The sequence below is a fragment of the Shigella dysenteriae genome, assembly GCF_022354085.1.
Taxonomy (GTDB): domain Bacteria; phylum Pseudomonadota; class Gammaproteobacteria; order Enterobacterales; family Enterobacteriaceae; genus Escherichia; species Escherichia coli.
The window spans coordinates 3,105,783-3,163,453 of sequence record NZ_CP055055.1 but is presented as its reverse complement, the minus strand read 5'-3'; the positions used below and the strand labels follow the sequence as shown (position 1 = coordinate 3,163,453).

48 protein-coding genes and 1 tRNA gene (2 of these 49 cut by a window edge) are annotated in these 57,671 nt (G+C 52.0%); 30 read left to right on the top strand and 19 right to left on the bottom strand.

Annotated elements, in window-relative coordinates:
• The 3 genes in view from HUZ68_RS15175 to HUZ68_RS15165 are tightly spaced (at most 4 nt apart) and all read left to right on the top strand, a layout consistent with a single transcriptional unit that may run on beyond the window.
• A protein-coding gene (locus HUZ68_RS15175; protein ID WP_033815415.1) for an alpha-2-macroglobulin family protein crosses the window boundary here: on the top strand, positions 1-4,164 show its 3' portion. 351 nt of this gene lie to the left of the window's left edge; only the last 4,164 of its 4,515 coding nucleotides appear in the window; its start codon lies off the left edge, out of view; its stop codon occupies positions 4,162-4,164.
• A complete protein-coding gene (locus tag HUZ68_RS15170) occupies positions 4,165-5,814 on the top strand; it encodes a YfaQ family protein (protein WP_239593920.1) in 1,650 nt (549 codons plus the stop codon).
• Positions 5,815-5,818: 4 nt separating this feature from the next.
• Entirely contained in the window at positions 5,819-6,595 is a 777-nt protein-coding gene (locus HUZ68_RS15165) for a YfaP family protein (RefSeq protein ID WP_001225837.1), read from the top strand.
• Positions 6,596-6,668: 73 nt separating this feature from the next.
• Here HUZ68_RS15165 and atoB read toward each other — a convergent pair whose 3' ends face one another.
• From atoB to atoS, 6 genes are all read right to left on the bottom strand, one after another.
• Positions 6,669-7,853: an acetyl-CoA acetyltransferase gene (atoB, locus tag HUZ68_RS15160; protein WP_000786524.1), complete on the bottom strand. Its 1,185-nt coding sequence runs from the start codon at positions 7,851-7,853 to the stop codon at positions 6,669-6,671.
• 30 nt (positions 7,854-7,883) lie between these two features.
• Positions 7,884-9,206: a TIGR00366 family protein gene (locus HUZ68_RS15155; RefSeq protein WP_000580275.1), complete on the bottom strand. Its 1,323-nt coding sequence runs from the start codon at positions 9,204-9,206 to the stop codon at positions 7,884-7,886.
• Entirely contained in the window at positions 9,203-9,853 is a 651-nt protein-coding gene (gene atoA, locus HUZ68_RS15150) for an acetate CoA-transferase subunit beta (RefSeq protein ID WP_000339064.1), read from the bottom strand. The genes HUZ68_RS15155 and atoA overlap by 4 nt, the downstream gene beginning before the upstream one ends.
• A complete protein-coding gene (gene atoD / locus HUZ68_RS15145) occupies positions 9,853-10,515 on the bottom strand; it encodes an acetate CoA-transferase subunit alpha (protein ID WP_000850540.1) in 663 nt (220 codons plus the stop codon). The genes atoA and atoD overlap by 1 nt, the downstream gene beginning before the upstream one ends.
• Before the next feature lie 195 nt (positions 10,516-10,710).
• Positions 10,711-12,096, bottom strand: coding sequence for an acetoacetate metabolism transcriptional regulator AtoC (gene atoC, locus HUZ68_RS15140; RefSeq protein ID WP_000125298.1), 1,386 nt, complete (start codon positions 12,094-12,096; stop codon positions 10,711-10,713).
• Complete coding sequence (gene atoS / locus HUZ68_RS15135) at positions 12,093-13,919, bottom strand: two-component system sensor histidine kinase AtoS (RefSeq protein ID WP_000559128.1); 1,827 nt, start codon at positions 13,917-13,919, stop codon at positions 12,093-12,095. The genes atoC and atoS overlap by 4 nt, the downstream gene beginning before the upstream one ends.
• Before the next feature lie 166 nt (positions 13,920-14,085).
• Here atoS and rcsC point away from each other — a divergent pair, with 166 nt between their 5' ends.
• Positions 14,086-16,935, top strand: a complete 2,850-nt coding sequence (gene rcsC, locus HUZ68_RS15130) for a two-component system sensor histidine kinase RcsC (RefSeq protein WP_000876006.1) — start codon at positions 14,086-14,088, stop codon at positions 16,933-16,935.
• Positions 16,936-17,020: 85 nt separating this feature from the next.
• Here rcsC and rcsB read toward each other — a convergent pair whose 3' ends face one another.
• Together rcsB and rcsD are read right to left on the bottom strand one after the other, a co-directional pair.
• Positions 17,021-17,671 (bottom strand): response regulator transcription factor RcsB, encoded by a 651-nt coding sequence (gene rcsB / locus HUZ68_RS15125; RefSeq protein WP_001061917.1) that lies wholly within the window; start codon positions 17,669-17,671, stop codon positions 17,021-17,023.
• A gap of 16 nt (positions 17,672-17,687) precedes the next feature.
• The gene (gene rcsD / locus HUZ68_RS15120; RefSeq protein ID WP_001249109.1) at positions 17,688-20,360 is read right to left on the bottom strand and encodes a phosphotransferase RcsD; all 2,673 of its coding nucleotides are present in this window, start codon (positions 20,358-20,360) and stop codon (positions 17,688-17,690) included.
• Between the two features lie 738 nt (positions 20,361-21,098).
• Between rcsD and ompC the strand changes: the two genes are divergently transcribed.
• The 6 genes from ompC to mqo all read left to right on the top strand — a co-directional run bounded on the left by ompC (position 21,099) and on the right by mqo (position 28,743).
• Positions 21,099-22,205 carry a porin OmpC gene (gene ompC / locus HUZ68_RS15115; protein ID WP_000865594.1) on the top strand — a complete coding sequence of 369 codons (1,107 nt, stop codon included), beginning with the start codon at positions 21,099-21,101 and terminating at the stop codon, positions 22,203-22,205.
• Between the two features lie 111 nt (positions 22,206-22,316).
• The gene (gene apbE / locus HUZ68_RS15110; protein ID WP_000406085.1) at positions 22,317-23,372 is read left to right on the top strand and encodes an FAD:protein FMN transferase ApbE; all 1,056 of its coding nucleotides are present in this window, start codon (positions 22,317-22,319) and stop codon (positions 23,370-23,372) included.
• Between the two features lie 73 nt (positions 23,373-23,445).
• Positions 23,446-24,510 (top strand): bifunctional DNA-binding transcriptional regulator/O6-methylguanine-DNA methyltransferase Ada, encoded by a 1,065-nt coding sequence (gene ada, locus HUZ68_RS15105; RefSeq protein ID WP_097470102.1) that lies wholly within the window; start codon positions 23,446-23,448, stop codon positions 24,508-24,510.
• Positions 24,510-25,160 carry a DNA oxidative demethylase AlkB gene (gene alkB, locus HUZ68_RS15100; RefSeq protein ID WP_239593919.1) on the top strand — a complete coding sequence of 217 codons (651 nt, stop codon included), beginning with the start codon at positions 24,510-24,512 and terminating at the stop codon, positions 25,158-25,160. The genes ada and alkB overlap by 1 nt, the downstream gene beginning before the upstream one ends.
• Positions 25,161-25,235: 75 nt before the next feature.
• Positions 25,236-26,879, top strand: coding sequence for a microcin J25 efflux ABC transporter YojI (gene yojI / locus HUZ68_RS15095; protein WP_097489603.1), 1,644 nt, complete (start codon positions 25,236-25,238; stop codon positions 26,877-26,879).
• 217 nt (positions 26,880-27,096) lie between these two features.
• Positions 27,097-28,743, top strand: a complete 1,647-nt coding sequence (gene mqo / locus HUZ68_RS15090; RefSeq protein ID WP_000758076.1) for a malate dehydrogenase (quinone) — start codon at positions 27,097-27,099, stop codon at positions 28,741-28,743.
• A gap of 608 nt (positions 28,744-29,351) precedes the next feature.
• Here the strand turns inward: mqo and eco are convergent.
• Entirely contained in the window at positions 29,352-29,840 is a 489-nt protein-coding gene (gene eco / locus HUZ68_RS15085; protein ID WP_000849216.1) for a serine protease inhibitor ecotin, read from the bottom strand.
• A 134-nt stretch (positions 29,841-29,974) separates the two neighbouring features.
• Positions 29,975-30,139 (bottom strand): protein YojO, encoded by a 165-nt coding sequence (gene yojO / locus HUZ68_RS15080; protein WP_001298786.1) that lies wholly within the window; start codon positions 30,137-30,139, stop codon positions 29,975-29,977.
• A gap of 108 nt (positions 30,140-30,247) precedes the next feature.
• Here yojO and napF point away from each other — a divergent pair, with 108 nt between their 5' ends.
• Genes napF through ccmH form a run of 15 tightly spaced genes read left to right on the top strand, consistent with a single transcriptional unit; the run spans position 30,248 to position 42,387 of the window.
• Positions 30,248-30,742: a ferredoxin-type protein NapF gene (gene napF / locus HUZ68_RS15075; RefSeq protein WP_000686735.1), complete on the top strand. Its 495-nt coding sequence runs from the start codon at positions 30,248-30,250 to the stop codon at positions 30,740-30,742.
• Positions 30,732-30,995 (top strand): chaperone NapD, encoded by a 264-nt coding sequence (gene napD / locus HUZ68_RS15070; RefSeq protein WP_000557378.1) that lies wholly within the window; start codon positions 30,732-30,734, stop codon positions 30,993-30,995. Before napF ends, napD begins: the two co-directional genes overlap by 11 nt.
• Positions 30,992-33,478, top strand: a complete 2,487-nt coding sequence (napA, locus tag HUZ68_RS15065) for a nitrate reductase catalytic subunit NapA (protein WP_062875527.1) — start codon at positions 30,992-30,994, stop codon at positions 33,476-33,478. Before napD ends, napA begins: the two co-directional genes overlap by 4 nt.
• A gap of 6 nt (positions 33,479-33,484) precedes the next feature.
• Positions 33,485-34,180, top strand: a complete 696-nt coding sequence (gene napG, locus HUZ68_RS15060) for a ferredoxin-type protein NapG (RefSeq protein WP_000091291.1) — start codon at positions 33,485-33,487, stop codon at positions 34,178-34,180.
• Complete coding sequence (napH, locus tag HUZ68_RS15055; RefSeq protein WP_000013506.1) at positions 34,167-35,030, top strand: quinol dehydrogenase ferredoxin subunit NapH; 864 nt, start codon at positions 34,167-34,169, stop codon at positions 35,028-35,030. Before napG ends, napH begins: the two co-directional genes overlap by 14 nt.
• Positions 35,027-35,476 carry a nitrate reductase cytochrome c-type subunit gene (gene napB / locus HUZ68_RS15050; RefSeq protein WP_000835177.1) on the top strand — a complete coding sequence of 150 codons (450 nt, stop codon included), beginning with the start codon at positions 35,027-35,029 and terminating at the stop codon, positions 35,474-35,476. Before napH ends, napB begins: the two co-directional genes overlap by 4 nt.
• A 9-nt stretch (positions 35,477-35,485) precedes the next feature.
• Positions 35,486-36,088 (top strand): cytochrome c-type protein NapC, encoded by a 603-nt coding sequence (gene napC, locus HUZ68_RS15045; RefSeq protein ID WP_000528376.1) that lies wholly within the window; start codon positions 35,486-35,488, stop codon positions 36,086-36,088.
• A gap of 12 nt (positions 36,089-36,100) precedes the next feature.
• Positions 36,101-36,724, top strand: a complete 624-nt coding sequence (ccmA, locus tag HUZ68_RS15040; RefSeq protein WP_000525587.1) for a cytochrome c biogenesis heme-transporting ATPase CcmA — start codon at positions 36,101-36,103, stop codon at positions 36,722-36,724.
• Positions 36,721-37,383: a heme exporter protein CcmB gene (ccmB, locus tag HUZ68_RS15035; RefSeq protein WP_000971730.1), complete on the top strand. Its 663-nt coding sequence runs from the start codon at positions 36,721-36,723 to the stop codon at positions 37,381-37,383. The genes ccmA and ccmB overlap by 4 nt, the downstream gene beginning before the upstream one ends.
• Positions 37,384-37,424: 41 nt before the next feature.
• Positions 37,425-38,162 carry a heme exporter protein CcmC gene (ccmC, locus tag HUZ68_RS15030; protein WP_085008210.1) on the top strand — a complete coding sequence of 246 codons (738 nt, stop codon included), beginning with the start codon at positions 37,425-37,427 and terminating at the stop codon, positions 38,160-38,162.
• Positions 38,159-38,368, top strand: a complete 210-nt coding sequence (gene ccmD / locus HUZ68_RS15025) for a heme exporter protein CcmD (RefSeq protein WP_000186540.1) — start codon at positions 38,159-38,161, stop codon at positions 38,366-38,368. The genes ccmC and ccmD overlap by 4 nt, the downstream gene beginning before the upstream one ends.
• Entirely contained in the window at positions 38,365-38,844 is a 480-nt protein-coding gene (gene ccmE, locus HUZ68_RS15020) for a cytochrome c maturation protein CcmE (RefSeq protein WP_001026418.1), read from the top strand. The genes ccmD and ccmE overlap by 4 nt, the downstream gene beginning before the upstream one ends.
• Complete coding sequence (gene ccmF / locus HUZ68_RS15015; RefSeq protein ID WP_239593918.1) at positions 38,841-40,784, top strand: cytochrome c-type biogenesis heme lyase CcmF; 1,944 nt, start codon at positions 38,841-38,843, stop codon at positions 40,782-40,784. Before ccmE ends, ccmF begins: the two co-directional genes overlap by 4 nt.
• On the top strand, positions 40,781-41,338 hold the full coding sequence (dsbE, locus tag HUZ68_RS15010; RefSeq protein ID WP_000824439.1) for a thiol:disulfide interchange protein DsbE: 558 nt from the start codon (positions 40,781-40,783) through the stop codon (positions 41,336-41,338). Before ccmF ends, dsbE begins: the two co-directional genes overlap by 4 nt.
• Complete coding sequence (ccmH, locus tag HUZ68_RS15005; RefSeq protein WP_001211575.1) at positions 41,335-42,387, top strand: cytochrome c-type biogenesis thiol:disulfide oxidoreductase CcmH; 1,053 nt, start codon at positions 41,335-41,337, stop codon at positions 42,385-42,387. The genes dsbE and ccmH overlap by 4 nt, the downstream gene beginning before the upstream one ends.
• A 210-nt stretch (positions 42,388-42,597) precedes the next feature.
• Here ccmH and narP read toward each other — a convergent pair whose 3' ends face one another.
• Complete coding sequence (narP, locus tag HUZ68_RS15000) at positions 42,598-43,245, bottom strand: nitrate/nitrite response regulator protein NarP (RefSeq protein ID WP_001113637.1); 648 nt, start codon at positions 43,243-43,245, stop codon at positions 42,598-42,600.
• A gap of 319 nt (positions 43,246-43,564) precedes the next feature.
• Here narP and yejO point away from each other — a divergent pair, with 319 nt between their 5' ends.
• A complete protein-coding gene (gene yejO / locus HUZ68_RS14995; protein ID WP_123007771.1) occupies positions 43,565-46,156 on the top strand; it encodes an autotransporter YejO in 2,592 nt (863 codons plus the stop codon).
• 103 nt (positions 46,157-46,259) lie between these two features.
• Here the strand turns inward: yejO and HUZ68_RS14990 are convergent.
• The 3 genes from HUZ68_RS14990 to HUZ68_RS14980 form a co-directional block, all read right to left on the bottom strand.
• Positions 46,260-46,336 (bottom strand) — tRNA-Pro (locus HUZ68_RS14990).
• 74 nt (positions 46,337-46,410) lie between these two features.
• Positions 46,411-48,171 carry an LPS biosynthesis-modulating metalloenzyme YejM gene (yejM, locus tag HUZ68_RS14985; protein WP_000256203.1) on the bottom strand — a complete coding sequence of 587 codons (1,761 nt, stop codon included), beginning with the start codon at positions 48,169-48,171 and terminating at the stop codon, positions 46,411-46,413.
• Between the two features lie 19 nt (positions 48,172-48,190).
• Positions 48,191-48,418 carry a YejL family protein gene (locus tag HUZ68_RS14980; protein WP_001135667.1) on the bottom strand — a complete coding sequence of 76 codons (228 nt, stop codon included), beginning with the start codon at positions 48,416-48,418 and terminating at the stop codon, positions 48,191-48,193.
• 181 nt (positions 48,419-48,599) lie between these two features.
• On the opposite strand from HUZ68_RS14980, the gene yejK reads away from it, so the two are divergent.
• Positions 48,600-49,607, top strand: coding sequence for a nucleoid-associated protein YejK (gene yejK, locus HUZ68_RS14975; RefSeq protein WP_000050789.1), 1,008 nt, complete (start codon positions 48,600-48,602; stop codon positions 49,605-49,607).
• 138 nt (positions 49,608-49,745) lie between these two features.
• Here yejK and rplY read toward each other — a convergent pair whose 3' ends face one another.
• Entirely contained in the window at positions 49,746-50,030 is a 285-nt protein-coding gene (gene rplY / locus HUZ68_RS14970; RefSeq protein WP_000494183.1) for a 50S ribosomal protein L25, read from the bottom strand.
• Between the two features lie 124 nt (positions 50,031-50,154).
• Positions 50,155-51,915 (bottom strand): DNA repair helicase RadD, encoded by a 1,761-nt coding sequence (gene radD, locus HUZ68_RS14965; protein WP_000578079.1) that lies wholly within the window; start codon positions 51,913-51,915, stop codon positions 50,155-50,157.
• Positions 51,916-52,063: 148 nt separating this feature from the next.
• On the opposite strand from radD, the gene rsuA reads away from it, so the two are divergent.
• The 3 genes from rsuA (at position 52,064) to HUZ68_RS14950 (ending at position 54,654) form a co-directional block, all read left to right on the top strand.
• Entirely contained in the window at positions 52,064-52,759 is a 696-nt protein-coding gene (gene rsuA / locus HUZ68_RS14960) for a 16S rRNA pseudouridine(516) synthase RsuA (RefSeq protein ID WP_001234850.1), read from the top strand.
• Between the two features lie 27 nt (positions 52,760-52,786).
• Positions 52,787-53,977 (top strand): multidrug efflux MFS transporter Bcr, encoded by a 1,191-nt coding sequence (bcr, locus tag HUZ68_RS14955; RefSeq protein ID WP_097489606.1) that lies wholly within the window; start codon positions 52,787-52,789, stop codon positions 53,975-53,977.
• A gap of 332 nt (positions 53,978-54,309) precedes the next feature.
• Positions 54,310-54,654 carry a YejG family protein gene (locus HUZ68_RS14950; protein ID WP_000202798.1) on the top strand — a complete coding sequence of 115 codons (345 nt, stop codon included), beginning with the start codon at positions 54,310-54,312 and terminating at the stop codon, positions 54,652-54,654.
• Between the two features lie 3 nt (positions 54,655-54,657).
• Here HUZ68_RS14950 and yejF read toward each other — a convergent pair whose 3' ends face one another.
• The 3 genes in view from yejF to HUZ68_RS14935 are tightly spaced (at most 1 nt apart) and all read right to left on the bottom strand, a layout consistent with a single transcriptional unit that may run on beyond the window.
• A complete protein-coding gene (yejF, locus tag HUZ68_RS14945; protein WP_097489608.1) occupies positions 54,658-56,247 on the bottom strand; it encodes a microcin C ABC transporter ATP-binding protein YejF in 1,590 nt (529 codons plus the stop codon).
• 1 nt (position 56,248) lies between these two features.
• Positions 56,249-57,274 carry an ABC transporter permease gene (locus HUZ68_RS14940; protein ID WP_000088916.1) on the bottom strand — a complete coding sequence of 342 codons (1,026 nt, stop codon included), beginning with the start codon at positions 57,272-57,274 and terminating at the stop codon, positions 56,249-56,251.
• Positions 57,274-57,671: the 3' end of a microcin C ABC transporter permease YejB gene (locus tag HUZ68_RS14935; RefSeq protein WP_000501611.1), read on the bottom strand. The gene runs 697 nt beyond the window's last position; 398 of the gene's 1,095 nt are visible here — the last part of the coding sequence; its start codon lies beyond the right edge, outside the window; the stop codon is at positions 57,274-57,276. Before HUZ68_RS14935 ends, HUZ68_RS14940 begins: the two co-directional genes overlap by 1 nt.

Genomic DNA, 57,671 nt, shown 5'->3' with positions numbered 1-57,671 from the left:
TTCTCTTCTCAGTCACGGCAGAATGTGACTCAGGCGTTACCCGAATTACAGCTCGGCAATGCCATTATCAAACCTTCCCGTTATGTACAGAACAACCAGTTTTCACCGCTGAAAAAATATCCACTGGTGGAACAGTTCCGTTACCCATTATGGCAGGCTAAACCGGTCGAGCCGCAGCAAGGCGTAAGACTGGAAGGTGCATCCAGTAACTTCATCTCGCCGCAGCCGGGCAACATCTATATCCCTCTCGGCAAACAAGAGCCGGGGCTGTATCTCGTCGAAGCGATGGTCGGCGGTTATCGGGCAACAACGGTGGTATTTGTCTCCAATACCGTGGCGTTGAGTAAAGTGTCGGGTAACGAACTTCTGGTGTGGACCGCTGGAAAAAAGCAGGGGGAAGCGAAGCCGGGAGCAGAAATTTTGTGGACAGACGGTCTTGGCGTGATGACTCGCGGTGTGACCGATGACAGCGGTACCTTGCAGTTACAACATATATCGCCAGAACGTTCATACATTCTGGGTAAGGATGCTGAAGGCGGCGTTTTTGTCTCCGAGAACTTCTTCTACGAAAGCGAAATCTACAACACCCGCTTGTATATTTTTACCGATCGCCCGCTATATCGCGCAGGCGATCGTGTCGATGTTAAAGTGATGGGCCGCGAGTTCCACGATCCGTTGCATTCATCCCCCATCGTCAGCGCCCCGGCGAAGCTTTCGGTGCTGGACGCTAACGGCAGTCTGTTGCAAACCGTCGATGTCACGCTGGATGCGCGCAATGGCGGGCAGGGAAGTTTCCGCCTGCCAGAAAATGCCGTTGCCGGAGGTTATGAGTTACGTCTTGCTTACCGCAATCAGGTCTATAGCAGCAGTTTTCGCGTGGCAAACTACATCAAGCCACATTTCGAGATTGGTTTAGCTCTCGACAAAAAAGAGTTCAAAACTGGCGAAGCGGTCAGCGGCAAACTGCAACTTCTCTACCCGGATGGTGAGCCGGTAAAAGATGCCCGCGTGCAGTTAAGTTTGCGCGCTCAGCAATTATCAATGGTTGGTAACGATTTGCGTTATGCCGGACGTTTTCCCGTGTCGCTGGAAGGCAGTGAAACGGTGTCCGACGATAGCGGTCATGTGGCGTTAAATCTCCCCGCCGCCGATAAACCGAGCCGTTATTTGTTAACCGTCTCCGCCAGTGACGGCGCGGCGTATCGCGTCACCACCACCAAAGAGATCCTCATTGAACGCGGCCTGGCGCATTACTCTTTAAGTACCGCCGCACAATACAGTAATAGCGGCGAGTCGGTTGTGTTCCGTTATGCCGCGCTGGAATCTTCAAAACAGGTTCCTGTTACGTATGAATGGTTGCGTCTCGAAGACCGCACGAGCCATAGCGGAGAGCTACCGTCTGGCGGCAAATCCTTTACCGTCAATTTCGATAAACCTGGCAACTACAATCTGACGTTACGCGATAAAGACGGCTTAATTCTCGCCGGGTTAAGCCATGCAGTCAGCGGTAAGGGCAGCATGTCGCATACTGGTACGGTAGATATCGTGGCAGATAAAACGCTGTACCAGCCTGGCGAAACCGCGAAGATGCTGATTACCTTCCCGGAGCCAATTGATGAAGCATTATTGACGCTGGAACGCGATCGCGTGGAACAGCAGTCGCTGCTATCGCATCCGGCAAACTGGCTGACGTTACAACGTTTAAACGATACTCAGTATGAAGCCCGTGTTTCAGTGAGCAATTCCTTTGCGCCTAACATCACTTTTTCGGTGCTGTATACCCGTAACGGTCAGTACAGTTTTCAGAATGCCGGGATCAAAGTTGCCGTTCCCCAGCTGGATATCCGGGTGAAAACGGACAAAACCCATTACCAGCCTGGTGAACTGGTCAATGTCGAATTAACCTCGTTGCTGAAAGGTAAACCTGTTTCTGCGCAGCTAACGGTAGGCGTGGTCGATGAAATGATCTACGCGCTGCAACCAGAAATCGCGCCGAATATCGGCAAATTTTTCTATCCGCTGGGGCGTAACAATGTGCGTACCAGCTCCAGTCTGTCGTTTATCAGCTACGACCAGGCGCTCTCCAGCGAGCCGGTTGCGCCTGGCGCAACTAACCGCAGCGAGCGGCGAGTAAAAATGCTTGAACGTCCACGGCGTGAAGAGGTGGATACCGCGGCATGGATGCCGTCACTCACAACCGATAAACAAGGCAAAGCGTATTTCACGTTCCTGATGCCTGATTCGTTAACCCGCTGGCGTATCACCGCGCGTGGGATGAACGGCGACGGGCTGGTCGGGCAGGGGCGTGCTTATCTGCGTTCGGAAAAAAATCTCTACATGAAGTGGAGTATGCCAACGGTGTATCGCGTGGGCGACAAACCGGCGGCAGGACTGTTTATCTTCAGTCAGCAGGATAACGAACCGGTGGCGCTGGTGACTAAATTTGCAGGCGCTGAGATGCGCCAGACGCTGACGCTGCACAAAGGGGCGAATTATATTTCGCTGACGCAGAACATTCAGCAATCTGGCTTGTTAAGTGCAGAACTGCAACAAAATGGGCAAGTGCAGGACAGCATTAGCACAAAACTGTCTTTTGTGGATAACAGCTGGCCCGTTGAACAGCAGAAAAATGTCATGCTCGGCGGTGGCGATAACGCGCTGATGTTGCCCGAGCAGGCGAGCAATATCCGGCTACAAAGTAGTGAAACGCCGCAGGAGATTTTCCGCAACAATCTTGATGCGATAGTCGATGAACCGTGGGGTGGGGTGATCAACACCGGTAGCCGTCTGATCCCGCTCAGTCTCGCCTGGCGTTCGCTTGCCGATCATCAAAGTGCCGCCGCTAACGACATTCGTCAGATGATTCAGGATAACCGTCTGCGGCTGATGCAACTGGCGGGGCCCGGAGCGCGCTTTACCTGGTGGGGTGAAGATGGCAATGGTGACGCCTTCCTTACGGCATGGGCATGGTACGCCGACTGGCAGGCCAGCCAGGCGCTCGGCGTAACGCAACAACCGGAATACTGGCAGCATATGCTCGACAGTTATGCCGAGCAGGCAGATAACATGCCGTTATTGCATCGGGCACTGGTGCTGGCGTGGGCACAGGAGATGAATCTGCCGTGCAAAACGTTGTTGAAAGGGTTGGATGAAGCTATCGCCCGGCGCGGAACTAAAACTGAAGATTTCTCGGAGGAAGACCCCCGCGATATCAATGACAGCCTGATCCTCGATACACCGGAATCTCCACTGGCAGATGCGGTGGCAAACGTCTTAACCATGACGTTGCTGAAAAAAGCGCAGTTGAAGTCCACGGTGATGCCACAGGTTCAGCAATATGCGTGGGATAAAGCGGCAAACAGCAATCAGCCGCTGGCGCACACGGTTGTGCTGCTCAATAGCGGTGGTGACGCTACCCAGGCGGCTGCTATTTTAAGTGGTTTGACCGCTGAGCAATCTACTATTGAGCGCGCGCTGGCCATGAACTGGCTGGCGAAATATATGGCGACAATGCCTTCGGTTGTGTTGCCTGCGCCTGCGGGCGCATGGGCCAAACATAAGTTAACTGGAGGGGGCGAATACTGGCGTTGGGTTGGTCAGGGCGTGCCGGACATTCTCTCTTTTGGTGACGAATTATCGCCGCAAAATGTGCAGGTCCGCTGGCGTGAACCGGCAAAAACGGCTCAACAAAGTAACATTCCGGTGACCGTTGAACGCCAGTTGTATCGGCTTATCCCCGGTGAAGAAGAGATGAGCTTTACTCTGCAGCCGGTGACCAGCAATGAGATTGACAGCGATGCGCTGTATCTCGATGAAATTACGCTTACCAGCGAGCAGGATGCAGTTCTGCGCTATGGTCAGGTGGAAGTACCGCTCCCGCCGGGAGCCGACGTTGAGCGCACAACATGGGGCATTTCAGTCAATAAACCCAACGCCGCGAAACAGCAGGGGCAATTGCTGGAAAAAGCGCGTAATGAAATGGGCGAACTGGCCTATATGGTGCCGGTGAAAGAACTGACGGGAACGGTCACTTTCCGCCATTTGCTGCGCTTCTCGCAAAAAGGGCAATTCGTTCTGCCTCCTGCTCGTTATGTGCGTTCCTATGCACCTGCGCAGCAAAGTGTTGCGGCAGGGAGCGAATGGCCCGGGATGCAGGTGAAATAAGTGAACTGGCGCAGAATCGTCTGGCTATTGGCGTTGGTTACTCTGCCAACGCTTGCGGAGGAGACGCCGTTACAACTGGCACTGCGTGGTGCGCAGCACGATCAACTGTATCAGCTGTCGTCATCAGGCGTGACCAAAGCCTCGACATTACCTGACTCGCTCACCACGCCGTTAGGGAGTTTGTGGAAACTGTATGTTTACGCCTGGCTGGAGGATACCCATCAACCGGAGCAGCCCTACCAGTGTCGCGGAAACTCCCCGGAAGAGGTTTATTGTTGTCAGGCTGGGGAGAGCATAACGCGCGATACCGCGCTGGTACGTTCCTGTGGGCTCTATTTTGCGCCGCAGCGGTTGCATATTGGCGCAGATGTGTGGGGGCAATACTGGCAACAGCGTCAGGCACCTGCGTGGTTAGCGTCTCTTACTACGCTGAAGCCAGAAACCTCGGTAACGGTTAAATCGCTGCTTGATTCATTAGCGACGTTACCTGCGCAAAACAAAGCTCAGGAAGTCTTACTGGATGTGGTGCTGGACGAGGCGAAAATCGGTGTCGCATCCATGCTCGGTAGTCGGGTACGGGTGAAAACCTGGAGCTGGTTTGCCGATGATAAACAGGAAATCCGTCAGGGTGGTTTTGCCGGCTGGTTAACCGATGGTACACCGCTGTGGGTTACTGGCAGTGGCACCAGCAAAACGGTACTGACCCGTTATGCGACGGTGCTTAATCGGGTTTTGCCAGTGCCGACACAAGTTGCCAGTGGGCAATGTGTAGAGGTGGAGCTATTTGCCCGCTATCCGCTGAAGAAAATCACAGCGGAAAAGAGTACGACGTCAGTAAAACCCGGCGTACTTAATGGGCGCTATCGTGTGACATTTGCCAATGGTAACCACATTACGTTTGTCAGCCACGGTGAGACGACCTTACTGACCGAAAAGGGCAAACTGAAATTGCAGTCGCATCTCGATCGTGAAGAGTACGTTGCCAGAGTTCTGGATTGCGAGGCGAAAAGTACGCCACCTGAGGCAGCGAAAGCCATGACCGTGGCGATACGCACTTTTTTACAGCAAAACGCCAATCGGGAAGGCGATTGCCTGACCATCCCCGACAGCAGCGCCACGCAGCGTGTTTCTGCTTCGCCAGCTACCACGGGGGCGCGAACGATGACCGCCTGGACGCAGGATCTCATCTATGCGGGCGATCCGGTTCATTATCACGGCAGTCGCGCTACCGAAGGGACGCTTTCCTGGCGGCAAGCCATGGCCCAGGCCGGGCAGGGAGAGCGTTACGACCAGATACTCGCGTTTGCTTATCCCGACAACAGCCTTAGCCGCTGGGGAGCGCCACGCTCAACCTGTCAGTTATTACCCAAAGCGAAAGCCTGGCTGGCGAAAAAAATGCCGCAGTGGCGGCGTATATTACAAGGCGAGACGGGGTACAACGAACCAGACGTGTTTGCGGTCTGTCGTTTAGTCTCAGGTTTCCCCTATACCGATCGGCAGCAGAAACGGCTGTTTATTCGTAACTTCTTTACGCTTCAGGATCGGCTGGATTTAACCCATGAGTATCTGCACCTGGCCTTTGATGGTTATCCCACCGGGCTTGATGAGAACTATATCGAAACGCTGACCCGACAATTATTAATGGACTAATGCTATGCGAAAGATTTTTCTTCCGTTGTTACTGGTGGCGCTTTCGCCTGTCGCTCACAGTGAAGGTGTGCAGGAAGTCGAGATTGACGCACCGCTCTCAGGCTGGCATCCGGCAGAGGGCGAAGATGCCAGTTTTTCACAATCGATCAATTACCCGGCGTCGTCCGTCAACATGGCAGATGATCAAAATATCTCAGCGCAGATCCACGGCAAAATAAAGAATTATGCTGCGGCGGGTAAAGTTCAGCAGGGCCGGCTGGTGGTCAACGGTGCCAGTATGCCGCAGAGAGTTGAATCCGATGGTTCATTTGCACGCCCTTATATTTTCACTGAAGGCAGCAACAGCGTGCAGGTCATCAGCCCGGATGGGCGAAGCCGACAAAAAATGCAGTTTTACTCAACGCCGGGTACAGGAACGATTCGTGCACGTTTACGGCTGGTTCTCTCGTGGGATACGGACAATACCGACCTCGATCTTCACGTTGTCACGCCCGATGGCGAACACGCCTGGTACGGTAACACCGTGCTGAAAAACAGTGGTGCACTGGATATGGATGTCACGACGGGGTATGGACCCGAGATTTTCGCCATGCCAGCGCCAGTTCACGGGCGCTATCAGGTGTATATCAACTACTATGGTGGGCGCAGCGAAACGGAATTAACCACCGCCCAACTGACGCTGATTACCGATGAAGGATCGGTCAATGAGAAACAGGAAACATTTATTGTACCGATGCGTAATGCTGGCGAGCTGACGCTGGTGAAAAGTTTTGACTGGTGATTAATGGGGTTACCTTCGCCGTCGATGTTCAAGAAAACACCCGATAACTTTCGCTATCGGGTGTTTTTATTGATTAATTCAACCGTTCAATCACCATCGCAATTCCCTGGCCGCCACCAATGCACAGTGTTGCCAGCCCCAGCGTTTTATCGCGTGCCTGCATGGCATGTAATAGTGTGACCAGAATACGAGCACCACTGGCACCGATAGGATGCCCGAGCGCGATGGCCCCGCCGTTGACATTCACTTTCTCAGAATCAAAGCCCAGGGATTTCCCAACGGCAAGGAACTGTGCAGCAAATGCTTCATTAGCCTCAATGAGATCAATATCCGCCAGTTGCAGCCCCGCCAGTTGTAACGCTTTTTGCGTGGCAGGTACTGGACCCATACCCATCAATGCGGGGGGCACGCCACCGCTGGCATAACTTTTAATGCGAGCCAGGGGGGTAAGGCCTGCTGCCAGCGCCGCAGATTCTTCCATAATCACCAGAGCGGCAGCACCGTCGTTAATACCAGACGCGTTCCCGGCGGTGACTGTTCCTGCTTTATCGAAGGCCGGGCGCAATGCGCCTAACGCTTCAGTCGTAGAATCCGCTTTCGGGAATTCGTCTTGACTGAAGACGAAGGTTTTCTTCCGAGTGACAACATTTACCGGGACGATTTCGGCTGTAAAAGCACCGGACTCAATTGCGGCTGCCGCTTTACGCTGTGAATGTAGCGCCAGTTCATCCTGCATTTCTCGGGTAATTCCGTACTCTTTGGCCACGTTCTCGGCGGTAATCCCCATATGATAACCATGGGTGGCGCACATCAGACCATCGCGCAGGATTACGTCATAAACCTGTCCGTCTCCAAGACGATAACCAGAACGTGCTTTTGCATCGAGTAAGTAGGGCGCTAAACTCATATTTTCCATACCCCCCGCCACAATGCTTTGCGCCTGACCTGCCTGAATTGCCTGGGCGGCAAGCGCCACACTTTTAAGACCCGAACCACACACTTTATTGACCGTGAATCCGCACACCGTTTCTGCCAGCCCGCTTTTTAACAGTGCCTGACGTGCCGGATTTTGCCCCAACCCGGCTTGCAACACGTTACCCATAATCACTTCATCAATGTGTAGTGAATCGATTTTTGCACGTTCAATGGCGGCTTTAATTACTGTCGCCCCCAGGTCGATGGCGCTGGTGGAAGCGAGTGAACCGTTAAAACTACCGATAGCAGTACGTACCGCACTGACGATGACACAATTTTTCATTTTATATTCCTTCTGTTTGTAGGGGTGCCGTCAGAACAGCGTTAAACCAATGACGAAAATGACGCCGGAGAAGAGCAGGGCAGTGATGCAGTAGCCCATGATGTCGCGGACACCGAGCCCAGCGATTGCCAGTGCTGGCAGCGCCCAGAATGGTTGTGCCATGTTCATCCATTGCTCGCCGTAGGCGATCGCCATTACCGATTTACCGAGATCAGCGCCCAGCGCCTGGGCTGCGGGTATCACGAAAGGTCCCTGAATAACCCAGTGACCGCCGCCAGACGGAACGGCGAAGTTAATCAGTGCAGAACTAAAAAAGGTCATTACCGGGAAGGTGTCTTTGTTCGCAACATTGATGAAGAATTCGGTAATGAGTCCGCCCAGACCGGAATGCTCCATCATCAGTTGGATCCCAGCGTAGAAGGGGAATTGCACCAGAATACCGGCAGTACTGCGTGCTGCCGCGCTGATAGCACGCATATAAGCCATTGGCGTTTTATGTAGCAGCAGACCCGCAATCATAAACATCAGGTTGACGGTATTGATGGTGATGTTGAAGCCATGTTCGCTGAAGTACATCGCCAGGTAAGCGATACCGAGTGCGCCGATGATCAACGTCAGAATGCGGCTTTCTTCCAGTCGCTCGGATGGTGGGGCATCTTTCGGTAGCTGCTTTTGAAAATCAGCCTCTTCCATGAGTAGTTTCGGATCGATACTCACCACGTCAGACGGTTTTGGCATCATCATGCGGGTGATAAATGGCATCACCACAATCAACGCCACAGTGATGAAAATGTTAAAACCACTGAACAGAGTATCGCCCACCGGGATCAGCCCGGCGATATGCTCAACCGGGTTGCCCGGTGTTGCAGCCAACAGAGGCATTGAGCCAGAGAAACCGCCACCCCAGGTGAGAAAACCAATGTAGGCGCAGGCAATGAGCAACGGATAATCAGAACCGGGTACTCGGCGGGCGACTTCACGGGCAAACATTGCGCCGACAACCAAACCAAATCCCCAGTTGATGACACAAGCGACTGAACCGAAGAAAGTGACCAGCATGACGCCCTGTACGGGCGTCTTTGCGGCGGAGGCGGCAGTACGCAGCAAACTTTTCACCGGAGCAGAGCTGGCAAGGGCATGACCGGTAACGATGATAAGCGCCATCTGCATACCAAACGCCAGCAAGTTCCAGAAACCGTCACCCCACATTTTCACCATGCTGATCGGCGTTTGTGGTGTTAACCAAAGCGCGATCACGAAAGTTAGCAATGTCAGCAACATGGCAAAGATCAGTGGATCGGGAAGCCACCGGCTGACAAAACGCGTCATAAAACGCGATATGCGACCAATCATAAATCACCCCGTTGCGTATTCAGATCGGCGGCAACTTCAAACCGAGCTTCTGTTTTGGCACACACGGTGGCTAAATCACACCCGTCGGCAATTTCGGTGAGCCACATTTTGCCGTCAATAAAACGAAAGACAGCCAGTTCAGTAACCAGCATATGCACCGCATGTTGCGCAGTGAGTGGCATGGTGCAGCGGCGCAAAATTTTTGCTGAACCATCTTTGGCGCAATGTTCCATGGCGATGATCACTTTGCGCGACCCGGTCACCAGATCCATCGCGCCACCCATACCGGGCACCATTTTCCCAGGCACAACCCAGTTCGCGAGGTTTGCTTCTTCGTCTACTTGCAAACCGCCGAGCACGCAGGCATCAATATGACCGCCGCGGATTAGCGCAAATGACATGGCGCTATCAAACATGGCTGCACCGGGTAAAACACCGCACGGTTGTCCGCCAGCGTTCACCAGATCTGGATGCGCTGTCGTGACCGGGCCTAAACCGAGGAAGCCGTTTTCCGATTGCAGAGTGATATGAATACCCTCCGGTAAATAATTGGCGACCATTGTGGGTAAACCGATCCCTAAGTTAACGATGTCACCATCACGAAGCTCTTGCGCCACACGGCGCGCAATACGTTGTTTCGCATCCATTATTTGCTCTCCTGTGAAACGATGATGTGGTCGATAACGGCACCAGGGGTGACAATATGGTCAGGTTGCAGCTCGCCGGTTTCGACCAGTTCATCTGGCTCTACCAGCGTGATATCAGCCGCAAGGGCTATCAGGGGGTTAAAGTTGCGGGCGCTAAGTTGATAGGTCAGGTTGCCAAGTGTGTCGCAACGATGAGCGCGAATTAGCGCCAGGTCGGCGCGCAGCGGGCGTTCGAGCAGCCAGGTTTTACCGTCGAGTGTTAGTGTCTGTTTGCCTTCCTCTACGACGGTGCCGACACCCGTTGGGGTGAGAAAACCTCCAAGTCCAGCTCCACCACAGCGAATTTGCTCGATTAGCGTACCTTGCGGCACCAGAACGACGTCCATCTCACCAGATATCATGCGCCGACCTGTTTCCGGGTTGGTGCCGATATGTGAAGCAATCACTTTGCGGACTCGACCATTGACGATGAGCGGACCGATGCCGGTATCAACAAACGCGGTATCATTGGCTATCAATGTCAGGTCGCGAACACCAGATTCCAGTAATGCTTCAACCAGGCGGGATGGAGTGCCAATCCCCATAAATCCGCCCACCATGATGGTCATGCCGTCACGAAAGAAGCCGGTGGCGTCTTGTAATGTCATCAATTTTGTTTTCATTTTTTATCCCTCTTGCATACACCGTTGTGGGTACAGTCAGGGAATAGCAAGGGGAGTGCCAGAATGAGATTATTGGGTGTTTTTATTTAAATAATTGAATAGAAAAGGATAAATTAGATGGGGATTCATAAGGAGAATAAGCGGCTATGCAGAAAATTGCGCACTGTGCAAATTTCTGCATAGCAAGTTTTGGCGTTATACATCCGCCGGATCGATACCGTATTCCTGGAGTTTATACATCAATGCACGGCGACTGATGCCCAGCATTAAAGCAGTGCGGGTTCGGTTTCCTTCTTGTTGTTCCAGCACTTCCATAATGATGCGTTTTTCGACGCGTTTAATTTCCTCTTTTAAATTACGCTCACCGACAGGGGCTGTTTTTGCCTCACCAGCATTACAGACTGGCTGACGAATCTGCGGCGGAAGATCCTCAGAAAAAATGATCGGGCCTGAATTCATCACGACGGCGCGTTCAATAACGTTGGAAAGCTCTCGAATATTTCCCGGCCATGACCAGGCGGTAAGCAGTGACATTGCCATCGGATCGATGTCGATAATATCGCGCTGATTCTCACTACTGAATTTTTGCAAAAAGTGATTAGCTAACAGGGAAATATCTTCCCGGCGATCGCGCAGAGGCGGCAGTATTAAATGAATAACGTTAAGGCGATAAAAGAGATCTTCACGGAAGGTGCCTTCTTTTACCATTGCCTGCAAGTCGCGGTTGGTGGCAGCAATGATGCGGATATCAACTTTTATGGTCTGATGGCCGCCAATCCGTTCAAATTCCCGTTCCTGCAGAATGCGTAGTAATTTGGCTTGCAGTACGAGCGGCATTTCGCCAATTTCGTCGAGGAGCAGAGTACCTTCGTTGGCACGTTCAAATAATCCCTGACGCAAGGTTTGTGCACCAGTAAATGCACCTTTTTCATGACCAAACAGTTCACTTTCGAGCAACGATTCCGGCAGCGCCGCGCAGTTGACTTTAATGAACGGCCCCTTTGCCCGCCGCGAATTGTAGTGAATCGCTCTGGCAATCAACTCTTTCCCGGTGCCGCTTTCACCGCTAATCAAGACGCTGGCCTGAGAAAGGGCAATTTTGGCGGTGTCTTTGCAGATATCCATCATCGCTGGGCTGTTGGTGAGAATGTGCCCCCATTGCCAGCTGGTGCTCAGTGCCTGGTGCAGATGACGGATCTCTTTTTTCATTGATTGGAGTTGTAAAGCGCGCTGAACGATTAAATTCAACTCATCGAGATCAAACGGTTTAATAACATAGTCGAAGGCCCCGCAGCGTAGCGCTTCGACGGCGGTTTCCACTTCAGCATAGGCCGTCATCAGAATAACGGGTGTCCGGGTCTCATTACTGCGCATCTCCTTTAGTGCCTTGATGCCGTCCATCTCTGGCATGCGGATATCCATCAACACCACGTCAGGGTGAATATCAGCAAACAGGTGTAATGCTGTGCGTCCGTTGTTCGCACAATGTGTTTCGAAACCTTGTAGTGCAAAAGCGGTGCTCAGCATACGGCGAACATTATCTTCATCATCCACAATAAGGATGCGATTAATAGCAGTCATACAGTCTGATTTCCCTGCGGGTTGATTGGTAAAATAAGCGTGAAGGTTGCGCCGTAGCCCGGCAAACTGGCGACGCGAATATCACCCTGATGGGCATTAATGATGCGTTGACTTAACGCCAGACCAAGCCCGGTTCCTGAGGCTTTGGTGGTGAAAAAGGGATCGAAGATCTTTTTTTGCAGCGAGAGATCAATGCCACAGCCGTTGTCCTCTATCGAAATGGCCTGTTGTGAGTCGCTGTATTGCCAGGTTTGAATGCGAATTTTCCCTCGTGCGCTGATAGCCTGGACGGCATTGATCAGGATATTCAGTAGTACCTGTTTGAGCAGTTCACGATCGGCGTTAATCGGGTTTAATTCATTATCCAGTTCGCTTATGAAGTCGACCCGCGCTTGTACGCCGGCGGTTTGTACCAGTACCAGAGTTTCTTCAACCAATGCATTGAGACTGACTTGTTGCCATTGACTGTGGCGTGGACGTGAAAATTCGAGCAATTGCTGAATAACTTTGTTAATTGAATCTATTTCTTTGAGTACTACGGACAGATATTCCTGATGTATTAGGTCGCTGGTTTGTTGGCGCAAGATCTGTACATAACCACGAATAGCCGTTAGCGGATTACGTACTTCATGCGCGACGCCAGCCATCAGCTCACCCAGTGTGGCGAGGCGTTCTGCTTGCGCCATGCGGCGCTGGGTTTCTTTGCGGACAGTTAAATCAGAGAAAATCACCAAAGCACCTATCATTTCACCGTGCGTGTTATGAATACGACTGGTAGTGACACTGAGTTCAATGGTGCGGTCACGGCCTGGAAAACTGATCTCCAGCGCCACATGTTCGGTGCCATGTTCCAGTGTATCCAGTACTGGACTGTAGAACTGAGTATTGTCGAACAACATGGAATAAGGCTGCCCTACCAGTTCATGGCGTTGATAGCCAGTGATAACTTCTGCTGCCGGGTTCATGGTGGTTACATCACCCTGGCGGTCAATGGCAATGACGCCATCGGCAGCGTTTTCAATAATCAGATCGTTAAGTGTCCGCGTTTCACGCAGTGCTTGGGCGAGGTTGTTAACACTCTGACTGATTTGCCCCATTTCACCGGGCAATTGTGGTAATCGAGTGGGAATATTTTGTGCCAGAGTCGAGAGGCCATCGGTGATGATATCAATATTGGCGCTCAGACGACGGGAGAAAAGGACAATCAACAGCAGGCTTATCAGCAAACCGGCGGTGAGCACAATGATAATCCTCACATCCATTTTCCAGGCCTGGCGGCGAATATCTTCGGTTAATTCATTGGCCCAGATATAGCCGAGGATTTCACCATTACGCTCAATGGGGATCATTGAATTCAAAATATCGCCGCGCACCTGCCTGCCTGAATAAACCAAAGGGGTATTTGTACGCATGACTTCGCGACCAGGGTGATCTGCGGCAATGGTAACGCCGACATTATTCTGATATAGCGCTGAAGGCGCGTAGGTGATTATCGCATCCAGCGTTTTGTTGTAATAACCAGCGCCGATGCCAGGGAAGGCGTGAGTGATATTTTCGGTAATGGGGGCAAGTTCTGCATTTAATGCGCGGATACGCTCCTCACGTGGTAAGTCGATGTAGAGATCATAGCGATCGCCTAGCGCCTGATTAAGCAGGTTGACCACGGCAGAAAGTTTTTTCTCTTTTTCAGATAAGACTGCTGAACGTCCTTCTGTTTCTACGATATAACCAATAGTAAGCGTTGGGACAATGACCATCAGGATTGCCATCAGAATCATTTGATTGCGTAAGCGGCGTGGATAAATCCACTTCATATAATGCATGCTGAAATCCACTAGTCTTGTCCGGTATATGACGATTATCAGAGGTTAAGGTGATGATTTCTCGGCGGTGTATCATATTCCAGAGAAGAGAGAACATTGCGGTAACACGCTTTTACCGCTACCTTAACCACACTCCATCGGTCACCTGAGGCGGAGCTTCGCCCCTTTGAAATACCTTGCTTCTTTTCGTACAACCCTGAAAGCCTCGCGCTACATGTTCAGAGCATTGGCGTTAGTGCTCTGGCTGTTGATTGCTTTTTCATCCGTTTTTTACATCGTTAATGCGTTACATCAGCGAGAATCGGAAATTCGTCAGGAATTTAATCTGAGTTCCGATCAGGCTCAGCGCTTTATTCAACGCACCTCTGATGTGATGAAAGAGCTGAAGTACATCGCTGAAAATCGCTTATCGGCAGAAAACGGTGTGCTTTCCCCGCGTGGACGAGAAACGCAGGCGGATGTGCCTGCGTTTGAACCGCTGTTTGCCGACTCTGATTGTTCCGCAATGAGTAACACCTGGCGAGGTTCTCTGGAGTCATTGGCGTGGTTTATGCGCTACTGGCGCGATAATTTTTCTGCGGCTTACGATCTCAACCGGGTATTTTTAATCGGCAGCGATAACCTCTGCATGGCCAATTTCGGTCTGCGTGATATGCCAGTGGAACGCGATACCGCGTTGAAAGCGTTGCATGAACGCATCAATAAATATCGAAATGCACCACAAGATGATAGCGGCAGTAACCTCTACTGGATCAGCGAAGGTCCGCGCCCTGGCGTCGGGTATTTTTACGCGTTGACGCCAGTTTATCTGGCGAACCGGTTGCAGGCGCTTTTGGGTGTCGAGCAGACCATCCGGATGGAGAATTTTTTCTTACCTGGTACGTTGCCGATGGGGGTTACCATTCTTGATGAAAATGGTCATACCCTGATTTCGCTTACCGGACCAGAAAGTAAAATTAAGGGCGATCCTCGCTGGATGCAGGAACGCTCCTGGTTTGGCTATACGGAAGGGTTCCGGGAGCTGGTGCTGAAGAAAAATCTGCCACCCTCATCGCTAAGCATCGTGTATTCGGTGCCGGTTGATAAGGTGCTGGAACGCATTCGCATGTTGATCCTTAACGCAATTTTGCTGAATGTGCTTGCCGGAGCAGCATTGTTTACTCTCGCGCGGATGTACGAGCGACGTATTTTCATTCCGGCGGAAAGCGACGCCCTGCGACTGGAAGAACATGAGCAGTTTAATCGCAAGATTGTCGCCTCCGCGCCAGTGGGTATCTGCATTTTGCGTACCGCTGATGGCGTCAATATTTTAAGTAACGAACTGGCGCATACCTATCTCAATATGCTTACGCATGAGGACCGCCAACGACTGACGCAAATTATCTGTGGGCAGCAGGTCAATTTTGTTGATGTCCTGACCAGCAACAATACCAATCTGCAAATCAGCTTCGTCCATTCGCGCTATCGTAATGAAAACGTGGCCATTTGTGTGCTGGTGGATGTTTCTTCGCGCGTGAAGATGGAAGAGTCGTTGCAGGAGATGGCACAAGCAGCGGAACAGGCGAGCCAGTCAAAATCGATGTTCCTTGCCACCGTCAGTCATGAGCTGCGAACGCCGCTGTATGGCATTATCGGTAACCTGGATCTGTTGCAAACCAAAGAGTTACCGAAAGGCGTCGATCGTCTGGTGACGGCAATGAACAACTCTTCCAGCCTGTTGTTGAAAATTATCAGCGATATTCTCGATTTCTCGAAGATTGAATCGGAACAGTTGAAGATCGAACCGCGTGAGTTTTCACCGCGTGAAGTGATGAACCACATCACCGCCAACTATTTACCGCTGGTGGTACGCAAGCAGTTAGGCTTGTACTGCTTTATTGAACCGGATGTGCCAGTGGCCTTAAATGGCGACCCGATGCGTTTACAGCAGGTCATCTCCAACCTGTTGAGTAACGCCATAAAATTCACCGATACCGGCTGTATAGTTTTGCATGTCCGCGCTGATGGCGATTATCTCTCTATCCGTGTTCGCGATACCGGCGTGGGGATTCCGGCGAAAGAAGTGGTGCGCTTATTTGATCCCTTCTTCCAGGTCGGAACGGGCGTACAGCGAAACTTCCAGGGGACCGGTCTGGGTCTGGCGATTTGTGAAAAACTGATCAGCATGATGGACGGCGATATCTCGGTAGATTCAGAACCGGGAATGGGCAGCCAGTTTACCGTGCGTATTCCGTTGTACGGCGCTCAGTACCCGCAGAAAAAAGGCGTGGAAGGGTTGAGTGGTAAACGCTGCTGGCTGGCGGTCCGCAATGCGTCGCTCTGTCAGTTCCTGGAAAACAGTTTGCAGCGCAGCGGCATCGTCGTAACAACATACGAAGGGCAGGAACCGACTCCCGAAGATGTGTTAATCACTGACGAGGTAGTGAGTAAAAAATGGCAGGGCAGAGCGGTAGTGACCTTCTGTCGTCGCCATATTGGTATTCCGCTGGAGAAAGCGCCAGGGGAGTGGGTACACAGTGTGGCTGCACCGCATGAGCTACCGGCATTGTTGGCGCGTATTTATTTGATCGAGATGGAGAGCGATGATCCTGCTAACGCTCTGCCGTCGACGGACAAAGCGGTCAGCGATAATGACGATATGATGATTCTGGTCGTGGATGATCATCCGATTAACCGGCGTTTGCTGGCAGATCAGTTGGGATCGTTGGGCTATCAATGTAAAACCGCGAATGATGGCGTCGATGCGCTTAATGTACTTAGCAAGAATCATATTGATATTGTGCTTAGCGACGTCAACATGCCCAATATGGATGGTTACCGCTTGACGCAACGCATTCGTCAGTTGGGACTGACGTTGCCGGTAATCGGAGTAACAGCTAATGCGTTGGCTGAAGAGAAGCAGCGGTGTCTGGAGTCCGGTATGGACAGCTGTCTGTCGAAGCCAGTAACGCTGGATGTGATAAAACAGACGCTGACGGTATATGCCGAGAGGGTCAGGAAATCGCGGGAATCGTAGGACGGATAAGGTGTTTATGCCGCATCCGGCAATCGGTGCAAATGCCAGATAAGACACTAACGCGTCTTATCTGGCCTACAGGTGATTAGTCTTTATCTGCCGGACTTAAGGTCACAGAAGAGAGATAATTCAGCAGGGCGATATCGTTCTCGACACCCAGCTTCATCATCGCAGATTTCTTCTGGCTACTGATGGTTTTAATACTGCGGTTCAGCTTTTTAGCGATCTCGGTCACCAGGAAGCCTTCCGCAAACAGGCGCAGAACTTCACTCTCTTTTGGCGAGAGACGCTTGTCACCGTAACCACCAGCACTGATTTTTTCCAACAGGCGAGAAACGCTTTCCGGGGTAAATTTCTTCCCTTTCTGCAGCGCGGCGAGAGCTTTCGGCAGATCGGTCGGTGCACCTTGTTTCAGCACGATCCCTTCGATATCCAGATCCAATACCGCACTAAGAATCGCTGGGTTGTTGTTCATGGTCAGAACAATGATCGACAGGCTTGGGAAATGGCGCTTGATGTACTTGATTAAGGTAATGCCATCGCCGTACTTATCGCCAGGCATGGAGAGATCGGTAATCAACACATGCGCATCCAGTTTCGGCAGGTTGTTGATCAGTGCTGTAGAGTCTTCAAATTCGCCGACAACATTCACCCACTCAATTTGCTCAAGTGATTTGCGAATACCGAACAAGACTATCGGATGGTCATCGGCAATAATTACGTTCATATTGTTCATGTAATAGGCTACCTTGCTACAGCAAGCTCTTGACATAACTGTCAATGTCGCTGATGTATTTTTCTATTCCTGGAACATCCTTCTCACGAATCAGATGTTCCAGCGTTTCACATAACTGCTTGCCGGGTACCAGATTTAGCATGGCAAATACGCCTTTAAGACGATGAGCCGTTTGGGCTAACGCAGCAAAGTCACTGGTTGCTGCTTCAGTATACAGCCTCTTAACATCATCCGGTACTGTGTCTACAAAGAGCGCATAATAGCCGCTGGCATGGAGTTGCGCATTTTCATCTCCGCCCAGAGGCGATTCTGTCACCTCTTCCTGCGCCAGTTGCACTTCAATTAATTGTAAGACCGCTTCCTGCATAGCGTTGCTCATATTGAAGTTGACGCACAATTGACCAGGCCCAATTTCCCGTACGCCAGACTCATCATCGCTTAAAAGCAAGCCAGAGGCAGTAAGATTAGACGGATTATCCGTTAAAAAGATATCATAATCTTGACTAATTAATCTTTCATCGGGTGTGATACAGGTTGCACCCCAATTTTCTAACTGGCGAGTGACAATATTCCGAATTTCTGCCGAAGTAACATCCACCATTACGCAGACATCATCCAGTAAACGCTCTTCTTCCTCTTCAACTTCCGGGTCAGCTGCGAGCATTTTGATATGCACAGAGTAGCGTGTACCAAGCCCATCCCGCGTTTTGATGTTTAAATGACCGCCCAGTTTACGTGCCAGTTGATCGCTCAGCCAGAATGCCAGCGGGTCCGCCTTGCCATAGCGATCGTTTTGGGTCTGGTTGATAAACGGGAAGTGCAAATTATCCATTTCATGAATGCTTACGCCTTCTCCGGTGTCCAGAATGCGGAACGTCAGGCGGTCTTCGGAGGACTCATCCTGATCAACCTCAAGGGTGATTTTTCCCAATTGCGTTGAGGTCACGGCATATTGCATCAGTAGCAGCAAAATACGTCGTAAGGCATCGCGATCGCCGCGGCGCATATCGTGTGCTTTCAGATGATTGTTAATCAGCAGTTGCAGACCTTTACGCTTGATGGCAGGCAACACTGAAGGCACAACTTCATCAATTAAATCCTGCACGGAGAACAGCACCGTCTCACTTTTCCAGCTATCGTCCGCAAGCATGTTCGCTAACTGTATTTCATCGACCAGCCGCACCAGCACATCTGCCTGATTCGCCAGTTGTTTGCTTTCCGGGGCGTTGAGTTTAGCCGCGCTCTCCGCCAGCGACTGTGCAGGTTCTTTCAGCGCATCGCCAATGTTTTTCATAAAGGTCATCCGCCCCTGCTGGTTTTTCTCATACAGACGCTGCGCCTGCTTGAGTTTCTTGTTTACCAGCACTTCGCGATCCTGATCGCGAATAATGAAAATTTGTGTGCGCGGCGCGACCTGGCTGCGGAACATGCGGATCTCATACAGCTCGTTATTGATCGTCGCCTGAATAATCCCCTGATGCTGTTCCGCCATGGTGGTGATGTTTTGCAGATTCAAATGCGGCAGCAAATGATCGGCAATTTTGTTACTTATGACAGTGCGGTTCGATTCCTGATCGTGAACCAGCAGGCCGAGCGGCAGCAGTGAGACTATCTCTTCATTGATTGCCCGTAAAATGCGCAATTCGTTATTGACCGCCGTGTTGGGTAGACTTTCTGTACTGCGACTGGAGAAATGGCGGAATGTGGTATAGCCAAATAACGCCAGCGCCAGCAAACCGATGTTCAGCAGCAGTGGCAGCAGAATGTTTTGCAACGTATCCAGCAATAAGGTGCCATAAGGAACCTGCCAGACCAGTCGCATATCGGTAGAGTTGAGTGCCGAGGAGATTTCAATCTTCGTACTGTTAAAGTGGATACTGACGCTATCCGTCCCTTCTTTCTCATTATCATTGTCTCCCGTTGCCGTCGCGTCTGGCTCAAGGCGGAAACTGTCCAGCGGCATACCCGGTGGGATCAAATCATTAATCGGCAGATCAAAAGCCACGACCGTTGCCAGATGTCCCGGCTGGTTGAACGTGGTACGCAAGGTAAAGTAATGACCGTTCTGCCAGGCCAGGCGGCGCATGTTAGAAAAGCTTTCGCGTTCATCGAGGGCGTTGGCCTGTTGCAACATCTCTGCACGACGTGAATCAACAATGTCACTGACGGTCGATTCTTTAAATCCGGAGGTGAGATCTTTGAGGGGCAGGGTTGAGATCAGCACCAGACTGTTATCCTGACCATTCAGGTAATACATTGACCACGGTACATTTTCTGCGCCCCACAATGTGTCCAGATAGGTGGACATCCGTTGAGTCATCTCAAGCGTTGAGTTGTCGTGAGAGCCAAAGATTAACGCTTCCGTTTTGCGACGCGGTTTTTCCAGATAGTAGACATCCTGTTTCAGGCGCGTCTCTTGTAAACCTTCGCCGGAGGAGGGGGAGGTCGTCGCGGCAATGTTGTCGTAGATCTGCCAGGTCACGTAACGCCAGGTATCGACGCGCTTTTGGATAGCGTGGGTAATGTCGACAATCTGGTAACTTTTATCTTTCAGCCAGGCGTTAACGGCGCTTTGTACCATTACCCCCATCGTCACCAGTAACACAATGATCAACAGTAAAAAGAAGCGGGTAATGCTCCCCGGTAGGAGTGAAAAGCGGGTCGTGGCCGTTGTCTCTTTCTGACGCATTCGTGTTTATGACCTGTTAAAACTTCGCGAAGTGATAGGGCAGTATAAAGGGTACAGTGTGAAATTCCAGACTCTTACCTGATTGATGATTCTCTATTCTCCAGTGATATTTATCATCCTGCATTGGGGGAAATAGATGTACAAGCGCCATTTTGCTGTACAAATAACCTACAAAAAGCCCAACGAAAATAATTGCAAATAAACAAAGATTGCTGGAAATTATGCTGATGTTAATTATTTGTGAAATAGTTAACAAGCGTTATAGTTTTTCTGTGGTAGCACAGAATAATGAAAAGTGTGTAAAGAAGGGTAAAAAAAACCGGATGCGAGGCATCCGGTTGAAATAGGGGTAAACAGACATTCAGAAATGAATGACGGTAATAAATAAAGTTAATGATGATAGCGGGAGTTATTCTAGTTGCGAGTGAAGGTTTTGTTTTGACATTCAGTGCTGTCAAATACTTAAGAATAAGTTATTGATTTTAACCTTGAATTATTATTGCTTGATGTTAGGTGCTTATTTCGCCATTCCGTAATAATCTTAAAAAGTTCCCTTGCATTTACATTTTGAAACATCTATAGCGATGAATGAAACATCTTAAAAGTTTTAGTATCATATTCGTGTTGGATTATTCTGCATTTTTGGGGAGAATGGACTTGCCGACTGATTAATGAGGGTTAATCAGTATGCAGTGGCATAAAAAAGCAAATAAAGGCATATAACAGAGGGTTAATAACATGAAAGTTAAAGTACTGTCCCTCCTGGTCCCAGCTCTGCTGGTAGCAGGCGCAGCAAACGCTGCTGAAGTTTACAACAAAGACGGCAACAAATTAGATCTGTACGGTAAAGTAGACGGCCTGCACTATTTCTCTGACAACAAGTCAGAAGACGGCGACCAGACCTATGTACGTCTTGGTTTCAAAGGCGAAACTCAGGTTACTGACCAGCTGACCGGTTACGGCCAGTGGGAATATCAGATCCAGGGCAATACCTCTGAAGACAACAAAGAAAACTCCTGGACCCGTGTGGCATTCGCAGGTCTGAAATTCCAGGATGTTGGTTCTTTCGACTACGGTCGTAACTACGGCGTTGTTTACGACGTAACTTCCTGGACCGACGTACTGCCAGAATTCGGTGGCGACACTTACGGCTCTGACAACTTCATGCAGCAGCGTGGTAACGGCTTCGCGACCTACCGTAACACTGACTTCTTCGGTCTGGTTGACGGCCTGAACTTTGCTGTTCAGTACCAGGGCAAAAACGGTAGCGTAAGCGGCGAAGGCATGACCAACAACGGTCGTGATGCTCTGCGTCAGAACGGCGACGGCGTTGGCGGTTCTATCACTTATGATTACGAAGGCTTCGGTATCGGTGCTGCAGTTTCCAGCTCCAAACGTACTGATGCTCAGAACACCGCTGCTTACATCGGTAACGGCGACCGTGCTGAAACCTACACTGGTGGTCTGAAATACGATGCTAACAACATCTACCTGGCTGCTCAGTACACCCAGACCTACAACGCAACTCGCGTAGGTTCCCTGGGTTGGGCGAACAAAGCACAGAACTTCGAAGCTGTTGCTCAGTACCAGTTCGACTTCGGTCTGCGCCCGTCTGTAGCATACCTGCAGTCTAAAGGTAAAAACCTGGGCACCATCGGTACTCGTAACTACGACGACGAAGATATCCTGAAATATGTTGATGTTGGTGCAACCTACTACTTCAACAAAAACATGTCCACCTACGTTGACTACAAAATCAACCTGCTGGACGACAACCAGTTCACTCGTGACGCTGGCATCAACACTGATAACATCGTAGCTCTGGGTCTGGTTTACCAGTTCTAATCTCGATTGATATCGAACAAAGGGCCTGCGGGCCCTTTTTTCATTGTTTTCAGCGTACAAACACAGTTTTTTGGTGTACTCTTGCGACCGTTCGCATGAGGATAATCACGTATGGAAATAAGCTTTACCCGCGTGGCACTGCTGGCTGCCGCGCTCTTCTTTGTTGGTTGCGATCAAAAACCACAACCCGCCAAAACCCACGCTACTGAAGTTACCGTTCTTGAAGGCAAAACCATGGGTACCTTCTGGCGTGCCAGCATCCCGGGCATTGATGCCAAACGCAGTGCCGAACTTAAAGAAAAGATTCAGACCCAGCTGGACGCCGACGATCAGCTGCTTTCGACCTATAAAAAAGATTCCGCGCTGATGCGCTTTAACGACTCGCAAAGTTTGTCGCCGTGGCCGGTAAGTGAAGCGATGGCCGATATCGTCACCACCTCGCTGCGCATTGGCGCAAGGACCGATGGTGCGATGGATATAACCGTCGGGCCGCTGGTGAATCTGTGGGGCTTTGGCCCGGAACAACAGCCGGTTCAAATTCCGAGCCAGGAACAGATCGATGCGATGAAAGCCAAAACTGGTTTACAGCACCTTACGGTCATTAATCAGTCGCATCAGCAATATCTGCAAAAAGACCTGCCGGATTTATATGTCGATCTCTCCACCGTCGGTGAAGGTTATGCAGCGGATCACCTGGCACGCTTGATGGAGCAGGAAGGGATTTCCCGCTATCTGGTGTCGGTGGGCGGCGCGCTGAACAGCCGTGGTATGAACGGTGAAGGCCAGCCGTGGCGGGTAGCGATTCAAAAACCAACCGATAAAGAAAACGCGGTTCAGGCTGTGGTGGATATCAACGGTCATGGGATTAGCACCTCTGGCAGCTACCGTAACTATTACGAACTGGACGGCAAACGTCTTTCCCATGTTATCGATCCGCAAACCGGGCGTCCCATCGAACACAATCTGGTATCCGTGACGGTGATTGCTCCGACGGCGCTGGAAGCCGATGCCTGGGATACTGGCTTGATGGTACTCGGGCCGGAGAAAGCCAAAGAGGTTGTTCGCCGGGAAGGGCTGGCGGTTTATATGATCACCAAAGAAGGCGATAGCTTTAAAACCTGGATGTCACCACAGTTTAAAAGCTTCCTTGTCAGCGAAAAAAATTAAAGCGCAAGATTGTTGGTTTTTGCGTGATGGTGACCGGGCAGACTAAAGGCTATCCTTAACCAGGGAGCTGATTATGAAAAACGCCACACGCTTAACTGACGATCAACGCTGGCAATCGGTCTTAGCCCGCGACCCGCACGCCGACGGCGAATTTGTTTTCGCCGTGCGTACCACGGGTATCTTTTGCCGTCCGTCTTGCCGCGCCAGACATGCCTTGCGGGAAAACGTTTCTTTCTATGCTGATGCCAGCGAGGCGCTTGCCGCTGGCTTTCGTCCCTGCAAACGCTGCCAACCTGATAAAGCCAATGCCCAGCAACATCGGTTGGATAAAATCACCCACGCGTGTCGACTGCTGGAACAGGAAACGCCTGTAACGCTGGAAGCCTTAGCCGACCAGGTGGCGATGAGTCCGTTCCATCTGCATCGGTTGTTTAAAGCGACTACCGGAATGACGCCTAAAGCCTGGCAACAGGCCTGGCGCGCTCGCCGTTTGCGCGAATCGCTGGCGAAAGGGGAGAGCGTGACGACGTCTATTCTTAACGCCGGATTCCCCGACAGCAGCAGTTACTACCGCAAAGCCGATGAAACGCTGGGCATGACGGCTAAACAATTCCGTCACGGTGGCGAAAATCTGGCGGTGCGTTACGCGCTGGCTGATTGTGAGCTGGGTCGTTGCCTGGTGGCAGAAAGCGAGCGGGGGATTTGCGCGATATTGCTGGGCGATGATGACGCGACATTAATCAGCGAGTTGCAGCAGATGTTTCCCGCTGCCGACAACGCGCCTGCCGATCTGACGTTTCAGCAACATGTGCGTGAAGTGATCGCCAGCCTCAATCAACGCGATACGCCGCTGACGTTACCGCTGGATATTCGCGGCACTGCTTTTCAGCAACAAGTCTGGCAGGCACTGCGCACGATACCTTGCGGTGAAACCGTCAGTTATCAGCAACTGGCTAACGCCATCGGCAAACCGAAAGCGGTACGGGCCGTTGCCAGCGCCTGTGCCGCCAACAAGCTGGCTATCGTAATACCCTGTCATCGAGTGGTCCGTGGTGATGGCACACTTTCCGGTTACCGCTGGGGCGTGTCGCGTAAAGCGCAACTGCTGCGCCGCGAAGCTGAAAATGAGGAGAGGTAATGTTGGATCTGTTTGCCGATGCTGAACCGTGGCAAGAGCCACTGGCGGCTGGTGCGGTAATTTTACGGCGTTTTGCTTTTAATGCTGCGGAGCAACTAATCCGCGATATTAATGACGTTGCCAGCCAGTCGCCGTTTCGCCAGATGGTCACTCCAGGCGGATATACCATGTCGGTGGCGATGACCAACTGTGGGCATCTGGGCTGGACGAGCCATCGGCAAGGTTATCTCTATTCGCCCATTGATCCGCAAACAAATAAACCGTGGCCCGCCATGCCGCAGAGTTTTCATAATTTATGTCAACGTGCGGCTACGGCGGCTGGCTATCCAGATTTCCAGCCAGATGCTTGTCTTATCAACCGCTACGCTCCTGGCGCGAAACTGTCGCTGCATCAGGATAAAGACGAACCGGATCTGCGCGCGCCAATTGTTTCTGTTTCTCTGGGCTTACCCGCGATTTTTCAATTTGGTGGCCTGAAACGTAATGATCCGCTCAAACGTTTGTTGTTGGAACATGGCGATATGGTGGTATGGGGCGGTGAATCGCGGCTGTTTTATCACGGTATTCAACCGTTGAAAGCGGGGTTTCATCCACTCACCACCGACTGCCGCTACAACCTGACATTCCGTCAGGCAGGTAAAAAAGAATAAAAATAAGAATTATTATTGCTGTGCGCGCGAAGATGTTTAAACTGCGGGCTGTAATTCATTGTCCGGGTTTTCTGCATGGAACTTCTTGTACTTGTCTGGCGGCAGTATCGCTGGCCATTTATCAGTGTGATGGCGCTAAGCCTCGCCAGTGCGGCATTAGGCATTGGCTTAATTGCTTTTATCAACCAGCGCCTTATCGAAACGGCGGATACCAGTCTGCTGGTGTTGCCGGAGTTTCTGGGATTATTGCTGCTGTTGATGGCAGTCACTCTCGGATCGCAACTGGCGCTCACCACTTTGGGGCATCACTTCGTTTACCGACTGCGTAGTGAATTTATCAAGCGGATTCTGGATACTCACGTCGAGCGCATTGAACAACTCGGTAGCGCCTCGTTGCTGGCGGGGTTAACCAGCGATGTGCGCAATATCACCATTGCTTTTGTGCGTCTGCCGGAACTGGTGCAGGGGATCATTCTCACTATCGGTTCAGCGGCGTATCTGTGGATGCTGTCGGGCAAAATGTTGCTGGTAACGGCTATCTGGATGGCGATCACCATCTGGGGCGGTTTTGTGCTGGTGGCGCGGGTGTACAAACATATGGCGACCCTGCGTGAAACCGAAGACAAGCTGTACACGGATTTTCAAACTGTACTTGAAGGGCGCAAAGAGCTGACTCTGAACCGGGAACGCGCCGAGTATGTGTTTAACAACCTCTACATTCCTGATGCGCAAGAGTATCGCCATCATATTATTCGCGCAGACACCTTCCATCTTAGTGCCGTGAACTGGTCAAACATCATGATGCTGGGCGCAATCGGCCTGGTGTTCTGGATGGCGAACAGCCTCGGTTGGGCTGATACCAACGTTGCCGCGACCTATTCGTTGACGCTTTTATTCCTGCGTACGCCGCTGCTTTCGGCGGTTGGCGCATTGCCGACGCTGCTGACGGCGCAGGTGGCGTTTAACAAGCTGAACAAATTCGCGCTCGCGCCTTTCAAAGCAGAGTTTCCGCGCCCGCAGGCGTTTCCCAACTGGCAAACGCTGGAGCTGCGTAACGTGACGTTTGCTTATCAGGATAACGCGTTTTCCGTTGGTCCGATTAATCTCACCATCAAACGTGGCGAGCTGCTGTTTCTGATTGGCGGCAACGGTAGCGGAAAATCGACGCTGGCGATGTTGTTGACGGGCTTGTATCAGCCACAAAGCGGCGAAATCTTGCTGGATGGCAAACCTGTCAGTGGCGAACAACCGGAAGATTATCGCAAACTGTTTTCGGCAGTGTTTACCGATGTCCGGCTGTTTGATCAACTGCTGGGGCCGGAGGGTAAACCCGCTAACCCGCAACTGGTTGAGAAGTGGCTGGCGCAGCTGAAAATGGCTCATAAGCTTGAGTTAAGCAACGGGCGTATTGTTAACCTGAAGTTATCAAAAGGGCAGAAAAAACGCGTGGCGCTGTTGCTGGCGCTGGCAGAAGAACGCGATATTATCCTGCTGGATGAATGGGCGGCGGATCAGGATCCACACTTCCGTCGTGAGTTTTATCAGGTGTTGCTGCCGCTGATGCAGGAGATGGGTAAAACTATTTTCGCCATCAGTCATGATGATCATTACTTTATCCACGCCGACCGCCTGCTGGAAATGCGCAACGGGCAACTTAGCGAGCTGACGGGCGAAGAGCGCGATGCTGCTTCGCGTGATGCCGTTGCCCGGACGGCATAATATTACGACGCTGACCTGGCGGACTGCTGCCGCCAGGTCAATATGCTAAAAATCCCTTCATTTCTAATAACCCTATAATTAATCAACGAAATTATAATGTTTCTAAAATTAGAATATAATTTATAAACATTATTTAAATGTTGTTACTTAAGTGTTACCGTTGATGCCGCGCAAATCTCACCTGCAATAAAGCGACTAAAAGTAAGGCATTAACAAGATGAAAAAAGTGACTGCCATGCTCTTCTCGATGGCCGTGGGGCTTAATGCCGTTTCGATGGCGGCAAAAGCGAAAGCGTCCGAGGAGCAGGAAACTGATGTACTGTTGATTGGCGGCGGCATTATGAGCGCCACGTTGGGGACCTATTTACGCGAGCTGGAGCCTGAATGGTCGATGACCATGGTGGAGCGCCTGGAGGGTGTCGCGCAGGAGAGTTCGAACGGCTGGAATAACGCCGGAACCGGGCATTCTGCACTGATGGAACTGAACTACACCCCGCAAAACGCCGATGGCAGCATCAGTATTGAAAAAGCAGTCGCCATTAACGAAGCATTTCAGATTTCCCGCCAGTTCTGGGCGCACCAGGTCGAGCGCGGCGTGCTGCGTACTCCGCGTTCATTTATCAATACCGTTCCGCATATGAGCTTTGTCTGGGGCGAGGATAACGTTAATTTCCTGCGCGCCCGTTACGCCGCGTTGCAACAAAGCTCGCTGTTTCGCGGTATGCGTTACTCTGAAGATCACGCGCAGATCAAAGAGTGGGCACCGTTAGTGATGGAAGGGCGCGATCCGCAACAGAAAGTGGCAGCCACGCGTACGGAAATTGGTACCGATGTGAACTACGGCGAGATCACCCGCCAGTTAATTGCTTCTTTGCAGAAGAAATCTAACTTCTCGCTGCAACTCAGCAGCGAAGTCCGCGCCCTAAAGCGTAATGACGATAACACCTGGACCGTTACCGTTGCCGATCTGAAAAATGGCACTGCACAGAACATCCGTGCGAAATTTGTCTTTATCGGCGCGGGCGGTGCGGCACTGAAGCTGTTACAGGAATCGGGGATTCCGGAAGCGAAAGACTACGCCGGTTTCCCGGTGGGCGGTCAGTTCCTTGTTTCGGAAAACCCGGACGTGGTTAATCACCATCTGGCGAAGGTTTACGGTAAAGCATCCGTTGGCGCACCACCGATGTCGGTTCCGCATATCGATACCCGCGTTCTGGACGGTAAACGCGTAGTGCTGTTTGGGCCATTTGCCACCTTCTCAACCAAATTCCTCAAAAACGGTTCATTGTGGGATCTGATGAGTTCCACCACCACCTCTAACGTGATGCCGATGATGCACGTCGGGCTGGATAATTTCGATCTGGTGAAATATCTGGTGAGTCAGGTGATGTTGAGTGAAGAGGATCGTTTTGAAGCGTTGAAAGAGTACTATCCGCAAGCGAAAAAAGAGGACTGGCGTTTGTGGCAAGCGGGGCAGCGCGTGCAGATTATCAAGCGTGATGCCGAGAAAGGTGGCGTACTGCGTCTGGGTACTGAAGTCGTCAGTGACCAGCAAGGAACCATTGCCGCGCTCCTGGGGGCATCGCCAGGGGCGTCAACCGCCGCGCCGATTATGTTGAATCTGCTGGAAAAAGTATTTGGCGATCGCGTTTCCAGCCCGCAATGGCAGGCTACGTTGAAAGCGATCGTTCCATCTTATGGACGCAAGCTGAACGGTGATGTAGCGGCAACAGAACGCGAGTTGCAGTACACCAGCGAAGTGCTGGGCCTGAAATACGACAAGCCGCAGGCAGCAGATAGTACGCCGAAACCGCAGTTGAAACCGCAACCCGTTCAAAAAGAAGTGGCGGATATTGCGTTGTAATGATGTGCCACATCCGGCATGGTATGCCGGATGTGGCGTATGCTGATAAGACGCGTTAGCGTCGCATCAGACAACCGGCTCGGGCGTTAGATGTTGGATGCGGCGTAACCGCCTTATCCGACCTACGGGGTGGGCACTTCACAGCGGTGTAGGCCTGATAAGACGCGTCAGCGTCGCATCAGGCAACCGGCTCGGACGTTGGATGTCGGATGCGGCGTAACCGCCTTATCCGACCTACGGGGTGGAGCACTTCACAGCGGTGTAGGCCTGATAAGACGCGCTAGCGTCGCATCAGGCAACCGGCTCGGGCGTTAGATGTTGGATGCGGCGTAACCGCCTTATCCAGCCTATGGGGTGCCGCACTTCACGGCAGTTTAGCGGCGTAGGCCTGATAAGACGCGTCAGCGTCGCATCAGGCAACCGGCTCGGACGTTGGATGTCGGATGCGGCGTAACCGCCTTATCCGACCTACGGGGTGGAGCACTTCACAGCGGTGTAGGCCTGATAACACGCGCCAGCGTCGCATCAGGCAACCGGCTCGGGCGTTAGATGTCGGATGCGGCGTGACCGCTTTATCCAACCTACGGGGTGCCGCACTTCACGGCAGTTTAGCGAACTACCGCGTTGTCAATTTTCTCTTCCGCCTTCCAGACGCGGTACTTCACATCTACATTGTCTGGCGTATACACCACGATCGGCAGCTTGCTGTTGTAACGCAGCATTCCAGTATCGCCCAGATACGCGGTGACAAATTTCTTCTCTTTCTTGCCATCCGGGCAGGCCATCATCGTGGAAACCGGCGAGCTAACTTTATCAAAGACATAATAATCATAGCCCCAGCCTTCCAGCGTTTTGCTTTCCAGCTTCCCGCCGAGACGATGCAAATTGCAATCGACTTCCAGCGTCTGACCGATTAACAGTTCTACTTTCAGGGTAGATTCATCTTCTTGCGGGGTTAACTGAATCACCTGACGCTTCATGCCTTTTTCAGCTTGTGGATAAGGCGCGATTTTTTCCAGTGGCTGGACGCTCTCTGCCGCCCAGGCGGAAGTGGTAGCGAAAGCGGCAAACAATACTGCAGGTAGAATGGTCTTCATTTTTTTGCTTTCCTTCTTCATTTATAGGTTTTCACCGATGATGTCGCTGAAGGTTAACATATTCATCAGATTTATTAATTTGCTTTATGAATAACTTAAAGAACATTCAGACAATTTTACCTGCTCTTTTAGTGTTAAATTCTAATGAGAGAGCAAACCAGCAGAAATATCTCTGGTGAATTAATCGCTATATAAATATATTTATAACCATTTGAAATGTGAGCAAAAGCCCGTTTTTGCCACGCTTCCCGCCACTCTTTTGATCCTGCTACAGGTTTTACCCCGATCGGGGTATGCATCTTTGACACATCCTTTAATATCTTAGCGGCTATAAAAATGGCTTATTAATTATGCGGTTTATTTGGTCGCTCTCAATTTTCAGAGCGCGTTAATGATGGAAGGTCAATGTGAAGATTGATGCATCCCGTCGGGGCATACTCACTGGTCGCTGGCGCAAAGCCAGTAACGGTATCCGTCCGCCCTGGTCCGGTGATGAATCTCATTTTCTGACCCATTGCACCCGCTGCGACGCCTGTATTAATGCTTGTGAAAACAACATTCTGCAACGCGGCGCGGGCGGCTATCCGAGCGTTAATTTCAAAAATAACGAGTGCAGCTTCTGTTACGACTGCGCGCAGGCTTGCCCCGAATCGCTATTTTCTCCGCGCCACACCAGGGCCTGGGATTTGCAGTTCACCATTGGGGACGCGTGCCTGGCGTATCAGTCTGTTGAATGCCGCCGCTGTCAGGATAGCTGTGAGCCAATGGCAATTATCTTTCGCCCGACGCTCTCCGGGATCTACCAGCCGCAACTTAATAGCCAACTTTGCAACGGATGTGGAGCATGTGCAGCCAGCTGTCCGGTATCAGCCATAACTGCGGAGTATCTCCATGCACACTAACTGGCAAGTTTGCAGCCTGGTCGTGCAGGCCAAAAGCGAACGAATTTCAGACATCAGCACCCAACTGAACGCCTTTCCCGGCTGTGAAGTTGCTGTCAGCGACGCGCCGAGCGGTCAGTTGATTGTGGTGGTGGAAGCAGAAGACAGCGAAACGCTGATCCAAACCATTGAGTCAGTACGCAACGTAGAGGGCGTGCTGGCGGTGTCGCTGGTTTATCACCAGCAGGAAGAGCAAGGTGAGGAAACACCATGAAACTCAGTCGTCGTAGCTTTATGAAAGCTAACGCCGTTGCGGCCGCTGCGGCGGCTGCCGGTCTCAGCGTGCCGGGCGTTGCCCGCGCCGTTGTTGGTCAGCAGGAAGCCATCAAATGGGATAAAGCGCCGTGCCGTTTCTGCGGTACTGGTTGCGGCGTTCTGGTCGGAACGCAGCAGGGGCGTGTGGTGGCCTGTCAGGGCGACCCGGACGCACCGGTTAACCGTGGCCTGAACTGCATTAAGGGCTATTTCCTGCCCAAGATCATGTACGGTAAAGACCGTTTGACGCAGCCGCTGTTGCGTATGAAAAACGGTAAATATGACAAAGAAGGCGAATTTACCCCAATCACCTGGGATCAGGCCTTCGATGTGATGGAAGAGAAATTCAAAACCGCCCTGAAAGAAAAAGGACCGGAATCGATCGGTATGTTCGGTTCTGGTCAGTGGACTATCTGGGAAGGTTATGCCGCGTCCAAGCTGTTCAAAGCGGGCTTCCGTTCGAACAACATCGACCCGAACGCACGTCACTGTATGGCGTCGGCAGTAGTTGGCTTTATGCGTACCTTTGGTATGGATGAGCCGATGGGCTGCTATGACGACATCGAGCAGGCTGACGCGTTTGTGCTGTGGGGCGCTAACATGGCGGAGATGCACCCGATCCTCTGGTCACGCATCACTAACCGTCGTCTCTCTAACCAGAACGTCACCGTGGCGGTGCTTTCTACCTACCAGCATCGTAGCTTCGAGCTGGCGGATAACGGCATCATCTTTACGCCGCAATCTGACCTGGTGATCCTGAACTACATCGCCAACTATATCATTCAAAACAATGCGATAAATCAGGACTTCTTCAGCAAACACGTTAACCTGCGCAAAGGGGCGACGGACATCGGCTACGGTTTACGTCCGACCCATCCGCTGGAAAAAGCAGCGAAGAATCCGGGTTCTGACGCCTCCGAACCGATGAGCTTTGAAGATTACAAAGCCTTCGTTGCCGAGTATACGCTGGAAAAAACCGCCGAAATGACTGGCGTACCAAAAGATCAGCTGGAACAACTGGCGCAGCTGTATGCCGATCCGAACAAGAAAGTCATCTCCTACTGGACGATGGGCTTCAACCAGCATACTCGTGGCGTGTGGGCCAACAACCTGGTCTACAACCTGCACCTGCTGACCGGCAAAATTTCCCAGCCGGGTTGCGGTCCGTTCTCCCTGACCGGGCAGCCTTCCGCGTGTGGTACTGCGCGTGAAGTGGGCACCTTTGCTCACCGTCTGCCTGCGGACATGGTGGTAACTAACGAGAAACATCGTGATATCTGCGAGAAGAAGTGGAATATCCCGAGCGGCACCATTCCGGCGAAAATCGGTCTGCATGCGGTAGCACAAGACCGTGCGCTGAAAGACGGCAAGCTGAATGTTTACTGGACCATGTGTACCAACAACATGCAGGCCGGGCCGAACATCAATGAAGAGCGTATGCCGGGCTGGCGCGATCCGCGCAACTTCATCATCGTCTCCGATCCGTATCCGACAGTCAGTGCGCTGGCAGCGGACTTGATCCTGCCGACCGCAATGTGGGTAGAGAAAGAGGGCGCTTACGGTAACGCCGAACGCCGTACTCAGTTCTGGCGTCAGCAGGTACAGGCACCGGGCGAAGCGAAATCGGATCTCTGGCAGTTAGTCCAGTTCTCCCGCCGCTTCAAAACTGAAGAAGTATGGCCGGAAGATCTGCTGGCGAAGAAACCGGAACTGCGTGGCAAAACGCTGTACGAAGTTCTGTATGCCACCCCGGAAGTGAGCAAATACCCTGTATCCGAACTGGCGGAAGATCAGCTGAACGATGAATCCCGCGAGCTGGGCTTCTATCTGCAAAAAGGGCTGTTCGAAGAGTACGCATGGTTTGGTCGCGGTCACGGTCACGATCTGGCACCGTTCGATGACTACCACAAAGCGCGCGGTCTGCGCTGGCCGGTGGTGAACGGTAAAGAAACGCAGTGGCGTTACAGCGAAGGTAACGACCCGTACGTGAAAGCGGGCGAAGGCTATAAGTTCTACGGTAAACCGGATGGCAAAGCGGTGATCTTCGCACTGCCGTTCGAACCGGCGGCGGAAGCACCGGATGAAGAGTACGACCTGTGGCTCTCTACCGGACGCGTTCTGGAGCACTGGCACACCGGCAGTATGACTCGCCGTGTGCCGGAACTGCACCGCGCCTTCCCGGAAGCGGTCTTGTTTATTCACCCGCTGGATGCGAAAGCGCGCGATCTGCGTCGTGGCGACAAAGTGAAAGTGGTTTCTCGCCGTGGCGAAGTGATCTCGATTGTCGAAACGCGCGGTCGTAACCGTCCGCCGCAGGGCCTGGTGTACATGCCGTTCTTCGACGCCGCACAGCTGGTTAACAAACTGACGCTGGACGCGACCGATCCGCTCTCGAAAGAGACGGACTTCAAGAAGTGCGCGGTCAAACTGGAGAAGGTGTAAGCCATTATGTCCCGGTCAGCGAAACCTCAAAATGGTCGCCGCCGCTTTCTGCGCGATGTCGTTCGCACAGCAGGCGGGCTGGCTGCCGTGGGTGTGGCGCTGGGGTTACAACAGCAAACCGCACGCGCATCTGGCGTGCGGTTGCGCCCGCCCGGAGCCATAAACGAGAACGCCTTTGCCAGTGCCTGTGTGCGTTGCGGTCAGTGTGTTCAGGCTTGCCCTTACGACACCTTAAAACTGGCGACGCTGGCCTCTGGTCTGTCGGCGGGCACGCCATATTTTGTCGCACGGGATATTCCTTGCGAAATGTGTGAGGACATTCCGTGCGCCAAAGTGTGCCCAAGCGGTGCGCTGGATCGTGAGATTGAATCGATCGACGACGCGCGGATGGGGCTGGCGGTACTGGTGGACCAGGAAAACTGTCTCAACTTTCAGGGGCTGCGCTGCGATGTTTGTTATCGCGAATGCCCGAAAATTGATGAGGCCATCACCCTGGAGCTGGAGCGCAACACGCGTACCGGTAAGCACGCCCGCTTTCTGCCGACGGTTCACAGCGACGCCTGTACCGGTTGCGGTAAGTGCGAAAAAGTATGCGTGCTGGAACAACCGGCAATCAAGGTGTTACCGCTGTCACTGGCGAAAGGGGAGTTAGGTCACCATTACCGCTTCGGTTGGCTGGAGGGGAACAATGGCAAATCGTAAACGTGACGCCGGGCGCGAGGCGCTGGAGAAAAAAGGCTGGTGGCGCAGTCACCGTTGGCTGGTGTTACGTCGCCTTTGTCAGTTCTTCGTGCTGGGGATGTTTTTGAGCGGTCCATGGTTTGGTGTGTGGATCTTGCACGGCAACTACAGCAGTAGCCTGTTATTCGACACCGTTCCGCTGACCGATCCGCTGATGACGCTGCAAAGTCTTGCCAGTGGTCATCTGCCTGCCACGGTGGCGTTGACCGGTGCGGTGATTATCACCGTGCTCTACGCCCTGGCGGGAAAGCGATTATTTTGCAGCTGGGTCTGCCCGCTGAACCCGATTACCGACTTAGCGAACTGGTTACGCAGGCGCTTTGACCTCAATCAGTCTGCGACGATCCCTCGCCACATTCGCTACGTGCTGTTGGTGGTCATTCTGCTGGGATCGGCCTTAACTGGCACGCTCATCTGGGAATGGATCAACCCCGTATCTCTGATGGGGCGCAGCCTGGTAATGGGCTTCGGCAGCGGCGCGCTGCTTATTCTCGCGCTGTTTTTATTTGATCTACTGGTCGTTGAACACGGCTGGTGCGGGCACATTTGTCCGGTTGGCGCGCTGTATGGCGTGCTGGGTAGCAAAGGTGTGATTACCGTTGCGGCCACCGATCGGCAGAAATGTAACCGCTGTATGGATTGTTTTCATGTTTGCCCGGAACCGCATGTGCTACGTGCCCCGGTGCTGGATGAACAAAGCCCGGTGCAGGTCACCAGCCGCGATTGCATGACGTGCGGTCGCTGCGTGGATGTCTGTTCTGAGGATGTATTTACAATAACTACACGATGGAGTTCGGGAGCGAAATCATGAAAAGCCATGACCTGAAGAAAGCGCTGTGTCAATGGACGGCGATGCTGGCCCTGGTGGTAAGCGGCGCGGTTTGGGCGGCTAATGGCGTCGATTTTAGCCAGTCGCCGGAAGTATCCGGGACACAGGAAGGGGCCATTCGGATGCCAAAAGAGCAGGAACGGATGCCGCTGAACTATGTGAATCAGCCGCCAATGATCCCGCATAGCGTTGAAGGTTATCAGGTAACGACCAATACCAACCGCTGCTTGCAGTGCCACGGTGTCGAAAGTTATCGCACCACTGGCGCGCCGCGTATCAGTCCTACTCACTTTATGGACAGCGACGGCAAAGTGGGCGCGGAAGTGGCTCCGCGTCGTTATTTCTGTCTGCAATGTCACGTACCGCAGGCCGATACCGCGCCAATCGTGGGGAATACCTTTACCCCATCAAAAGGTTACGGGAAATAAGAGGTTATTATGGGAAATTCTGACCGTAAGCCTGGTCTGATTAAGCGCCTGTGGAAATGGTGGCGTACCCCCAGCCGTCTGGCGCTGGGGACGCTGCTGTTGATCGGTTTTGTTGGCGGCATCGTCTTCTGGGGTGGCTTTAACACCGGGATGGAAAAAGCCAATACCGAAGAGTTCTGCATTAGCTGCCACGAAATGCGCAACACGGTGTATCAGGAATACATGGATTCCGTGCACTACAACAACCGTAGCGGCGTCCGTGCGACCTGTCCGGATTGTCACGTTCCGCACGAGTTTGTGCCGAAGATGATACGCAAGCTCAAAGCAAGTAAAGAGCTGTATGGTAAAATTTTTGGCGTTATTGACACGCCGCAGAAATTTGAAGCTCATCGTCTGACGATGGCACAGAATGAGTGGCGGCGCATGAAGGACAATAACTCGCAGGAGTGCCGTAACTGTCACAACTTCGAGTATATGGATACAACCGCCCAGAAATCGGTTGCCGCGAAGATGCATGACCAGGCGGTGAAAGATGGGCAAACCTGTATTGATTGCCATAAAGGGATAGCGCACAAGCTGCCCGATATGCGTGAAGTCGAGCCAGGTTTTTAACAGGGTTATTGCGTGGGTATGCTTGAAGCCAGAGAGTTACTTTGTGAGCGGGATGAACGAACCTTATTTAGTGGCTTGTCATTTACGCTGAACGCAGGAGAGTGGGTACAAATCACCGGTAGCAACGGCGCGGGGAAGACAACGCTTCTCCGTTTGCTGACGGGGTTGTCTCGCCCTGACGCAGGCGAGGTTCTCTGGCAAGGGCAGCCCTTGCATCAGGTACGCGACAGCTACCATCAAAACCTGTTATGGATAGGCCATCAGCCGGGGATCAAAACCCGGCTGACGGCGTTAGAAAATCTGCACTTTTATCATCGCGATGGCGATACCGCACAATGTCTGGAAGCCCTGGCGCAGGCCGGGCTTGCCGGATTCGAAGATATTCCTGTAAATCAGCTCTCGGCCGGGCAACAACGCCGCGTCGCTTTAGCGCGTCTGTGGCTGACCCGTGCCACGTTATGGATCCTCGACGAGCCTTTTACCGCGATTGACGTTAACGGCGTCGATCGTCTGACCCAGCGTATGGCGCAGCATACGGAGCAGGGGGGGATTGTGATTCTGACTACCCACCAGCCGCTCAACGTTGCTGAAAGTAAAATTCGCCGCATTTCACTGACGCAAACGAGGGCCGCATGATGTTCTGGCGCATTTTCCGTCTTGAGCTGCGCGTAGCGTTTCGCCATAGCGCCGAAATCGCCAACCCGCTGTGGTTCTTCCTGATTGTAATTACCCTTTTTCCGCTCAGTATCGGTCCGGAGCCGCAACTGCTGGCGCGTATTGCACCGGGCATTATCTGGGTTGCTGCGCTGCTTTCATCCTTGCTGGCGCTGGAACGACTGTTCCGTGACGATTTGCAGGACGGCAGTCTTGAACAATTGATGTTGTTGCCGTTACCCTTGCCCGCCGTTGTGCTGGCGAAGGTGATGGCGCACTGGATGGTAACCGGTCTGCCGTTACTCATCCTTTCGCCCCTGGTAGCAATGCTACTGGGAATGGATGTTTATGGCTGGCAAGTGATGGCGCTGACGCTGCTGCTGGGAACGCCTACGCTTGGCTTTCTCGGTGCACCGGGCGTGGCGCTGACAGTGGGACTTAAGCGCGGTGGGGTGCTGCTCAGCATACTGGTGTTACCGCTGACTATCCCATTACTCATCTTTGCCACCGCCGCGATGGACGCGGCTTCCATGCATTTGCCCGTTGACGGGTATCTGGCAATTTTAGGCGCGTTGCTGGCAGGCACCGCGACATTAAGTCCTTTTGCGACGGCGGCAGCGTTACGAATCAGCATTCAATAACGCTGGATTACTGATTTTTGTTCGAGTCTGGTATCGAAACTATGTGGAAAACACTGCATCAACTGGCGATCCCACCACGGCTGTATCAAATCTGTGGCTGGTTTATACCGTGGCTGGCAATTGCCAGTGTGGTCGTGCTTACCGTTGGCTGGATCTGGGGATTCGGCTTTGCTCCGGCTGATTATCAGCAGGGAAATAGCTACCGCATTATCTACTTGCATGTACCTGCGGCGATCTGGTCGATGGGCATTTATGCATCAATGGCGGTGGCAGCGTTTATTGGCCTTGTCTGGCAGATGAAAATGGCCAACCTGGCGGTGGCGGCGATGGCCCCCATTGGTGCCGTGTTTACCTTTATTGCCCTGGTTACCGGCTCTGCATGGGGAAAACCGATGTGGGGCACCTGGTGGGTATGGGATGCACGTCTGACTTCTGAACTGGTGCTGCTGTTTCTGTATGTGGGTGTCATTGCCCTGTGGCACGCCTTCGATGACCGCCGTCTGGCGGGCCGTGCGGCAGGTATCCTGGTGCTGATTGGCGTGGTGAATCTGCCGATTATTCATTACTCCGTGGAGTGGTGGAACACCCTGCATCAGGGATCAACGCGGATGCAGCAAAGTATCGATCCAGCGATGCGTTTGCCGCTGCGCTGGTCGATTTTTGGCTTCCTGCTCCTGTCTGCCACGCTGACGCTGATGCGGATGCGTAATTTGATTTTGCTGATGGAAAAACGCCGTCCGTGGGTGAGTGAACTGATACTGAAAAGAGGCCGTAAATGACCCCTGCATTTGCTTCCTGGAATGAATTTTTCGCAATGGGCGGTTACGCCTTTTTTGTCTGGCTGGCGGTGGTGATGACCGTTATTCCGCTGGTGGTTTTGGTCGTGCACTCGGTGATGCAACATCGCGCAATTCTGCGTGGCGTGGCGCAACAGCGGGCGCGTGAGGCGCGTTTACGTGCTGCGCAACAGCAGGAGGCTGCATGAATATTCGCCGTAAAAACCGCTTGTGGATTGCCTGTGCCGTGTTGGCAGGGCTGGCGCTGACTATCGGTCTGGTGCTATATGCGCTGCGCTCGAATATCGATCTCTTTTATACGCCGGGGGAAATTCTCTACGGCAAGCGTGAAACTCAGCAAATGCCGGAAGTCGGTCAGCGTCTGCGCGTTGGCGGGATGGTGATGCCGGGTAGTGTGCAGCGCGATCCCAATTCGCTGAAAGTGACCTTCACCATTTACGACGCTGAAGGCTCAGTGGATGTCTCTTACGAAGGCATTTTGCCGGATCTGTTCCGTGAAGGGCAGGGCGTTGTGGTGCAGGGCGAGCTGGAAAAAGGCAATCATATCCTCGCGAAAGAAGTGCTGGCGAAACACGACGAAAACTACACGCCGCCAGAAGTTGAGAAAGCGATGGAAGCTAACCACCGTCGCCCGGCGAGTGTTTATAAGGACCCAGCATCATGATGCCGGAAATTGGAAACGGGCTGCTGTGCCTGGCGTTAGGGATTGCGCTGCTGCTGTCCGTGTATCCGCTATGGGGCGTGGCGCGCGGAGATGCGCGCATGATGGCGTCTTCCCGCTTGTTTGCCTGGCTGCTGTTTATGTCTGTGGCTGGCGCATTTCTGGTGCTGGTCAATGCTTTCGTGGTCAACGACTTTACCGTCACCTATGTTGCCAGCAACTCCAATACCAAGCTTCCGGTGTGGTATCGCGTGGCGGCTACCTGGGGCGCACATGAAGGCTCACTGCTGCTGTGGGTGCTGCTGATGAGCGGCTGGACCTTTGCGGTGGCGATTTTTAGTCAGCGTATTCCGCTGGATATTGTGGCCCGCGTACTGGCGATAATGGGGATGGTCAGCGTCGGCTTTTTGCTGTTCATTCTCTTTACCTCTAACCCATTCTCACGCACGCTGCCGAACTTCCCGATTGAAGGGCGCGATCTTAACCCGCTGTTACAGGATCCGGGGCTGATCTTCCATCCGCCTCTGCTCTATATGGGGTACGTGGGTTTCTCGGTGGCGTTTGCTTTTGCCATTGCTTCTTTGCTGAGCGGGCGTCTGGACAGCACTTATGCGCGTTTTACTCGTCCGTGGACACTGGCAGCGTGGATCTTCCTGACGCTCGGCATCGTGCTCGGTTCCGCATGGGCCTATTACGAACTCGGCTGGGGTGGCTGGTGGTTCTGGGATCCGGTAGAAAACGCCTCGTTTATGCCGTGGCTGGTGGGGACTGCGCTGATGCACTCACTGGCGGTCACTGAACAACGCGCCAGCTTCAAAGCGTGGACATTACTGCTGGCTATCAGTGCCTTCTCGTTGTGTCTGTTGGGGACTTTCCTCGTGCGTTCCGGCGTGCTGGTATCGGTACACGCGTTTGCGTCTGATCCGGCGCGCGGTATGTTTATCCTCGCCTTTATGGTGCTGGTGATTGGCGGTTCGCTGCTGCTGTTTGCCGCGCGTGGACACAAAGTTCGCTCACGCGTAAACAATGCGCTGTGGTCGCGGGAATCTTTGCTGTTAGCGAACAACGTTTTGCTGGTCGCCGCGATGCTGGTGGTGTTGCTGGGGACGCTGCTGCCGCTGGTGCACAAGCAACTGGGACTGGGCAGTATTTCGATTGGCGAACCGTTCTTCAACACCATGTTTACGTGGCTGATGGTGCCGTTTGCGCTACTGCTTGGTGTCGGTCCTCTGGTGCGCTGGGGGCGCGATCGCCCACGTAAGATCCGCAATTTATTGATTTTCGCCTTTATCTCTACGCTGGTGCTGTCTCTGCTGTTGCCGTGGCTGTTCGAAAGCAAAGTGGTGGCGATGACGGTGCTCGGCCTGGCAATGGCCTGCTGGATTGCGGTGCTGGCAATTGCGGAAGCTGCGCTACGTATTTCACGCGGCACGAAAACCACCTTCAGTTATTGGGGGATGGTGGCGGCTCACCTGGGGCTGGCAGTGACAATTGTTGGCATTGCCTTTAGCCAGAATTATAGCGTTGAGCGTGATGTGCGCATGAAGTCCGGCGATAGCGTCGATATTCATGAATATCGCTTCACCTTCCGTGACGTCAAAGAGGTGACTGGCCCGAACTGGCGCGGCGGTGTGGCGACTATCGGCGTAACGCGAGAGGGTAAACCGGAAACGGTGCTGTATGCGGAAAAACGTTATTACAACACTGCCGGGTCGATGATGACCGAAGCGGCAATTGACGGCGGCATCACGCGTGACCTGTACGCCGCGCTCGGTGAAGAGCTGGAAAACGGCGCGTGGGCTGTGCGTCTTTACTACAAACCATTTGTTCGCTGGATTTGGGCGGGCGGGCTGATGATGGCGTTGGGCGGACTGCTGTGTCTGTTTGATCCTCGCTATCGTAAGCGCGTGAGCCCGCAAAAAACTGCGCCGGAGGCTGTATGAAGCGCAAAGTATTGTTAATTCCGTTGATTATCTTCCTGGCGATTGCCGCGGCGCTGCTGTGGCAGCTGGCGCGTAATGCCGAAGGGGATGATCCGACCAATCTGGAATCGGCGCTCATTGGCAAGCCGGTGCCGAAGTTTCGCCTCGAATCACTGGACAATCCGGGGCAGTTTTATCAGGCGGATGTGCTGACTCAGGGCAAACCGGTGCTGCTTAACGTCTGGGCGACCTGGTGTCCGACCTGCCGTGCGGAACATCAATATCTGAATCAGCTTTCTGCGCAGGGTATCCGCGTGGTTGGCATGAACTATAAAGACGATCGCCAGAAGGCAATCAGCTGGCTGAAAGAGCTGGGCAATCCTTACGCGCTAAGCCTGTTTGATGGCGACGGCATGTTAGGGCTGGATCTCGGTGTCTATGGCGCGCCGGAAACGTTCCTTATTGACGGCAACGGCATCATTCGCTATCGCCATGCGGGCGATCTGAATCCTCGCGTCTGGGAAGAAGAGATCAAGCCGCTGTGGGAGAAATACAGTAAGGAGGCCGCGCAATGAGGTTTTTATTGGGCGTGCTGATGCTGATGATCTCCGGCTCAGCGCTGGCGACCATCGATGTGTTGCAGTTTAAAGATGAAGCACAGGAACAACAGTTCCGTCAGCTCACTGAAGAACTGCGCTGCCCGAAATGCCAGAACAACAGCATTGCCGATTCCAACTCGATGATTGCCACCGACCTGCGTCAGAAAGTGTATGAACTGATGCAGGAAGGTAAAAGTAAAAAAGAGATTGTCGATTATATGGTGGCACGTTACGGCAACTTCGTCACTTACGATCCGCCGTTAACGCCGCTGACCGTGCTGCTGTGGGTGCTGCCAGTAGTGGCTATTGGCATTGGCGGTTGGGTCATATACGCCCGCTCGCGGCGTCGGGTACGCGTGGTGCCGGAAGCGTTTCCTGAACAAAGCGTGCCGGAAGGTAAGCGTGCCGGATATGTTGTTTATCTGCCGGGTATTGTGGTGGCGTTAATTGTGGCTGGCGTCAGCTACTACCAGACTGGCAATTATCAGCAGGTGAAAATCTGGCAGCAGGCCACGGCACAGGCTCCGGCGTTGCTGGACAGGGCGCTGGATCCGAAAGCCGATCCGCTCAACGAAGAAGAGATGTCGCGTCTTGCGCTGGGGATGCGTACTCAACTGCAAAAAAATCCGGGAGATATAGAAGGTTGGATTATGTTGGGTCGCGTTGGCATGGCGCTGGGTAACGCCAGTATCGCCACCGATGCATACGCTACTGCGTATCGCCTCGATCCGAAAAACAGCGATGCCGCACTGGGTTATGCTGAAGCGTTGACACGTTCATCTGATCCCAACGACAACCGCCTCGGCGGCGAACTGCTGCGCCAGTTGGTGAGAACGGACCATAGCAATATTCGTGTGTTAAGCATGTATGCGTTTAATGCCTTTGAGCAGCAGCGATTTGGCGAAGCCGTTGCCGCGTGGGAGATGATGTTGAAACTCTTACCTGCCAACGATACTCGCCGTGCGGTGATTGAACGTAGTATCGCGCAGGCGATGCAACATTTGTCGCCGCAGGAGAGTAAATAAAAAGTGGCCCGATGGTGATTCCATCAGGCCAGACTGATGACAAAGTGCGCTTAATTTATGCCGGATGCGGCGTGAACGCCTTATCCGGCCTACACAATCGTGTGAATTCAATAAATTGATCGATCCGCGTAGGCCTGATAAGCGTAGCGCATCAGGCAGTTTTGCGTTTGTCATAAATCTCAGCCCGATGATAAATCCATCGGGCTATTTTTATTGTGCCCCGCGTTGTTGCAGGAACAGAATGGTGGCTGCCACGCGTGAGCGGACATTGAGTTTGCGCAGCAGATTGCGAATATGTACTTTTACTGTCTGCTCTGAAATATTCAACACCGAGGCAATCTGTTTATTTGACAGCCCCTGTGCCAGCTCGTGCAGAACATCCAGCTCGCGCTCCGTCAGCACGCTGAAGGGATCTTCTTCCGCGCCAAACATTTCACGTTCACGTAAGTACTGATTGACGCGTTCGCTAAAGACTTTGCTGCCTTTCGCTCCAGCACGAATTGCTTCCAGCAATACTTCCGGGTCGCTGTCTTTCAACAGATAACCGTCTGCGCCTGCGTCTATCAGTGCAAAGACATCGCTGGAGGCATCTGATACGGTCAGGATAATAATTTGCGCGGTAACGCCATCCCTGCGCAAGGCATTGAGGGTATCCAGGCCACTCATACCTTTCATATTGAGATCCAGCAAGATCACGTCGATATCCAGTCTATTCGCCAGATCGATCGCGCTCGCGCCGTCGCCCGCTTCGGCGACCACTTCAAAGCCAGGATCAAGCTCCAGTAACTGACGAACACCGCGTCGCATAAGTGGATGATCATCCACAATCATCACCTGAAAAGGCGTTGCTTCAGGCATAGTAGTCTCCTGAGGTTTTATTAGAATCATTATGTTTGAGCGTAGCGTTGGTAACGCTACCAGGCGCGTGAATGTTACCCCATTTTATGTATGGACATGTAGTGAAAACTACAACCTTGTCGTTCGCTTTGGCATCATTTTCATTATAAAGACGGAATTTTGCATCAGCTTCTCATCAAGAAAAACAACTAAAAAATCAATCACAATACTTGTGCATTTCTTTAAACAGTTTTTAAAAACTGACTCCGGGTATGGAGCTATGGGTATTTTCTCTACCCAATGCTTTTAACAGCAATTAATTTCATAGGATGAAAGCTCAATGCATCAATCTGGTTCTGTTTCTCTTTGTCGTTCCGCAATATCTGTTCTGGTGGCTACAGCGTTATATTCACCCATAGCATTGGCATCAACAGTTGAGTATGGTGAGACAGTTGATGGTGTTGTCCTGGAAAAAGATATCCAGCTGGTTTATGGGACCGCCAATAATACGAAAATCAATTCTGGCGGAGAACAGCATATTAAAGAATTTGGTATAAGTAGTAATACTGAAATTAACGGCGGGTATCAGTACATTGAAATGAATGGCACCGCAGAATACTCAGTATTAAATGATGGTTATCAAATTGTTCAAATGGGTGGCGCGGCAAACCAGACTACCCTCAATAATGGTGTGCTACAGGTTTATGGCGCGGCGAATGATCCCACGATTAAAGGCGGGCGCTTAATTGTTGAAAAAGATGGGATTGCCGTCTTTGCCGCTATCGAAAAGGGAGGATTACTGGAGGTTAAAGACGGGGGATTAGCATTTGCGGTAGATCAGAAAGCAGGCGGTGCTATTAAAGCAACCACGCGGGTCATGGAGGTATTCGGAACAAACCGTCTCGGTCAGTTCGAAATCAAGAATGGTATTGCTAACAATATGCTGTTGGAAAACGGCGGAAGTTTGCGAGTTGAAGAAAATGACTTCGCTTATAATACCACTGTGGATAGTGGCGGCTTACTGGAGGTTATGGATGGCGGGACTGCAACTGGCGTTGATAAAAAAGCAGGCGGAAAATTAATTGTCTCAACGAATGCGCTGGAAGTGAGTGGTACAAACAGTAAAGGCCAATTTAGTATAAAAGATGGTGTGTCAAAAAATTATGAACTGGATGATGGTTCCGGGCTTATTGTTATGGAGGACACGCAGGCCATTGACACTATCCTCGATGAGCATGCCACTATGCAATCGCTGGGAAAGGATACTGGTACGAGAGTGCAGGCAAATGCGGTATATGATCTCGGTCGATCAGATCAGAATGGAAGTATCACGTATTCCTCAAAAGCCATCTCTGAAAATATGGTTATCAACAATGGCCGCGCTAACGTCTGGGCTGGCACAATGGTTAACGTTTCAGTCAGAGGGAATGATGGCATTCTTGAGGTCATGAAGCCGCAAATAAATTATGCACCCGCAATGTTGGTGGGTAAGGTAGTGGTTTCTGAGGGCGCTTCTTTTAGAACGCATGGTGCCGTGGATACCAGCAAAGCGGACGTTTCGCTCGAAAATAGCGCATGGACCATCATTGCCGATATCACTACGACGAACCAAAACACCCGCCTCAATTTAGCCAACCTTGCGATGTCTGGCGCAAATGTGATTATGATGGATGAGCCAGTGACTCGTTCATCTGTGACGGCAAGTGCGGAAAATTTCATTACGTTGACCACCAATACCCTGTCGGGAAACGGCAATTTTTATATGCGTACCGATATGGCTAATCATCAGAGCGATCAGCTCAACGTCACCGGTCAGGCAACAGGTGATTTCAAAATATTCGTGACGGACACCGGTGCCAGCCCGGCAGCAGGAGATAGCCTTACACTGGTAACAACGGGCGGCGGTGATGCTGCATTTACGTTGGGCAATGCCGGAGGCGTTGTTGATATCGGTACGTATGAATATACCTTGCTGGATAATGGCAACCATAGCTGGAGTCTGGCAGAGAATCGCACGCAAATTACCCCTTCAACCACTGATGTGCTGAATATGGCGGCCGCACAACCGCTGGTATTTGATGCAGAACTGGACACCGTGCGTGAGCGTCTTGGTAGCGTAAAAGGCGTTAGTTACGATACGGCGATGTGGAGTTCGGCAATTAACACCCGCAACAACGTGACCACTGATGCGGGAGCTGGTTTTGAGCAAACATTGACGGGCCTGACGCTCGGTATCGATAGCCGTTTCTCCCGTGAAGAAAGCAGTACAATTCGCGGCTTGTTCTTTGGTTACTCTCATTCTGATATTGGTTTTGATCGCGGCGGAAAAGGTAATATCGATAGCTATACCCTGGGGGCTTATGCCGGTTGGGAGCATCAGAACGGTGCCTATGTTGATGGGGTGGTGAAAGTTGACCGTTTTGCCAACACCATCCATGGCAAGATGAGTAATGGGGCAACAGCGTTTGGCGATTACAATAGTAACGGCGCGGGTGCTCATGTTGAGAGCGGGTTCCGTTGGGTTGACGGATTGTGGAGTGTTAGACCCTATCTGGCCTTTACCGGCTTTACCACAGATGGTCAGGACTACACGTTATCAAACGGCATGCGCGCTGATGTGGGAAATACCCGGATATTACGCGCTGAAGCGGGAACGGCGGTAAGCTATCACATGGACCTGCAAAACGGTACGACGCTGGAACCCTGGCTGAAAGCCGCCGTACGTCAGGAATACGCCGATTCTAACCAGGTGAAAGTTAATGACGATGGCAAATTTAATAATGATGTGGCTGGAACCCGTGGCGTTTATCAGGCTGGGATAAGGTCATCGTTTACCCCGACGTTAAGCGGTCATTTGTCAGTCAGTTATGGCAATGGCGCAGGGGTAGAATCGCCGTGGAATACTCAGGCGGGAGTGGTCTGGACGTTCTGATAACAGAAAATAAACAGGCCGTGATGTGTCGCGGTCTGTTTATCGAATTAAATGCAGATATAAAAAAAACCAACCGTAAAGGTTGGTTTTTTCTTGGGATTTTTGGTCGGCACGAGAGGATTTGAACCTCCGACCCCCGACACCCCATGACGGTGCGCTACCAGGCTGCGCTACGTGCCGACTCGTGGCTGTTAATACTACCGTTTTCCACACCGATTGCAAGTAAGATATTTCGCTAACTGATTTATAATTAATCAGTTAGCGATAAAACGCTTCTCGTCTGTCAGCACTTGCAATAACAAACTTAACTGTGGTTTTTCATCTTTCACTCTTTCACCACGTAAGTTGTAAGTGCGGTATTTACCGTTATTGTTCAGCACCAGCGTCTTTTTCGGGGTGGTAATTGCCAGCGTATCGTTATCCGCTGCGGTAACCCAGTAATGACGGCGTTGAGGGTTGAACAAATCCTGACCTTGCGAATATTCGCTGGCAGGTGTGCTGACATGTAGCAGGCGTTGCATCAGCGTCGTCATCAGATCGGTATGATCAGTCAGCGCATTAATACGCTGCGCCGGCGTGCCTGGCCAGTGAATCACTAATGGCACCTGCAGATGACCGTGGGACCAGTCAAAGGTTTCTTCCTCTTCGCTCAGTGGAATACCCCGACCGGCAGTGATAATCACCACCGTATTGTCCAGTTTGCCAGAATCACGCAGTGCATTGAGCACGCGGTTGATCTGGTCATCGACATTGCCTGCCGCCCGGCTATATTTCCGTGCAAATGCCTGCTGATTGCTGTCGTCAATGTTAGTACCATTGAAAGAGACCCACGAGAACCAGCGGTTATCTTCTTGTGCGTAGCGTCCCAGCCAGTTGATCCACTGCGTGGCGGTCTGCTCGTCGGATTGGGTGCGTACGCTCGGCATCGAGAAATCTGACAACAATGCCTGGCGATACAGCGGGCTGGTAAAGCCATCTGATGAGAATAACCCCAGCTGATAGCCTTGCTGATTAAGCGCAGTAATTAATGCCGCAGGCGTACGGGTCGACAGAATGCCGTCCATATAGCTTGGCGAGATGCCATAGAACAGGCCAAAGATGCCGTTGTCTGTAGTGTTGCCGGAGCTCATATGGCGCGTGAACGAAATATTTTGCTCAGCAAAACCTGCCAGCGCAGGCATCTGCTTCTCGAAGCGTGAGTAGTTCAGGCCATCGACAGTAATCAACAGCACATTCTGCCCGGTGCCCATATCGCGATAGCGCAGTTCGCTTAACGGATACTGAACGGAAACGGCGTCTGGATTACCTTGCTCAATAAGACGGCGTTGATACTCCTGCGCATCAAGCAGGCCATGCTTCTCAAGAAAACGTCGCGCCGTCATCGGGTACGAAAGCGGCAGGTTAGCGCGCTGCATGGTGATAGGGCGATAGAAGTTGGCATCGGCCCAGATATACACCACATGCGAGGCGATAAAGGCGATAAATAAGAATGCGGCCAGCGGGCGCGCGAAGCGTCGACGACGCGTCAGGCTGCGCAGCTTTTGCCAGCTCCACGTCGCAAACACCAGTTCAAGCAATAAAATAACCGGCACGCTGATGAACATCAGCTGCCAGTCGCGCGCCATCTCATTTTCGTCTGGGTTGATAACCAGTTGCCAGACGATGGGATTAAGATGGAGATGGAAACGAGTAAAGACTTCGCTATCGATCAGTAATAGCGTCATTCCCGCCGTTGCCAGAATGACGGACAAAAATCTCATCAGCCTCTGGGAGCCGACGATAAAGGTCAGCGGGAAGAGGATCAGCAAGTAGGTGGCGAACACCAGGAAGCTGAAATGGCCGATAATGCTTACGTAGGAATAAATGCGACCAGCAAGCGTGGTCGGCCAGTCGGCGATAAACAGGTAACGGCTGCCAATGACGAGCGAAAGCAGAATATTGAACAGTGCAAACCAGTGCCCCCAACTGACCATCTGGGAGACTTTTTCACGGTAGCGCTGACGATGAGTTACCATAACCTGTTATCTGTTTCCCTTAGTGCGCTTTGTCTTCGTTGATAGAGGACTGTAAGGCGCGGGCAAAAGAGTTGGCAATTGCCTGGCGTTGGGCCGGGGCAATGCTGGTGTTGATAAGGTTAGTGACCATGTTGCCTAACACCATCAGGGAAAGGTCGGTCGGAGCCTTATGTTTTTCCAGTACGTTGAGCAGCTCTGCGAGCAATTGTTCAACCTGTTCATCACTGTAGCGGGAAATTTGTGGCATAAATCGAAATCAGTTAGTTGATGAAAGGGCAACATATTACCGTAGCAACGGTTTTTTTTCTGCTTTTTTATGCGTTAAATCATTCTCGTTACGCTGCCTTCTGTAAAATGACCGCCATCTTTTATTGCGTCGCTTAACCGGCGGTGGTTGAATACCGCCCGGTCTTAAAGGAGAGTTTATCATGAGTCTGGATATCAACCAGATTGCTCTGCACCAGCTTATCAAGCGTGATGAGCAGAACCTTGAGCTGGTGTTGCGCGATTCATTGCTGGAACCGACAGAAACCGTCGTTGAGATGGTGGCAGAACTGCATCGGGTCTATAGCGCCAAAAATAAAGCTTACGGCTTGTTTAGCGAAGAGAGTGAACTGGCGCAGACGCTGCGCTTACAGCGTCAGGGCGAAGAGGACTTTCTGGCATTTAGCCGCGCGGCAACCGGTCGCCTGCGTGACGAATTAGCGAAATATCCTTTTGCTGACGGTGGATTCGTGCTGTTTTGCCACTACCGTTATCTGGCGGTGGAGTATCTGCTGGTGGCAGTCCTGAGCAACCTGAGCAGTATGCGCGTTAACGAAAATCTCGACATCAACCCAACCCATTATCTTGATATCAATCATGCGGATATTGTTGCGCGTATCGATTTAACCGAATGGGAAACCAATCCAGAGTCCACCCGCTATCTCACTTTCCTGAAAGGGAGAGTAGGGCGCAAAGTGGCGGATTTCTTTATGGATTTCCTCGGGGCCAGCGAAGGTTTAAACGCGAAAGCGCAAAACCGTGGGCTGTTGCAAGCGGTTGATGATTTCACTGCCGAAGCACAACTGGATAAAGCAGAGCGACAGAACGTGCGCCAGCAGGTTTATAGCTACTGTAATGAGCAGCTGCAGGCAGGCGAAGAGATCGAACTGGAATCGCTGTCGAAAGAGCTGGCAGGCGTAAGCGAAGTGAGCTTCACGGAGTTTGCGGCTGAAAAAGGCTACGAACTGGAAGAGAGCTTCCCGGCAGACCGTAGCACACTGCGTCAGTTGACGAAGTTTGCCGGTAGCGGCGGTGGCTTGACTATTAACTTTGATGCGATGCTGTTAGGTGAACGCATCTTCTGGGATCCAGCAACCGATACCTTGACCATTAAAGGCACGCCGCCGAATTTGCGCGACCAATTGCAGCGCCGGACGTCTGGCGGCAATTAATCGGTTTTGTGTTCTGAATGCCAGATGCGGCGTGAACGCCTTATCTGGCCTGCAAAAAATAGCAATACCGTAATCAGGCATAATCTGCAGATACAAAAAACCCCGCCGGAGCGGGGTTTTTTACAACTTATTCAGCAATTAAGCGCGAACGAAGTCGATGTGCTGCAGCTTCGGTTTGTACGGGTGACGCTGTACGTCCTGAGCTTTAACTTTGATTTCTTTACCGTCAACAACGATGGTCAGAACTTCGCTGTAGAATTCAGCTTTAGCTTGCATGTTCATGACTTTGTCGTGATCCAGCTCGATAGCCAGCGGCGCTTCTTTGCCACCGTAGATGATTGCCGGGAACTTGTTAGCGGCACGCAGGCGGCGGCTCGCACCCTTACCCTGCTCTTTACGTACTTCTGCGTTGATAGTAAACATTTCTTTCTCTCTTAAATTAATCCTGCTACAGGCGACCCAGCAACAGGTAAGTGATCTGCTTTGCGTATGCAAAAGCGGGCGAGATTCTATACTCAATCGCCTTATACATCAATCAAAACTACCATTAACCGCGTAATTCGTGCGCCCGACGAAAACGACCTTCGTAATCGAACACTTTTTCACGCACTTGCCAGTACTGACCTTTCATGCGGGCAACGACAAAATCCGGGTGTCGCAATAAGGCTTGCTGGGCGAGGATATCGGCGGCGGTGATCCAGCGCAGAGGGATGCCCGGTGTGCGCGTATGCGGGCGGATAAAAAGCTGCTCGAAGGCAGTTCGCTGGGCGGGCGTTTGCAGACGGAAACGCTCACTCACATCCGCACCGTCTTCATCGTAATAGGTGATTTTCAACCATTCGCCTTTCTCGTCGTGCCCATGCTGCAAAGACATGCCGCTACAGCGTAATACCAGCGCATCTTTCAGTCGTAGCGCCGCTTTTAACATATCATCCGGATCAACCAGTACCGTGTCACATTCGCGGCAGCGGCGAGCGGCAATATCATTTTCTGCGTTACATTGCGGGCAATTTTTAAAACGGAAACGGAAGTCACACTGTTCGCGATGACCGTCGTCATCTTCAAACCATCCCTGACAGCGGCGACCAAAGTGTTCAATCAATGTCCCGTCGGCGGTCGTTTTCCCCCAAAAGGTGTTGGCAAAACCGCACGCAGGGCAGAAAACCTGTACCGGAACGTTGTCACTTTTGCCTTTCGGTGTACCAACTTCCGGCGCGTAGAGATCGTGAGGATTACCCGCATAATCAAGAATTAAACAATCAGTCTTGCCCGGAGCGAGACGCAGACCGCGCCCGACAATTTGTTGGTAAAGACTCACTGATTCGGTAGGGCGCAGAATGGCGATAAGATCGACGTGCGGGGCGTCAAATCCGGTGGTCAGTACTGCGACGTTGACCAGATAGCGAAAACGCTGGGCTTTAAAATCTTCAATTAACACATCGCGCTCAGCGCCGGGGGTGTCGCCAGTAATCAGTGCAGCATCTTCGGCAGGCAGTAATCCCACAATCTCTTTTGCGTGTTCAACGGTGGCGGCGAAAATCATTACCCCTTTGCGCTTTTCGGCGAACTCCATGATCTGGCTGATGATATGTGGCGTAATGCGTTGCTGTTTTTTCAGCTCACGGTTGAGATCAGCTTCGCTGAACAGCCCGTTACTCTGTGCCTGCAAGCGGCTGAAATCGTATTGCACTACTGGCATATCCAGTCGTTCTGGCGGCGTCAGATAGCCGTGTTTAATCATATAACGCAGCGGCAGCTCATAAATGCAGTCACGGAAAAGGGCTTTCTCATCGCCGCGTACCATGCCGTGATAATGGAACTGGTAGATCCAGCCTTTGCCCAATCGAAAAGGCGTGGCAGTCAGCCCCAGCAGGCGTAAGTGGGGATTCACTTTAGTCAGGTGAGTGAGGATTTGCTGATACTGGCTCTCTTCATCGTCACCAATACGGTGGCATTCATCGACAATCAACAGCGAAAATTCACCCTGAAAGGCATCAAGATTACGAGCGACCGACTGCACGCTGCCAAATACCACTTTACCGTGGCTCTCTTTGCGCTTTAACCCAGCGGCAAAAATATCGGCTTCCAGCCCCAGCGCCTGATACTTTGCATGGTTTTGCGCCACCAGTTCTTTGACGTGTGCCAGCACCAGAACACGACCACGCGCCAGCCGTGCCAGTTCGGCAATCACCAGGCTTTTACCTGCGCCGGTGGGCAGCACGATAACGGCAGGGGTTTTATGACGACGAAAATGGTTGAGCGTGGCATCCACGGCTTCTTGCTGATATGGGCGGAGTGTAAAAATCATGGTCTCGCGTAGGTAGATTATTCTGCTAATAGTATGCCATGGATCTTTTTCCCTTGAGGGATGTTATTAGACCGCTATACTGGGCAGACAACAGTTCAGATTTTCGGGTCAATGCCCGACCTCCGTTTTTACAGGCAAAATCACACACATGCGACTTGATAAATTTATCGCACAGCAACTCGGCGTTAGCCGTGCTATTGCCGGGCGTGAAATCCGCGGCAATCGTGTCACCGTCGATGGCGAAATTGTTCGTAATGCAGCGTTCAAACTGCTTCCTGAACATGATGTCGCTTACGATGGCAACCCGCTGGCGCAGCAACATGGTCCACGTTACTTCATGCTCAATAAGCCTCAGGGCTATGTTTGCTCCACGGACGACCCTGATCACCCAACGGTGCTCTATTTTCTGGATGAACCGGTAGCCTGGAAACTGCACGCCGCAGGACGTCTGGATATCGATACCACCGGTCTGGTGCTGATGACTGATGATGGTCAGTGGTCGCACCGCATTACTTCTCCGCGCCATCATTGCGAGAAGACCTATCTGGTGACACTGGAATCACCTGTAGCTGACGATACGGCAGAGCAATTTGCTAAAGGCGTGCAGCTGCATAACGAAAAAGATCTCACTAAGCCTGCGGTGCTGGAAGTGATTACCCCAACGCAGGTTCGTCTGACCATTAGCGAAGGGCGTTATCATCAGGTGAAACGCATGTTCGCCGCCGTGGGTAACCACGTGGTTGAGCTGCATCGTGAACGTATTGGCGGTATTACGCTGGATGCTGATTTAGCCCCCGGTGAATATCGTCCGTTAACTGAAGAAGAAATTGCCAGCGTCGTCTAACTTTTCAATGACTTTCAGGAGCCCGTTGTGACCACCCGACAGCATTCGTCGTTTGCTATTGTTTTTATCCTTGGCCTGCTGGCCATGTTGATGCCGCTGTCGATTGATATGTATCTGCCCGCGCTACCGGTAATTTCAGCGCAGTTTGGCGTACCGGCGGGCAGTACGCAGATGACCCTCAGTACTTATATTCTGGGCTTTGCGTTGGGGCAGTTAATCTACGGGCCGATGGCAGACAGCTTCGGGCGTAAGCCGGTGGTGCTCGGCGGTACGCTGGTGTTTGCCGCCGCCGCGGTGGCGTGTGCGTTGGCAAACACCATCGATCAGCTGATTGTGATGCGTTTCTTCCACGGGCTGGCTGCGGCTGCGGCCAGCGTGGTCATTAACGCCCTGATGCGCGATATTTACCCGAAAGAAGAGTTCTCGCGGATGATGTCGTTTGTCATGCTGGTGACAACCATTGCACCGCTGCTGGCACCGATAGTTGGCGGCTGGGTGCTGGTGTGGCTGAGCTGGCATTACATCTTCTGGATCCTCGCCGTGGCGGCGATTCTGGCTTCGGCAATGATCTTCTTTCTGATCAAAGAAACCTTACCACCGGAGCGTCGCCAGCCTTTTCACATTCGTACCACTATTGGTAACTTTGCGGCGCTGTTCCGTCATAAGCGTGTCCTGAGTTATATGCTGGCCAGTGGTTTCAGCTTTGCCGGGATGTTCTCGTTCTTAAGCGCCGGACCGTTTGTCTACATTGAAATTAACCACGTCGCGCCGGAAAACTTTGGTTATTACTTTGCACTAAACATTGTTTTCCTGTTCGTGATGACCATCTTTAATAGCCGCTTCGTCCGCCGTATTGGCGCGTTAAATATGTTCCGCTCGGGGTTGTGGATACAATTTATTATGGCGGCGTGGATGGTCATCAGTGCGCTGCTGGGGCTGGGATTCTGGTCGCTGGTGGTTGGCGTTGCGGCGTTTGTGGGCTGCGTGTCGATGGTGTCATCCAATGCGATGGCGGTCATTCTTGATGAGTTTCCCCATATGGCGGGAACGGCATCTTCGCTGGCAGGAACCTTCCGTTTTGGCATAGGGGCAATTGTTGGCGCATTGCTTTCTCTTGCGACCTTTAACTCTGCATGGCCGATGATTTGGTCAATTGCATTCTGCGCAACCAGCTCCATTCTCTTCTGTCTGTACGCCAGTCGGCCGAAAAAACGGTGATCTATTGCACAACGAGGAAGCTAAAAGGCTTCCTTTGTTGATGCATGTCAACCACAAATCTATCATTCCCCCGATATATGTTTATTTTATGTAAAATCAATTTATGTAAAAAGTCACATCATTGTAGTTAAAAAGGTTGAGTTAGATCGCAGAAACGGGTACATATAGCCCCGCAAACGTGACCACGCCCGCAGATATTACTTAAATCAGAGCCATAGAGGCCACGCAGGCGAGGCATCAATCTTTACGATCTGTATAAAGACGGATTGTTGATGATGTGTTAAAATTGATGTAAATAAATTGTGAAGTAAATGTGCTTCCGGGGAAAATAAGTGACTTCATTACAACTCTCAATCGTCCATCGACTGCCGCAGAACTATCGCTGGTCTGCTGGTTTCGCAGGTTCGAAGGTTGAACCGATTCCGCAAAATGGACCGTGCGGTGACAACAGCCTGGTGGCGCTTAAATTGCTTAGCCCGGATGGTGATAATGCATGGTCGGTGATGTATAAACTAAGCCAGGCGTTAAGCGACATCGAAGTTCCATGTTCGGTGCTGGAGTGTGAAGGTGAGCCGTGCCTGTTTGTAAATCGCCAGGACGAGTTTGCTGCAACATGCCGATTGAAAAATTTTGGTGTGGCAATTGCCGAACCCTTTTCAAACTACAATCCTTTTTAAGCGTCAGCTCAACGCCAGTAGCTGACGCGTATACTCCTGCTGCGGTGTGGCAAACACGCGCGCGCACGGTCCTTGTTCCACTACTTCCCCTTGTCGCAGTACGATAACCTGATGACATAACGCGCGGACAACGTGCAAATCATGGCTGATAAACAAATAGGCCAGTTGATGCTTTTGTTGCAATGATTTCAATAGCGTCAATATTTGCGCCTGTACCGTTTTGTCGAGTGATGATGTCGGTTCATCAAGTATGATCAGCGAGGGCTTAAGAATTAATGCCCTGGCAATCGCAATACGTTGTCGCTGACCACCAGAGAACTCCGCCGGATAACGGTGGCGTGTTTCAGGATCTAATCCCACTTCATGCATCACGGCTATCACTTGTTGTTCGCGTTGTGCGGCAGAAAGCGTCGGCTGGTGAACCCGTAAGCCTTCCTCAATAATCTGCAAAACGTTGAGTCGTGGGTTGAGCGAGGAGTTTGGATCCTGAAATACCACCTGAATGCGATGACGAATAGGTAACAGCTGGCGGCGATTTAAATTTTGCAGTGGCTGACCGTCAAAGATGATGCAGCCCTGAGAATTAATCAGTCGCAGCAGCGCCAGTCCCGTCGTGCTTTTCCCGGAACCGGACTCGCCCACTAAACCCAGTGTTTCACCCGCTCGCAGCGTAAAACTGATGTTTTTCACCACCACATTATGATCCACAATGCGCTTCAAAATCCCTTTGCGAATGGGGAAGGCAACCTGAAGCTGTTCAACATCCAGCAACGTTGAGGCAGGTTCTGGCAATGGCACCGGGTCGCCTGACGGTTCACTGTTGAGTAGCTTTTGTGTGTAAGGATGAGTGGGTGAGGCAAATAGCGTAGCGGCGTTATTTTGCTCGACACAGCGACCGTTTTGCATTACTGCCACGCGGTGGGCCAGTTTTCTGACAATGCTGAGGTTATGAGTAATAAACAGCATGCCCATATTCAGCTCGCCTTGCAGTTCGCGCAACAGCTGTAAAATCTGCGCCTGGACAGAGACGTCCAGTGCGGTGGTCGGTTCATCGGCAATTAATAATTCCGGTCGCGTTAACAGCGCCATCGCAATCATCACCCGCTGGCGTTCGCCGCCGGAGAGCTGATGCGGATAATCTGTCAGCCGTTTTGCCGCCTGGCGGATACCAACGCGATCAAGGCAGTTAAGAATTTCGCCACGAGCCGCTTCCCGACGCATCCCGCGGTGGAGTGAAAGCACTTCATAAAGCTGTTTTTCCAGGGTATGCAATGGATTTAACGACACCATCGGCTCTTGAAAAATCATGGCGATCTTATTACCGCGTACACCGCGCAACGTTTGATCGCTGGCATGAAGCAGCGATTCGCCATGAAAACGAATATCGCCGGAGAGATATTCAACCGGCGGGGATGGGAGCAGGCGTAAAATTGACAGCGCGGTAACGCTTTTGCCTGAACCTGACTCACCCACCAGCGCCAGCGTTTCGCCAGCCTCAATCTGTAGTGAAACATCATTGACTACTGTACGTACGGTTTGCTGATGGCGAAAACCCACCGACAAATTTTCAATCGCTAACAGAGTTTGCGTCATACTACACCGCCTTATTAGGATCAAATGCGTCGCGGACGGCTTCACCAATAAAGATCAGCAAAGACAATAATATCGCCACCGACAAGAAGGCGGTGATCCCAAGCCACGGAGCCTGAAGGTTATTTTTCCCTTGTAACAGCAGTTCACCGAGTGACGGTGAACCGAGCGGCAGACCGAAGCCGAGGAAATCGAGTGAGGTCAGGGTGGTGATCGAACTACATAAAATAAACGGTAAAAAGGTGAGGGTCGCGACCATGGCATTAGGCAACATATGACGCAGGATGATACTGCGATCGCTGACGCCAAGCGCCTGCGCCGCACGAATGTAGTCGAAATTACGGGTACGTAAAAACTCCGCCCGCACCACGCCGACCAGACTCATCCAGCCAAACAAGACAGTAATTGCCAGCAGCCACCAGAAGTTAGGCTGTACGACGCTGGAAAGTAAAATAATCAAAAACAGCGTCGGCATCCCCGACCATACTTCAATAAAGCGCTGCCCCCAGAGATCGACCTTACCGCCGTAATAGCCTTGTAGCGCCCCCGCCAGCACGCCCATCACGCTGGAACAGAGAGTCAGCATCAGGCCAAACAGAACCGAGATCCGCGTGCCATAGAGAATGCGTGCCAGCACATCGCCGCCGTTGGCATCCGTTCCCAGCCAGTTTTGCCGGGAGGGTGGAGAAGGGAAGGGCTTATCGGTAGCAAAGTTGATACTGGTAGCACCAAAGCGAATCGGTGCCCACAGTACCCAGCCGTTATTTTCCAGCCGTTGTTTCAGCCACGGGTCCTGATAATCAGCCTGACTTGCCAGCGGGCCGCCAAAATCGCTTTCGCTGTAGTTTTTCAACAACGGGAAATACCAACTGCCGTCATAACGTACCAGCAACGGTTTATCGTTGGCGATAAGTTCAGAACACAAACTCAAACCAAACAAAACGAGGAAAATCCATAACGACCAGTAGCCGCGACGGTTATGGCGAAAACGCGCCCAACGGGCCTGATTGACGGGGCTGAGTCGCGACATTAACGTCCCTCAAAATCTATACGCGGATCGACCAGCGTATAGCTGATATCACTGACAATATTCAGCAGCAGGCCAATCAGGGTGAAAATATACAAGGTACCAAACATTACAGGATAATCGCGCGAGACGGTCGCTTCGTAGCCCAGTAAGCCAAGACCATTGAGTGAAAACATCACCTCAATCAGCAGCGAGCCGGTAAAAAACATGCTGATAAACGTCGCCGGAAAACCGGCAATCACCAGCAGCATGGCGTTGCGGAACACATGTTTCCAGAGAATATTTTTTTCACTTACCCCTTTCGCACGCGCGGTCACCACGTATTGCTTGCGCACTTCATCAAGGAATGAGTTTTTTGTCAGCATAGTCAGCGCCGCAAAGCCACCAATCACCGTCGCCA

Excerpts from the sequence above, each read along its gene's own strand:
- ccmE (WP_001026418.1), top strand. The coding sequence starts at position 38,365 with ATGAATATTCGCCGTAAAAACCGCTTGTGGATTGCCTGTGCCGTGTTG.
- napG (WP_000091291.1), top strand. The coding sequence starts at position 33,485 with ATGTCCCGGTCAGCGAAACCTCAAAATGGTCGCCGCCGCTTTCTGCGC.
- dsbE (WP_000824439.1), top strand. The coding sequence starts at position 40,781 with ATGAAGCGCAAAGTATTGTTAATTCCGTTGATTATCTTCCTGGCGATT.
- yejO (WP_123007771.1), top strand. The coding sequence starts at position 43,565 with ATGCATCAATCTGGTTCTGTTTCTCTTTGTCGTTCCGCAATATCTGTT.
- eco (WP_000849216.1), bottom strand. The coding sequence starts at position 29,840 with ATGAAGACCATTCTACCTGCAGTATTGTTTGCCGCTTTCGCTACCACT.
- yejM (WP_000256203.1), bottom strand. The coding sequence starts at position 48,171 with ATGGTAACTCATCGTCAGCGCTACCGTGAAAAAGTCTCCCAGATGGTC.
- atoD (WP_000850540.1), bottom strand. The coding sequence starts at position 10,515 with ATGAAAACAAAATTGATGACATTACAAGACGCCACCGGCTTCTTTCGT.
- ccmB (WP_000971730.1), top strand. The coding sequence starts at position 36,721 with ATGATGTTCTGGCGCATTTTCCGTCTTGAGCTGCGCGTAGCGTTTCGC.
- atoA (WP_000339064.1), bottom strand. The coding sequence starts at position 9,853 with ATGGATGCGAAACAACGTATTGCGCGCCGTGTGGCGCAAGAGCTTCGT.
- narP (WP_001113637.1), bottom strand. The coding sequence starts at position 43,245 with ATGCCTGAAGCAACGCCTTTTCAGGTGATGATTGTGGATGATCATCCA.
- HUZ68_RS15165 (WP_001225837.1), top strand. The coding sequence starts at position 5,819 with ATGCGAAAGATTTTTCTTCCGTTGTTACTGGTGGCGCTTTCGCCTGTC.
- HUZ68_RS14980 (WP_001135667.1), bottom strand. The coding sequence starts at position 48,418 with ATGCCACAAATTTCCCGCTACAGTGATGAACAGGTTGAACAATTGCTC.
- napD (WP_000557378.1), top strand. The coding sequence starts at position 30,732 with ATGCACACTAACTGGCAAGTTTGCAGCCTGGTCGTGCAGGCCAAAAGC.
- ada (WP_097470102.1), top strand. The coding sequence starts at position 23,446 with ATGAAAAACGCCACACGCTTAACTGACGATCAACGCTGGCAATCGGTC.
- radD (WP_000578079.1), bottom strand. The coding sequence starts at position 51,915 with ATGATTTTTACACTCCGCCCATATCAGCAAGAAGCCGTGGATGCCACG.
- ompC (WP_000865594.1), top strand. The coding sequence starts at position 21,099 with ATGAAAGTTAAAGTACTGTCCCTCCTGGTCCCAGCTCTGCTGGTAGCA.
- ccmC (WP_085008210.1), top strand. The coding sequence starts at position 37,425 with ATGTGGAAAACACTGCATCAACTGGCGATCCCACCACGGCTGTATCAA.
- rcsD (WP_001249109.1), bottom strand. The coding sequence starts at position 20,360 with ATGCGTCAGAAAGAGACAACGGCCACGACCCGCTTTTCACTCCTACCG.
- HUZ68_RS15155 (WP_000580275.1), bottom strand. The coding sequence starts at position 9,206 with ATGATTGGTCGCATATCGCGTTTTATGACGCGTTTTGTCAGCCGGTGG.
- yejK (WP_000050789.1), top strand. The coding sequence starts at position 48,600 with ATGAGTCTGGATATCAACCAGATTGCTCTGCACCAGCTTATCAAGCGT.
- atoB (WP_000786524.1), bottom strand. The coding sequence starts at position 7,853 with ATGAAAAATTGTGTCATCGTCAGTGCGGTACGTACTGCTATCGGTAGT.
- apbE (WP_000406085.1), top strand. The coding sequence starts at position 22,317 with ATGGAAATAAGCTTTACCCGCGTGGCACTGCTGGCTGCCGCGCTCTTC.
- ccmF (WP_239593918.1), top strand. The coding sequence starts at position 38,841 with ATGATGCCGGAAATTGGAAACGGGCTGCTGTGCCTGGCGTTAGGGATT.
- yojI (WP_097489603.1), top strand. The coding sequence starts at position 25,236 with ATGGAACTTCTTGTACTTGTCTGGCGGCAGTATCGCTGGCCATTTATC.
- napA (WP_062875527.1), top strand. The coding sequence starts at position 30,992 with ATGAAACTCAGTCGTCGTAGCTTTATGAAAGCTAACGCCGTTGCGGCC.
- rsuA (WP_001234850.1), top strand. The coding sequence starts at position 52,064 with ATGCGACTTGATAAATTTATCGCACAGCAACTCGGCGTTAGCCGTGCT.
- alkB (WP_239593919.1), top strand. The coding sequence starts at position 24,510 with ATGTTGGATCTGTTTGCCGATGCTGAACCGTGGCAAGAGCCACTGGCG.
- atoS (WP_000559128.1), bottom strand. The coding sequence starts at position 13,919 with ATGCATTATATGAAGTGGATTTATCCACGCCGCTTACGCAATCAAATG.
- ccmD (WP_000186540.1), top strand. The coding sequence starts at position 38,159 with ATGACCCCTGCATTTGCTTCCTGGAATGAATTTTTCGCAATGGGCGGT.
- rcsB (WP_001061917.1), bottom strand. The coding sequence starts at position 17,671 with ATGAACAATATGAACGTAATTATTGCCGATGACCATCCGATAGTCTTG.
- yejF (WP_097489608.1), bottom strand. The coding sequence starts at position 56,247 with ATGACGCAAACTCTGTTAGCGATTGAAAATTTGTCGGTGGGTTTTCGC.
- napH (WP_000013506.1), top strand. The coding sequence starts at position 34,167 with ATGGCAAATCGTAAACGTGACGCCGGGCGCGAGGCGCTGGAGAAAAAA.
- ccmH (WP_001211575.1), top strand. The coding sequence starts at position 41,335 with ATGAGGTTTTTATTGGGCGTGCTGATGCTGATGATCTCCGGCTCAGCG.
- atoC (WP_000125298.1), bottom strand. The coding sequence starts at position 12,096 with ATGACTGCTATTAATCGCATCCTTATTGTGGATGATGAAGATAATGTT.
- yojO (WP_001298786.1), bottom strand. The coding sequence starts at position 30,139 with ATGCATACCCCGATCGGGGTAAAACCTGTAGCAGGATCAAAAGAGTGG.
- napB (WP_000835177.1), top strand. The coding sequence starts at position 35,027 with ATGAAAAGCCATGACCTGAAGAAAGCGCTGTGTCAATGGACGGCGATG.
- mqo (WP_000758076.1), top strand. The coding sequence starts at position 27,097 with ATGAAAAAAGTGACTGCCATGCTCTTCTCGATGGCCGTGGGGCTTAAT.
- HUZ68_RS14940 (WP_000088916.1), bottom strand. The coding sequence starts at position 57,274 with ATGTCGCGACTCAGCCCCGTCAATCAGGCCCGTTGGGCGCGTTTTCGC.
- napC (WP_000528376.1), top strand. The coding sequence starts at position 35,486 with ATGGGAAATTCTGACCGTAAGCCTGGTCTGATTAAGCGCCTGTGGAAA.
- rplY (WP_000494183.1), bottom strand. The coding sequence starts at position 50,030 with ATGTTTACTATCAACGCAGAAGTACGTAAAGAGCAGGGTAAGGGTGCG.